The sequence below is a fragment of the Streptomyces sp. MMG1121 genome (assembly GCF_001280015.1).
Taxonomy (GTDB): Bacteria; Actinomycetota; Actinomycetes; order Streptomycetales; family Streptomycetaceae; genus Streptomyces.
Window position 1 is genome coordinate 1 of sequence record NZ_LGDV01000051.1, and the last position, 56481, is coordinate 56481.

Below are 56481 nucleotides of genomic sequence, written 5' to 3' on the forward strand. Positions count from 1 at the left end.
GGACGGCCGGTCACGCCCGCTTCGTCCTCGAAGCAGATGAACGCACCGGTCACCGCCCGGAGGGTTTTACCTCCTGCCAGGTCACCTCCCGCCATGAGGTGATCGCGTCCTCGTCGCGCTCGGCAGCGGGCCGGGCGGGCATCTGCACGCTGTAGCCCATGCGGTGCAGCAGCCGGGTCACCCCGGAGACGCTGTAAGAGATGTGGAACTTCCTCCCGATCAGCGTGCGCACCCGGGATGCGGTCCACACCTGGTCGTCCGCCCAGCCGTGCGCGGCCGGCCCCTCATCCAGCCACGTCGCGAGCTTGGCCTGCAGGTGAGGACCGAGCCGGGAGTCGTAGCCGCAGGGACCCTTGGAACGCAGTTCTTCGCGCCCGCCCGTCCTCCAAGCGCGGCGCCACTGATAGACCGACTTCTCACTCACCCGTAACTCCCGCGCGATGCACGGGACTTCCGTGTCCTCCTCGAAGAGGTCAACGGCCCGCATCCGTACCTCTTCCCGACGCCTGCGCTGCTCGGCGGTCAGCCCGCCCCCATCCGGATACCGCATACCCCCGGCCTACCAGCTCGGACGGACCACGGCACCGGCCCCGACACACATCCAGACCACGAGACGCCGAAGTCAGTAATGTCCCGCTGAGACACATCTCTCTCCGGGACATCAACCGGGAACGTCGGCCGGAACATGACCCGGCCCCGCCCGGTGAGCGGCGGATTCAACAAATCGTCGCAACACGGTCCTGTCCTCCCGAAGCTGCCGCCAAGTGCAAAGTGCTCTCTGTAGCAAATCGGGGGTGGGCTCGTCTGGGTTTTCGATCTTCTGGGTTCCTTGAGGAAGCTGCTCGGCGAGGTTGGTCCGGTCATGACGACCGGAGGGAGCGCGGGGTGCGGCAGGACTGGGAGCCGGAGGACCTGATCGAGATCTGGACGCTGCTGGAGGAGGACCAGGAGCGGCTGCGGAACAAGTCGGGGGCGAACCGGTTGGGGTTCGCGCTGTTGCTGAAGTTCTTCGAGGTGGAGGCCCGGTTCCCGGAGGATGCCGGGGAGATTCCGGTGCCTGCGGTGTCGTACGTGGCCCAACAGGTGAAGGTGCAGCTGAGGACTGGACCGGGTACGACTGGTTGGGACGGGCGATCAAACGGCACCGAGTGGAGATCCGGGGTGCTTTCGGGTTCCGCGAGTGCACAGAGGAGGACCAGGCCCAGCTTGCCGAGTGGCTGGCAGCGGAACTGTGCGGGGTGGAGCTGAACCGGGACCGGCTGGCGGAGGCGGTGGTCGTCCGGTGCCGCAACGACCGGCTGGAGCCGCCGACTCCGGGACGTATCGCCCGGCTCGTGGGCTCGGCGGTCAGCACCTTCGAGGAACGGTTCTGCGCGGCCACCGTGGGCCGGCTGTCGGCGGCGACCCGGTCCCGGCTGGACGATCTGATCGCCGAGGATGCCGGCGCGGACGAGGAGAGCGCGGGCGGCGGCGTCACCTTCTTCACCGAGCTGAAGGCGGATCCGGGCGCGCTGGGTCTGGACAGCTTGCTGGCGGAGGTGAACAAGCTCCGTCGGGTGCGGGCCCTGGAGTTGCCGCCGGAACTGTTCGGGCTCGACGACTTCGCCATGCGCCAGCTCTCCGCGGCCCAGGCCGACGACCTCTACGAACTCGTCAGCGAGCGGCAAGGCCGGTCCCTGATCATCACCAGCAACCGGGCGCCCAGCGACTGGTATCCCCTCTTTCCCAACCCCGTCGTCGCCGAATCACTCCTGGACCGACTCATCAACACCAGCCACCAGGTCATCATGAACGGCCCCAGCTACCGCCCGAACAAGCGGCCCAAGAACCCCACCAACAAGCCCGATAAACCAATCACCTAGCAAGCGGCGAGAAGGCCAGCGAGGATGCCTGCTGGGTCGTGCAGCAACCGAGCACCGTCAGTAACGACGCGATGTGTTCCAGGATCGACGGGATCGGTCTTTGCCCAGGTCGGAGAGCCGATGTCCATCTCAACTTCCAGGCCAGAGGCCGTGGAATAGCGTCGCTCCGTGATCGCTCCCCACGACTGAGCGCGGATCAGTTCGCCCAGCCCGAGCTCCATGGCCCAGGCATCGTCGAGGAGATATCGGGGCTCGTCCGTGGTGAGCAGGACGATGTCGATGTCGGAGTCCGGTCGCGCAGCGTTGCGAGCACATGATCCGACCAGAAGCAGACCGACGATGTCTTCGCGTCCCCGCGCCCAGCGGGTGATGCGACCGATGATCTCGTCGATCTCGGCGATCCGCTCCGGCGACAGCGCGGCTCCGAAGCTCGCTGCCTGATTGTCACGAACCACCTCATGCCCCCTCGCCATAGTTCGTGCCTGACTCCCCACCATGCTACGGCGCATCAGGACCTGGGGAATTACGTGAACTCAGTCCTGGGGAATTACGTGAGCGTCCACAGCCCCGTTCCCGACGGCCTGAAGTGCGACGTCAAGAGCCTGTGCACCCTCGCGGGAGTGCCGCGGGCGACGCTCTACCGCACCTACCCGCACCTGAAAGCCGAGTTCGACCGTCAGCGGACCGCCGCCCAGGAAGCCGGACAGCAGTCCGACCCACGACTGGCACAGATCGAACGGCTCAAGGCCGAGGTCGCGACTCTGCGCGAACGCCTCAGCAGGAAGAACGCGGAGCTCACCGCTTTGAAAGAGTTCCAGGCCACGGCCCTGTCCCGCCTTGCAGCCCAGCACAACGAGATCACCAGACTGCGGATGGATTTGGAGTCCACCCCGCAGGCTGAGGTCAGGGTGTTCCCGGCCCGATGACCCGTGGGGAGCGGGATGAACGTGTTACGTGACAGCCGCCCCGCGGCCAGCTGACCGCCGCTACGGTGACACCCGATAGCCAATGGGCGAGGAGAGAGCGTGGACGCAGGAGTCGCAACCGCAGTTGCCGGTGCCGTCATCAGCGCGGGAGCGGCTGGGATCGCGGTATGGCAGACCCGGATCGCGAAGCGGCAAGCGCAGCTCGCCGAGGATTCCGCTGCCTCGGCGCAGCGCCAGGCAACTGCGGCCGAGGAACAGGTGGAGGTCATGCGGAGGCAGCTGGCTGGAGAGGAAGCCGATCGCATCGAGGCACTCCGTCCGCACTTCACGGTCGAGCCGGGGCATGTGAGCTGGGAGGACGTGAACTTTCCTCGGGGCGAGCTGGTCATCAAACAGGACGATGGTGTCGCGCTGAGCAGCGTCGTGGTCACCCCGTCCGGCAGCTACGTTCTCGGGCTGCGAGGTGAGCGCACCTACGGCGAGTACGACGAGGGGTATGCCCGAGTGCCGAGCCTCGATCTCGGCAGCATGTCGGACGGCGCGGACGCCAAGCTCTACATCGACCTGGAGTACCGGCACGTCACACCCCTACGGGTCGAGCTGGAGCTGAAGTGCTCGGCGCGCGAAGGGGGGCACATATGGACGGAGCACCTGGTCACAACACTCGACCGTCGCCCCGAGCCGCCACGGACGCTCGGCCCGCGTGAACGTAGGCGGCTTGGACGCAGTGGCTGAACTGTGGGGATCGATCCCGGTGGCTGTGGTTCCCCCGACCGTGGCACAGAGTCCGGGGCCGGCGCAGGATGGTGGACTGTGAGCGACGAGCCGATCTGGGACGAGTGGGCGCATCGCGTCTATCTGACCTGGCTGGCGAGAGAAATCCGATACGCGCAGGTGTCGCTGGCCGAGGTATACGAGCAGGCGAGCCGGACGCCACCGCCTCAGGGGACCTGGATCTCGCTGGAGACCTTCCTCATGTTCACTGCCAAGGTCTCCAAGACGCTCTCGCCCCTTCTGACCGACAAACCGAGGACGAGCAAGGGGCAGACCCACGAGGGCTGGGAGTGGCGCCAAGTACGAGGCAGCTACTTACGTAACCTGCTCGGCGTCGATGACACATCACCCGTCCTGGACCCGAAGGTTCGAGACGCCAGCGAGCATTTCGACGAGCGCCTGGACGAGTGGGTCGCCCATCAGCCTCGTCCCAGTGCCGACCCAATCGAGGCAGGCGACCTGCCGGACTTCCCCTCGGTGCCGATGCGACAGGTTGATCAGGAATTGTGGGTCGTCGAGATCGCGGGAGAGGAACTCGACCTCAAGGCCATTGAGATCGAGCTACGGCGGATTCTGGCTCGAGTTACGGAGTTGGAGCCGCTGGCCACCGTGGAGGACCCCGGCCTGGCAACACTGCTGGCCAGACTCCCACCGTTCCCGCCGGAGCTTGGACTGGACGCGCCGACCCGTCGTCCAGACGAGGATGTGCGCACCAGGACCGACCGAGAGCCTGCCGCAGTACACCAGAGAGAGCCCAACGAAACGACGGTCCCAAGGGTCGCTGACGCTCTCGCTCCTGCTCAAGAGACGGACGAGCAAGGACCCGACGCACCCGAGGCAGACTGAGACACGGCCCCAACAGGGAAGCCGACTTCAGCAGGCGGGTCATCCGATCAAGGGCCTGACACCCTCTCACGGATACGTCTCATGCCGAGCTATCTCGCGTAGCCGATACGGATCTCGGTTGGGTGGAGCGGGAAGGCGCCGAGGGGATCCGTAGCGCGGGTACCAGCCCGGACACGTTCAGGGCGCATCAGGTGACCCCACCGATGTTGGAGGCTGGCCAGCGTCAGGCTCGGCAGGTGAAGCGGGAGCCGAGAGAGCTGATGGATCGCCGTTGGCGGAGGGGGTGTGTGGAGGGAGCCCTGCGCGGGCTCTGGTGACATCGGCTTCCGCACGCATCAGCTCGGCCCTTGCTCGGATGAGATCTGCCTCGGCCTGCCCCCGGGCCTGCACGTACTTGGCGTAAGCGGTCAGAACGACACCGATCAAAGTTCCGGTGGCGGTGCCCAGGGCGACGATCGACGTGACCACCGCGGGTGTGTCGGAGGGCCCCAGCTGTCCGTGCAGCCGGAAGCTACTGAGCACTTCATGCACACTGATCGACGCGGCAGTCAGTAAGACGGCGACCCACAGACCGACAACTGTCAGAACCTGCCAGTGCGGCCGGCTTCCCGAGTCTTTGACCTGCCTCATTGACACAGCCGCCTTTGCTATTACTCCGGATGCAGTCTGTACGGCCCTGCCGATGCTCCCGGTGGCGCGCCGGCGGCTGAGCAGGATGTAGCCGCGCTCGTCGGCTGAGATGTCCTCGGGATGTTCAGCAAGTCTGTGCAGGGCCTCCGCCAGGTCGGATCCTCTGAGCAAGCGACCGGGATCCTGGAATTGTGTTTGCCAGCGGCGCAGGTCGGCGCGTAGTTGCTCCTGCCAGACGCGGAAGTCCCGGTAGTCGACAAGCCATTGCCTCAGGCGTGGCCACAGTTGGATCAGAGCCTCGTGCGGCAGACCGACTGTCTCCTCGCCGTCTGCACCGCCTGGGGTGTGAGAGAGAACCACGAGCCTGCGGGCAGCCAGCTCCTGTGCCAGATCGAGGAGTTCTGGGGCGAGTTCGGCGGCGCGAGCGGGCCTTCGGGAATAGGTGTCACCGTCGCCGGGCCGGGCCAGCTGTACGAACAGCCGAGGGGCGCAGTCCCGTTGGGCCTGTGACAGCAAGGGCAAGGAGCGTTCCACATACTCGACGATCTGGCCCGCGGCACCGCCCATGGCGGCGTAGGTGGCGTGGGTGAGCGTCGAGTGGGTGCGGTGCATCCACAGCTCCCGCAGGATGATCTGGACCAGGGCCATCCGCCCGGGCTCGTCGCGCACATCCGCGAGGATCCGATCCGGCAGTCCCGGCTCGAACGACAGTCCTGACATCGCGTCGACGGGTCCGGTCACCGCCCGCGCCAGGTCAGCGCGGGCCAGCGGAGCGAGGAAGTACACACCCTCGCTGATGAGACCTACGGTGCGGGCGCTGACGAGCGCATTGAGGGAGCTGGGCCGTGCGGTGGCGACAATCCGCAATGCGGCTGTTCCGTCTTCGCCAGCTAGGGCGGCGAGCAACCCGAGCAGGTCACGCGCGGCCTCCGGTTCGGAGCTCGCGTACTCCTCCAGTTGGTCGACGAAGAGGACGTGTCCGGCGCTCCCGCCAAAGACGAGGACCCTGGCCCGCAGTTCGTCTGCCACAGAGTCGATACGGTCGATCTTCAGGAGCTCAAGCAGCTCCAGGGTCCCAGTGAGGCGGTCGGAGTCACCGAGTCCCAGCTCCAGGACCTCCGTCAGCGCCCGGGCGAGCACGGCGGCCGCTGACAACCCGGACGTGGGCCGCAGCTCGGAAATACTCATGCCCTCAGCCCGCAGCCGGGGCAGCACCCCTGCCCTTATGAGGGACGACTTTCCGCAGCCCGAAGAGCCCGCCACTACCGTTACCGGCCTTGTGCTCACGGCCTCGTGCATGCGCGCGATGTCGCCGTCGCGGCCGTAGAAGAACTCTGCGTCATCCTCCGTGAACGCTGAGAGCCCCATGAAGGGGCAGCGAACGTTCATACCTTGTCCTTGGCATGCGAACCGGAGAAGGTCAGGTGAGACGGAGGCAAGGTCTCGCGAGACGGGACAGCCAGGTCGGTGGGAGCGGTCACGTACAGCAGTGTGCCGTCAACTAACCATCGTTTTCTGAGGATCGGCCGAGGATCTCCGAAACGAGCTCCAGGACCCTCAACAACTCCCTCAAAAACCCGGACCCTTCAAGAACCTCGCAACACCCTTTGGTGAGGAAAATCGGGGGCTCCCGCACCCTGCCCAGTGACCGAATGTCACGTTGATCACGGAGAGCTACTTGTCACTTCGCGGGAGCTTCGGGAGAACAGGGCCAACACGGGGAGTGTTGGGGTCGTTCTTCAGCAGCTCGGAGAAGCGCTCGGCTGGGCTGTCCCAGCCGAGCGTCTTCCTCGGTCTGGCGTTCAGCTCGGCCGCTACGGCGTCCAGGTCCTCCCTGGAGTACTTCGACAGGTTCGCGCCCTTGGGGAAGTACTGTCTCAGCAGGCCGTTGGTGTTCTCGTTCGATCCTCGCTGCCAGGGGCTGTGGGGGTCGCAGAAGTACACCGGCACCCCGGATATCTTCGCGAAGGCGTGGTGGTGCGCCATCTCCGTGCCCTGGTCCCAGGTCAGCGACCGCTTCAGGGTGGTTGGCAGGCCCCTGACGGCATCCAGGAGGGCGGTTTGCATGGCTCCGGGGCTGTGGCCGTGTGGCAGGTGTACGAGCAGCGTGTAGCGGGTGCTGCGCTCCACGAGGGTGCCGATGGCGGATCCATTTTTCGTGCCGACGATCAGGTCGCCTTCCCAGTGGCCCGCGATCGCCCTGTCGTCCGCCTCGGTGGGACGCTGGCTGATCATGACCCTCGGGTGTATGAAGCGTGGGGTTCTCTGGTCGGGGCGCCGGCGTCGCTTCCGCAGGCTTCGGCCAGTTCGCAGGCGTCGGCCGATCTCGCGCCACAGACCGCCTCTGGGCTGGGCATACAAGGCCCGGTAGATCGTCTCGTGACTCACGTTCATCTCCGGGCGGTCGGGGAACTCCAGGCGCAGGATGTTCGCGATCTGCTCGGGACTCCACTTCTCATCCAGTCGCGTTTGGATGAAATCTTGCAGCTCAGGGCAGGTTTCGACTCGTCTGGTCTTGGGGCGCGGGCGCCGTGACTCTGCCCGTTTCTGAGCGGTGAACGGTCTGTAGTACGAGGGGTGCGTCGGCCTGACGTTGGGGTTGCAGTTACATCGGATCTCACGGCTGACGGTCGACGGGCTGCGGCCCAGTGCGGCCGCGATCGATCGGATGGACTTCTTTTCCCGCCGCAGGTCAGCAATGCGAATGCGCTCCTCCTCGGACAGGTAGCGGCTCGAAACGGGGAGCGCGGGGGCTTTCAACTCGCCCCTGCGCGGGTTGAGGGGGAACGTGCGTGGAGCACCGACAACTGGTTGCACCGCAGCGCGGATCGCCTTGCTGCCGCCCCTGGCCGTTACGCGCTCGGCGCAGCCGTTCAGCCACTCCTGGCCGGTCCTGCGGTTGATCCCGACGATGCGGCTGGCTTCCCTGATGCTCACACCTTCGTGTACCAGGTCGAGAAACCGCTGCTTCACCTCGGGGGACACCCTCTTACCGTTCGGGCGTCCCCCGGCAGTGCTGATCTTGCTTTTCATCGCCCACCCGGACGTCAGGTGTTGCGACGATCATTAGAACCCAAGGAGCACGGGGCGGGCCGGTCGAGCGTGCGGTCAGCCGACGCTCAGGTCGTCCGCGTACACGGCGCCCTGTCCGTACCAGCCGTGGACGTAGGCCGTGACCGTGCCCGAGGAGCCGGTGGTGAACGGCACCGTCAGCTTCGACCACGACGCGGACGAGGTCCAGGAGCTGGCCGTCGCGCCGCCGCTGACGCCGAGGTAGGCGTAGGGACCCTGCACCCAGCCGCTCAGCGTGTAGGAGGTGTTGGGCTTGAGGGTGAGGGTCTGTGCGCACTGGCCGGTCTGCGAGGCGGAGGGCGCGGTCTTCAGGGCGTGGGAGCCGCCGTGCACGGGTGAGGAGACGACCGTCGCCCCGCTGTCGCACGTCCAGGGCGTGAGCGAGCCGGTCTCGAAGTCACCGTTGGTGAGTGCGGTCGTGCCGCCGCCGGACCCGTTCACCGTCAGGGCGAGCGAGGAGCTGTGCCGGACCGCGCCGGCCGTGCCGGTGACGGTCAGGGTGTAGGTGCCGGGCGCCGTCGAGGCGGCGGTGCGGACGCTGAGGGTGGAGGTCCCGCCCGCGGTGACGGAGGTGGGGCTGAGCGAGGCGGTCACGCCGCTCGGCGCGCCGCTCACGGCCAGGTCCACGCTCTGCGCGCTGCCCGAGGCCACCGACGTCTTCACGGTCGCCGTCGTCGTGCCGCCGGGGTCGACCGAGGCGGTGGCGGGGGAGAGGGCGACGGTGAAGTCGTTGGCGGGCGGTGTCGTCGTACCACCGGTGAAGGGCGCGAAGGTGTGGCTGAAGTACCAGGTGTCCTGGGCGATGCCGGAGCAGGTGTCGGAGGCGCTGCCGCCGGGGCAGCCGCCGTTGTCGCGCTGGAGGGCCCAGAAGGAGAGGGTGTTGATGCCCTTGGAGACCGCCCAGTCGTACACGGTCGTCGCGTCGGCGGTGGTGAAGGTCTCGGCCGGGCCGTAGTCGTCCACGCCGGGCATCTCGGTGACGCCGACCATGTTCCACAGCTGGGAGTCCGACAGGTTCGGGTACAGCGAGGCCAGTTGGTCGTGCAGCCCGCTCGCGGCCGTCTCGGTGTCGGTCGCCATGTGGTGCGTGGCACCGTCGTAGTAGTCGAACGTCATGATGTTGACGACGTCCACCTTGGCGCCCGCGTTCTTCGCGCTGCGCAGCACGGCGAGGCCGCTGTCGGCGAGCCCGGTCGTCGTGGTCGGCAGGGTGTACGAGAACTGCACCGAGCGCCCGTTCGCCGCGGCCCAGTCCTGGACCTTCTTGATGGCCTGGTTGCGGCGGTCGATGCCGGCCGTGTTCGTGAGGGAGTTGTCTTCGACGTCCATGTCGAGCCGGGAGACGTCGTAGGTGGTGATGATCTTCTCGTAGGCGGCGGCGACGGAGTCGACGTTCGTGCAGCTGTCGGCGATCTCGGTGCCTCCGTTGTCGGCCGCGTAGCCGCCGAGGGAGGGGATCACGTCGCCGCCGCGCGAGCGGATCGTGGTGAAGTCGGAGCCGAAGACTGAGGCGTCGACCGGCGTGCTGGTGTCGCCGTTCCAGTACGGGGTGCAGGAGCCCTTCTTGTCGGCCTGGAGGAACGCCATGGTCAGGTACTTGGCGCCGGATGCCTGGGAGAGCGCGGCGGGGCTGTCGCCGTTGTAGGCCTCGAAGTAGGGGGCGAAGACGTGCGTGGGCAGCGGGGTCGCCGCGTGCGCGGTGCCCCCGGCCCCCAGGGCGAGCCCCGCGGACGCGGCCAGGGTGGCCACGCCGGCGAGCAGGGCGCGTACGGATCTCGGACGTGTCATCGGGTACTCCCGGATAGCGAACGACAGGCACGCTGTGCAGCCCGGCCGGGGCTATTGGTCTAGGCCATGATTGGTCTGGACCAGGCATCGGTCAATACGCGGGAGCCGCCTTTTGCGCGTTCATGGGGGAGCGAACGGGCCGTGACCGGCCCGTTGTCGACGTGACCTCGGGAGAAGAGCTGCTCGGCCCAGCCCGCTCAGCGGGCCCGGGTGCCGCCGCCGCGGCGGATGCGGCCCAGCAGATCCCGGTGGTAGGCGGCGAGTTGCCCGGTGGGCACGGGTGCCGGGCTGCCGGCGAGGGTGTACCAGGTGTCGCTGCCGGAGTGCTGGACGGCGACGCGCGCGCTGTGGCCGTTGGACAGCAGGATGGTCGCGACGGTCAGGTCCCCGGTGAGGACGCCGACCTCGTCGGTCAGCGCGCCGCCGGGACCCGCGGTGACGCGGTCGACATAACTGTTGATGCTGGGCGGGTTGTTCATGGCTGGCAGGTTTCCATCAACCCGGTCCGGGTGTCCGTTTCCTGACGGTGTGTCGGCTGGAGCACCCGGCTGCCTCAGCCGAACAGCGGGAACCGGTCCGCCGCCGGGCCCAGCGCGGCGCGCTCGGCCTCGGTGAGCGTGGCCCGGCCGGTGCCCACGCGCGCGTAGTGCGTGTCGCTCCACTCCGGGAGCGCGGCGCGGCCGAGCAGGCCGTCCAGCGCGGCGCGGACGGCGGTCAGCCCCTGGGGGGCCGGCCCCGGGGCGAGCGGAAGGCCCACGGTCAGGTCGAGGTGGTGGACGGTCGCCTCCACCGCGAGGGTGGTCAGCAGGTCCCCGGCGGTCAGCCCATGTCCCTGGGTGGCCACCCGCCGGTCGGGGTCGGCCGCCTCCGCCGCGTGCACGGTCGCCGCCGACGTCTCCAGATACAGGCCCCGCAGCTGCCCCCAGTCCAGGAACATGCTCGCGTTCACCCGCGCCCAACGGCGGCCGTGCGCCGCCCCCACCGGGTCCGGGCGCCAGTCCTGCCAGTACGTCACCGCGTCCCGGTCCACCGGCTCCGGCGACGGCGTGTGCAGGGCCACCAGACCGCGCTGGGCGTCCCCCAGGCAGTGGAAGAGGAGATCGCGAACCGCCCAGCCGGTGCAGCCGCTCGGCAGCCACGACTCCTCGTCGCCCAGGCCCTCGACGACCGCCGCGGCGGCCTCGTACGCCGCGCGCAGCACCCGCGCCGGTGTGCTCACGCGTCCCCCGTTCGTCCGGCGACCAGGGTGTCACACCCGGCTCGACGTCGCCGTGTCCCCGGACAGGCGCTGGGCGACGTAGATCGGGATCACGGACAGCAGGACGAGTACGGCCGCCACCACGTTGACCACGGGTGCCTGCTGCGGCCGGGTCATGTTGTCGAAGATCCAGATGGGCAGGGTCTCGATGCCGGGCCCCGCCGTGAACGTGGTGACCACGATCTCGTCGAAGGACAGCGCGAAGGCCAGCAGACCGCCCGCCAGCAGCGCCGAGCGGACCAGCGGGAAGGTGACGTCGGCGAAGGCACGGAAGGTGGTCGCGCCGAGGTCCATGGCCGCCTCCTCGTACGAGGCCGCCGTACGGCGCAGCCTCGCCACCACGTTGTTGAAGACGACCACGATGCAGAACGTGGCGTGCCCGATGACCACCGTGAACAGTCCCAGGCCCACGCCGAGCGGCTGAAGGACCGTGCCGAAGGCCGAGTTGAGGGCGATGCCCGTGACGATGCCGGGCAGCGCGATGGGCAGCACGACGACGAACGAGACCGTGTCCCGGCCGAAGAAGCGGTGCCGGGCGACGGCGAACGCGATGAGCGTGCCGAGTACGAGCGCGATCGCGGTGGCCCCCAGCCCCGCCTTCACCGAGACCCACAGCGCATGTCGCGCACCGGAGTTGTGCGCGGCCACCGACCACCAGTGCCCGGTCAGCCCCGGCGGTGGCCAGCTCGCGCTGCGGTCGGGGCTGAGGGAGTCGACGAGGACGAGCAGCAGCGGGACGTAGATCACCGCGAAACCGAGCCCGGCGCCGGTGCGCAGGGCGATACGCGCGGTGCGGCTGAGATGCATGGTGCTCTTCTCCTACGAGTCTCCTGCGCGCCCTACAGGCTGTTCAGGGCGCCCGTACGGCGGATCGCCAGCAGATACAGGACGATCACGACGACGGGTACGGTGGCGAGCGCGGCGGCCATGGGCAGGTTGAGGTCGATGTTGGAGTACACGAGGTTGCCGATCAACTGCGTCTTGCCGCCGACGATCTGCACGGTGATGTAGTCGCCGAGACTGAGCGAGAAGGTGAACACCGAGCCGGCCGCGACCGACGGCAGCACCATCGGCAGGACCACCGAACGGAAGGTCCGCCCGGCCCGCGCCCCGAGGTCCGCCGACGCGTCGAGCAGACTGTCCGGGAGCTGTTCCAGGGCCGTGTGGATCGGCAGGATCATGTACGGCAGCCACAGATAGGTCAGCGTGAGGACCGTGGCGGGCAGCCCGAAGCCGGGGCCGCTCAGTCCGAACGGCGCGAGCATCCAGTCGGCGAGACCGCCCTGGGACAGGATGAGCCGCCAGGCGTACACCTTGACCAGGTAACTCGCCCACAGCGGGGTGAGGATGGCCACCACGAGCAGCGGCCGCCACCGCGGCTTCGCCACTCGCGCGGTGCAGAAGGCGACCGGGAAGGCGATCACCGCGCACAGGGCCGTCACCGCGAGCGCCACGCCGACACTGCGCAGGACCACCTCGCGGAAGACGGGCGTGGTGACCAGCTCGTGGAAGTTGTCCGTCGACCAGACCTGCACCACCTGCGAGGTGAAGGAGTTGGTCGTCCAGAACGCGGAGACGAACAGCACTGCCAGCGAGCCGAGGTAGAGGACGGCCAGCCACAGCAGCGGGGCGGTGAGCAGCAGGGCCAGCCGCAGCCGGGGTCTGCGGTGCAGGGTGCCGGCGAGCCGGCGGACGGTGCCCCGGCCGGCGGCGGTCGTCACGTCGGTCGGCACCGACTCAGCCCTTGATCTCGGTCCAGGCCTGCACCCACTTGGCGTACGGCACGCACTTCACGTCCTTGCGGCCGTCGAGGCACTGCTCGATGGGCGTGTTCCAGAAGGCGATCTTCTTCCAGTACGGCTCGTCGGCGGCGTGGTAGACCGTGCAGAAGTTCTTGTCAGTGGTCTCGGCACAGGCCTTGGAATTGGCCGGCGCCTCGCCGAAGTACTCGGCCACCTGGGCGTTGACCTTCGGTGAGACGATCCAGTTCAGCCACTTGTAGGCGCAGTTGGGGTGCTTGGCCTTGCTGTAGACCATCCAGGTGTCGGACCAGCCGGTCGAACCCTCCTTCGGCACCAGCGCCTTGACCTTCGCGCCCTCGGAGGCGGCGAGGTTGGCGATGACCTGCCAGCTGGTGCCGATCACCGAGTCGCCGCTCTTGAACGCGGAGACCTCCTTCAGATAGTCGCTCCAGTACTCGCCGATGTACTTGTTCTGCTCCTTGAGCAGGGCCACGGCCGCGTCGAACTGCTTCTGGTCGAGCGCGTACGGGTCGGTGATCTTCAACTCGGGCTTGACGGCCTTGAGATACAGGGCCGCGTCGGCGATGTAGATCGGCGAGTCGTACGCGGTGACGTGCCCCTTGTACGCCGAGGCGCCGTCGAAGACCGCCGACCAGGAGGTGGGCGCGGGCTTCACCTTCGCCGTGTCGTACATCAGCAGGTTGGCGCCCCGGCCGTGCGGGATGCCGTACATCCGGCCCCCCACCGAGTTCCAGGCGCCGTTCTTCAACCCGGCGAAGACGTCCTTGTAGTTGGGGACCAGAGCGGTGTTGACGGGGGCCGCGTCGCCCGAGGCGATCAGGCGCAGGGAGGCGTCGCCGGAGGCCGAGACGGCGTCGTACTCGCCGGTCTTCATCAGCTTGACCATCTCGTCCGAACTGGCGGCGACCTTGGAGTGGACCTGGCAACCGGTCTGCTTCTCGAAGCCGTGGACCCAGTCGGCCTTGGGATCGTTGGAGCCGTCCTCGACGTAGCCGGCCCAGGCGATCAGATTGACCTGGCCCTCCGTCGCGCCGAGCTTCGTCGGGGCCTTGAGGGCGGGCGGGTTGAGTCCTGTGGCGGACGGGCCGCCGGAGCCGGAGGAGCCGCACGCGGCGGCGAGGAGGAGCGCGGCGGCCGCGGCGGCGGCCCGGGGGACACGGGTGAGACGCACGACGTTCTCCAGGGGACGTGGCGGTGGGGAGAGGTCAGGACGGCAGTTGCACGGCGTGCCGGCGGTGCCACTTCAGGCGCACCCGGGTGCCGCGGTAGGCGGCGACGTCCTCGGAGGAGGTCTCCAGGTTCTGCTGGAGCGCGGTGAGCCGCCCGCCGCCGTCGAGGTCGACCAGGAACCGGGTGGCGTCGCCGAGGTAGACGACGTCGGCGACGGTGCCGACGGCGGTGGCGTGGTCCGGCTCGCCCGCCTCGGCGGACTCCTTCAGCACGCGGATCTTCTCCGGCCGGATGTTGTACGTGCCCCGCTCGCCGACGATCCGGCGGGCCGCCTCGCCGTCGAGCAGGTTGGAGGTGCCGACGAAGGAGGCGACGAAGGGGGTCGCCGGGCGTTCGTAGATCTCGGCGGGCGTGCCGACCTGGGCGATGCTGCCCTGGTCGAAGACGGCGATGCGGTCGCTCATCGTCAGCGCCTCCTGCTGGTCGTGGGTGACGAAGACGAAGGTGATGCCGACCTCCCGCTGGATCGCCTTGAGTTCGACCTGCATCTGCTCGCGCAGCTTCAGGTCGAGGGCGCCGAGCGGCTCGTCCAGCAGCAGCACCCGGGGCCGGCCGACGAGCGCGCGGGCGAGCGCGACGCGCTGGCGCTGGCCGCCGGAGAGCTGCGCCGGGCGCCGCCCGCCGTAGCCCTCCAGCCGGACCTCGGCGAGAGCCCGGTGGGCGCGGACGAGGCGCTCGGCCTTCGGCACCCTGCGGACCTTCAGCCCGTAGGCGACGTTCTGTTCGACCGTCATGTGCGGGAACAGGGCGTAGTCCTGGAACACGGTGTGCACGTCCCGCTCGAACGGGGCGAGGCCGGTGACCTCCTGTCCGGCGAGTTCGATCCGGCCCTCGTCCGGCGTCTCGAACCCGGCCACCAGCCGCAGGACCGTCGTCTTGCCGGACCCGGAGGGGCCGAGCATGGAGAAGAACTCCCCGTCCCGGATCTCCAGGTCGACCCCGGCCACGGCGGTCGTCTCACCGAACGACTTCCGCAGTTGCTGCAGCCGGATCGCAATTCCCTCCATACGGGAACCCTTCTGGCGCGCTGAACGTTGGCGTAAACATATGAAGTCATAGTTCAGATCTCAAGAGCCCCTCGGGGTAAAGCTTGAGTCAGCGCACGAGGTGGTGGCCGTGAGGCAGGACGAGATCGAGGGCGCCGCCCGCAAGGCCGTCTTCAGCCCGGTGGACAACCGGGCCCGCGTGGAGGCGGTGGTGCGCCGCATCGGCGACGCCATAGAGCTGGGCCTTCTCACCGACGGCGAGCAACTGCCCGGCGAGCTCGAACTGGCCGGACAACTCGGCGTCTCCACGGTCACCTTGCGCGAGGCGCTCATGGCCCTGCGGCAGCAGGGCCTGGTCACCACCCGCCGGGGCCGCGGCGGCGGCAGCTTCGTCTCCGTGCCCGAAGTCCCCGCCGCCGACCGGCTCACGGCGCGGCTGCGCGGCTGGAGCACCGAGGAACTGCGCGACCTCGGCGACCACTGGGCCGCCCTGTCCGGCGCCGCCGCCCGCCTCGCCGCCCAGCGCACCGAAGGACACGATCTGCGTCAACTCCGCCGTACCGCCGATGAGTTGGCGCACGCGCAGGAGGCGGCGGTACGCGGCAGGCTGTACGGCCGCTTCCACGTCGAACTCGCGGCGGCCGCCCAGTCCGCCCGGCTCACCCGCGAACAGGTCGCCCTGCAGAGCGAGGTCGGTGCCCTGCCGTGTCTGGTCCTCGCCGACGACGCGTTTCGTGAAGAAGTTGCGGACCGCCACCGCGCCGTGATCTCCGCCGTGCAGGATGGGGCCCACGCAACGGCCGGTGCGCTGGCCGAGCGGTGCGTCAGGGAGTCGACGGCGCGGCTCGTCGCCGTACGCCTCACGCTCTGACCGCGCCGCGTCCGGTTCCCGTCCGCTGGAGGACACCATGGGCTGGAGCCCCCCGTCCGCCGCCCTGGACACGGACCCGCAGACCTGGGTGGCCACACAGGTGGGCGACGCGCTGGAGGCCGTCTTCGAGGCGGTCGCGGACATCCGTGCCGAGACCGAGGCCCTGCTCGATCGGGTGGCCGCGGGGGGCCGGCGGCCCGTCAGTGCCGACCTCGCCGCCCTCCGCCCCGGCCTGCACCGGCACCTGACGTGCGAGGACCTCGTCTGCGGCGCCGGCTTCGTCGCCGCCCCCGGACTGCTCACCGACGTACCCGCGTGGCTGGAGTGGTGGCAGTCGGGCGCCGACGGCGCCGTGCGCCCGCTGCTGCTCGACCTCGATCCCGGACGGTCGGCGTACTCCGACTACACGCACTGGGACTGGTTCGCGCTGCCCCGCGACACCGGGCGCCGGGCCGTGGCCGGACCGTACGTCGACTACCTCTGCTCCGACGAGTACAGCCTCACCCTGTCCGAACCCGTCCGGATCCAGGGGCACTTCGCCGGGGTGGCCGCCGCCGATGTGTATCTGCGCAACTTCGAGGCGGCCGTCCTGCCCCTGTTGCGGCGCCTGCCGCGCCCCGCCCGGCTGGTCAACGCGCGCGGCCGGGTCGCCGCCTCCGCCGACCCCGCCCATCTGGCCGGTTCCCTCACCAGGGGCCCGGACTTCGGCCCCCTGCTCACCGGGGCGCGCCCCGCGGAGCACGAGGGCCTGCGACTGGTGCCGTGCGTGGGCGTGCCGCTCGTGCTCGTGCTGGCCTGAGGCGTGGTACTAAGGCTGCGGCCGCACCGTCAGAGTCTGCTGGGCCTGGCCGACCGGGCCCTGGAGGTCGTGCAGGACCGTGCTGGTGAGGCCCTGGCCGGTGGGGCCGAAGACGACCGTGGTGTCCAGTCCGACCCAGCGGCCTTCCGGCTGGCGGTGGAGATGGACCGTCAGGTCGACGTTGGGGAACATCCACTCCGTCGGCGGGCGGCGTACGGCGATGCCGTTGGCCGTGTCGATCAGGGCGACGTAGGACGCGAGAGGGCTGCTCGGCTCGTCGGCGACGAGGTCGAGGTGTGTCGAGATCCAGGCCGTGGCGCGGCCCGGCCGCGGGGGAGCGACCGGCCGGAAGTCGATCGACGCGCAGTGGCCGCCGGGCCAGACGGAGCCCAGCGACCGGGCGGCGAGGGCGTCCGGCGGGGTGAGACGCGTGTCGCCGCCGCCGGCCACGACGCCGGTGTCCACCGGGGTCAGCAGCCAGGCGCGGGCCCGGACCGCCGTCCGTCCCGCGATGTCCACGACCGCTTCAAGGAGTTCGATGGTGCGGCCGGGCCGGATCGACTCCACCCGGATCTCGCATTCGTCCAGGGCGAGCCGCCCCAGGATGTCGAAGCTGATCCGGGACAGCAGCAGTGCGCCCTGCGACCGCTCGGCGAGGTACCCGTCGATGGCGTGGACGACGAGGCCGGCGAGCGGGCTGAAGTGGATCTCGTCGGCGTGCCAGGCGCCGCTCGCGTGCGCGGTGGGCTTGTAGCGGTGCCGGTCGATGCGTGCGAAGTAGCTGGCGGCCAACGGGTGTCTCACCTCAAGGTGTCCATGGGCGTGCGGCGTTGAGCAGGTAGCTGCACGGTACATCCTGCTGGCGGCCGGCTCACGCGCCGGTCTTGATCGTCTTCATCGTCAGGTGCGAGTCGATGCGCAGGACACAGGGCAGGCCGCTCAGCTTCTCCACCAGAAAGGCCTCGTAGGCGGCGTGGTCGGCGACGGCGACGCGGACGAAGTAGTCGGGGCGGCCGTACATGCGACGGAACTCGATGACCTCGTCGTAGCCGGCCACGGTGTCCTCGAACTCCAGGAACGTCGTGCGGTCGTTGGCGCTGACCTCGACGTCGATGAGGACCTCCAGCCCCCGGCCGAGGGCCTCGGGATCCACGACGGCCCGGTAACCGGTGATGACACCGGCCTCCTCCAGTCGCTTGACCCGGCGCAGGCACGGTGGCGGGGTCAGTCCCACCCGCTGGGCCAGCTCGACGTTGGTCAGACGACCGTCGCGGCGGAGGTGAAACAAAATGTCACGGTCGATTGCATCCAAGTTCACTTCATTGCGCACGGGTGCAGTGTAGCGACACTATTAGCAACCATATGCCGTGTGATTCCTCCTAAAATGTCTCCATGCACATACCTCCTGTCGTCGCCGACGCACGGGCCGCCTTCGCGGACTCGGCCTCCGTGGGGCTGGGCTTCCTCCCGCTCGGTGTCGCCTTCGGCGTGCTCGTCACCCACTCGGGAATCGACTGGTGGTGGGCGAGTCTGTCCAGCGCCCTGATCTACGCCGGCTCCTTCGAGTTCCTGCTCGTCGGCATGGTCGCCGCCGCCGTCCCCCTGGCCTCGATCGCCGTCTCCGCGCTCCTGGTGAACCTCCGGCACGTGTTCTACGCGCTGTCCTTCCCGCTGGACCGGATCAAGGGACCGCTCGGCAAGGCGTACGGCACGTTCGCGCTCAGCGACGAGGCGTACGCGCTGACCGCCGGGCGGCGGGCCCTGACCTGGTCCGGGCGCCGCATCCGCTGCCTCCAGCTCTTCATGCATCTGTACTGGGTCGGCGGCGCCACCGCCGGAGCGCTGCTCGGCTCGCTCATCCCCGACCGCGTGACCGGTCTGGACTTCGCGCTCACGGCCCTGTTCACGGTGTTGGCGCTCGACGCCGTCCGCGACCGCAAGGGCGACCTGTCGACGCCGCTGCTCGCCCTGCTGAGCGCCCTCGTCGCGCGGCTGCTCTTCCCGGGCGGCCTGCTCCTCGCCGCCTTCGCCCTGTTCACCGCCGGGCTCCTCGCCCGCGGCCTGACCGCCCGGGGGAACCCGCGTCATGTCTGACACGCACTATCTCGTCGCCGCGGTCCTCGTCGCCGGCGCCGCCACCTGGGCGCTGCGCGCCCTGCCCTTCGCCGCGCTCGGCCCGCTGCGCGCCAGCCGGACCGTGCGCCACCTCCAGGCCCGGATGCCCGCCGGGATCATGGTGATCCTGGTCGTCTACTGCCTGCGGGACCTGCCGGTCACGCACACCGCCGTGCTCGCCCCGCTGGTGGCCCTGAGCGTCACGGTCGGCCTGCACCTGTGGCGCCGAAACGCCCCGCTGAGCATCCTGGCCGGCACCGCGGTGCAGGTGGCGCTGGCCAGCACGGTCTTCGCGCACTGACAGCACTGGCAGTACTGGCGGCACTGGCGGCACTGGGGGGCACTGGGGTGCCGACGCACGTCGACCCGGGTGCCGCCGGCCGACGGCACCCGGGTCGACGAGGTCGCTCAGTGCGCCAGGCGCTCCGCGAGCTGCTTGGCCTTCGTGGCGGCCTGGTCGAGGGCGCGCTCGCGGGAGGCCTCGTACAGCGGGACCAGCTCGGCCATCGCCGGGTTGTGCGGGGCCATCGTCAGCTCCGGGACGATGAAGTCGACGTCCAGACCGAAGCTGTCACCGAGGACGGCCCCGAGGTAGTTGCGCACGTACTCGAAGCTCTCGCGAGGGGTGCCCGGCTCGTAAGAACCGCCCCGGCTCGCGACGACGGTCACCGGGGTGCCCTTGGCGGACGGGGCCTCGCCCACGGTGCGGCCCATCAGGATCACATTGTCCAGCCAGGCCTTGAGGGTCGAGGGGATCGAGTAGTTGTACATCGGGGCGCCGATCAGCACCGCGTCCGCCTGCTCCAGCTCCTCGATCAGCCGGACGCGCTCGGCGAAGGCGGCGGCCTGCTCGGACGTGTGGGAGGCGGGGTCCGTGAAGCCGGCGGTGTGCGCGGCGGCGGTGATGTGGGGGACGGGCCTCGCGTCCAGGTCGTGGTAGACGACCGTGCCGTCCGGGTGCTGCTCCTCCCAGTGCGCGCGGAAGGCCGCCGTCACGGCGCGCGAGGCCGAGGCCTCGGTCGGGAACACGGACGAGTCGATGTGCAGCAGGGTGGCCATGGGTGACTCCAGGGAACGGGAAGGGGCAGCCCGGCACGGGAATGCGTGGGCTGAACTTTCGTACTCAACTATGAATAACACAGGGACTTACTTTTTTTCATCCCCCTACATCGGGGTAGTACCCTGATCACATGGCGGCGGACCAGAACCACGACAGCGCGGCGTGCAAGCAGGTGGACGACGGCATCACCCGTGTCTTCCAGTTGCTCGGAAAGCGCTGGAGCGGTCCGATCGTGGCCGTCCTGGTGGAACAGCCCGCGCACTTCGCCGACCTGCGCCGGGCCGTGCCCGGCATCAGCGAGCGCATGCTGTCCGACCGGCTCGCCGAGCTCGGTGCGGCCGGCCTGGTCCTCCGCCAGGTCGACGAGGGCCCGCCGCTGCGCGTGGCCTACCGGCTGACCGAGGCCGGGGCCGCCCTGGAGCCCGCGCTGAAGGAACTGGCGCAGTGGGCGAAGGCCCATCTGCCGGACGCGCCACCCTGTGCCGGGGCGGCGCGGGAGCGGACGACCGAGGCACCGGCGTAGGAAGCGGGCGACCGCAGGGGGGACGTACATGGCGCTCACGTCGGAAGACAGGCTGGCCATCACCGAGTTGATCGCGATGCACGGTCACCTCGTGGACGACGGTCTACTCGACCGCCTGGAGGAGCTGTTCACCCCGGACGTCGTCTACGACGTGACCGACTTCGGCCAGGACCCGCTGGTCGGGGTGGCCGCCATCCGGGCGGCGGCGCTGGCACTGGGCGCAGGCAACCCCGTCGCACACCACGTCACCAACGTCGTCGTACACGAAGCGGCGGACGGTTCGGCGCGCGCCCGCTCCAAAGGGCTGGGCGTCCGGGCGGACGGCTCCTGCGGCTCCGTCACCTACGACGACATCCTCGTCCGCACCCCCGACGGCTGGCGGATCGGCCACCGGACGGTGACCGCGCGACGCGTTCCGCTGAACGGCCTGACCGGGCCAGGCTAGGGCGCAACGGGGGTTGTCCCCCGTCCCGGTCCACCGGAACGCCGGATGGTGCGCGGGTGGGTGCACCGGCGACGCTGGTCTCCCGCGTACACCACCGGAAGGACACGATCGTGCGCACCCTCACGGCCACCGTCGCCGCACTCGCCCTCGCCGCCGGAGCCGTACCGGCCGCGGCCGGTACGCAGTCGGGCCCGCCCGGCACCGACGGGGTGTGGCGCATGGACGGCTACGGAACCGTCCTCGTCATCGGCGGGGGAGTGCTGCAGGAGTACCAGACGACGTCCGTCAGCTGCCTCAAGGGCGACACCTCGCCGCAGACCGGCCCCGGCACCTACCTCACGACGGACGGCACGGTGCTGAGCCTTCGGACCGACCGCGACCGCGATCACGCGACGCTCGCCGCCGACAGTTCGGTGGGGCACCGCCATCTGCGCCGGCTGCCGGCCCTGCCCGCCGACTGCACCCGCCCGGCCGCGACCGACCCGCGCACCGCCTTCGACATCTTCTGGCAGACCTTCGAGGACAACTACCCCTTCTTCGCCGCCAAGGGCATCGACTGGCACGCCGTACGCGACCGGTGCCGGCCCCTGGTGCACGAGGACACCACCAAGGACCAGCTCTTCGGCATCCTCGGTCAGATGGTGCGCCCGCTGTACGACGCCCATGTCACGGTGCGGGACGGCGACCGCTTCTTCGGCCAGGGCCGCCCGGGCACCAAGGTCCCGAGCCCGCAACTCGACGCGAAGGCAAAGGAGTTCATCATCGCCCGCGACCTCGGGGACGCCGCCCATCGCCAGGACTTCGGCGCCGGCCGCATCACCTACGCCGACCTGCCCGACGACCTCGGCTACCTCCGCATCAGCGGATTCGGCGGCTACGCGGGCGAGGACGCGCCGTACACCGCCGAACAGGCCGAACTCGACCGGGCGTTGAACACCGTGCTCACCCCGGCCCGGGCCGAGCGGCTCAAGGGTCTCGTCATCGATCTGCGGATCAACGGCGGCGGGGCCGACAGCCTCGGCATCCGGATCGCCCAGCGGCTGACCGGCACGCCGTACACCGCCTACGCCAAACGCGTGCGCAACGACCCGGCCCACCCCACCCGGTTCACCCACCCCGAACCCGTGCCCGTCGTCCCCGCCGACGCGCCCCGCTACACCGGCCCCGTCGCCGTCCTGACCGGCGGCTCGACGGTCAGCGCGGGCGAGACCTTCACCCAGGCGCTGATGGACCGGCCCGGGCGGACCGTCCGCATCGGACAGCCCACGCAGGGCGTCTTCTCCGACGTCATGGAACGCCGCCTGCCCGACGATCTCGCCTTCGGACTGCCCGACGAGGAGTTCCTGACCCGCACCGGACGCACCTTCGACGGCACCGGAATTCCGCCGCAGCTGATCGAACCGGTCTTCACCAAGGAGGAGTTCGCGAAGAACCGTGACTCGGCCTTCGACCGCGCCGTGAACCTCCTGGGCCAACGCCACTGAGCCGGATCAGTCCACCGGCCAGGTGTGGACCGGGGCGTTGAGGTGCATGTAGTCGATGTACAGCTGCGTCATCCGGCGCAGCGCCTCGTGCCGGCCGGCGTGCGTGGTGGCGTCGAGACGGTGCACCGTCTCCTTCTGCCACACCGCCCCGTTGCGCGCCGTCACACAGCGCTGCTCGATGATGCCGAGCAGCGGCTCGCGCCACGCCTCGTCCATCCCCGAGTGCGCGAGGCCGCGGTGCGCCAGCGGCAGCAGCCGGCGCAGGACCAGCTCCGGCACCGGCACCTCACCCATCCCGGGCCAGTACAGCAGGGCCTCGATGCCGTGCCGGGCGGCGGTGTGCAGATTGTCCTCGGCGGCCGAGAACGACATCCGCGACCACACCGGCCGGTCCTCCTCCACCAGCGCCCGGGTCAGCCCGTAGTAGAAGGCGCCGTTGGCGAGCGTGTCGGCGACGGTCGGGCCCGCGGGCAGTACCCGGTTCTCCACCCGGATGTGCGGGACGCCGTGGGAGACGGCGTAGACGGGCCGGTTCCAGCGGTAGATCGTGCCGTTGTGCAGGGTCAGTTCACCGAGTTCGGGAATGTCACCGCGGTCCAGCGTCTCCGCCGGGTCCTCCTCGTCGCACAGCGGGAGCAGGGCCGGGAAGTAGCGCAGATTCTCCTCGAAGAGGTCGAAGACGCTGTTGATCCACCGCTCCCCGAACCACACCCGGGGCCGTACGCCCTGCACCTTGATCTCCTCCGGCCGGGTGTCCGTGGCCTGCTCGAACAGCGGGATGCGGGTCTCGTGCCACAGCTCCTTGCCGAACAGGAAGGGCGCGTTCGCCGCCAGCGCGACCTGGACCCCGGCGATCGACTGCGCCGCGTTCCAGTAGGCGGCGAACTCCTCGGGGGACACCTGGAGATGGAACTGCGTGCTGGTGCACGCGGCCTCCGGAGTGATGGTGTCCGCGTAGGTGCGCAGCCGGTCGACGCCGTCCACCTCGATGCGCAGGTCCTCGCCCCGGGCCGCGAAGATCTGGTCGTTGAGCAGCCGGTAGCGGGGGTTCTCCGACAGCGCCCCCTCACCGATGTGCTCCCGCCGTAGCGTGGGCAGGATCCCGATCATGATCAGCCGGGTGCCGGTCGAACCCGCCCGCTCGTCGGCGTGGTCGAGCGCGGCACGTATCTCGCCCTCCCACGCGTCGGGACCGCCCGCCGTCAGCCGCCGGGGCGGGACGTTGATCTCCAGGTTGAACCGGCCCAGTTCGGTGGACCAGGCGGGGTCGGAGATGGCCTTCAGCACATCGCTGTTGCGCATCGCAGGCTCGGCGTCGTCACCGACCAGGTTCAGCTCTATCTCCAGGCCGACCTGGGGCCGCTCGCACTCGAACCGTTGCTCGCGCAGCATCTGGGCCAGCGCCTCGAGGCAGGCGTGCATCTTGATCCGGTACCGGCGGCGGTCCTCGCGGGTGAAGACGAGCGCCGGGACGTCACGTCCCATCGGCCCTCCAGCAGTCCCCTCGTCGGACACCTCTCCACCCCAGCGTCGCACCATCGGGCGACCCCCACCAAGCGGGCGCATCCGGCCCCGGCCGGGCCCCGCTCAGGGCACGCTGCGGGCGTCCCGCGGGGCGGAACGGCCGATCACCGCCGGGACGACGGAGGGGACGAGCCGCCCGCCGTCGTGGTGGACCCGGTCCGGAACGTGCCGGTGGGCAGGACGGCTGCCGGCGACAGGGTGTGCCGGTGCGGATCGGTGGCTCGGCCCGCGCAGAACGCCGTGCACGGGGCGGGTGGTCTCGGCCCGTTTCCTTGAGTGAGGCGATGCCGCGGTCCGCGCGGACCGCAGTGCACGGGGCGTGGTCGCGGCGGACGCGGTCGGCGAGCGGGGCGTTGCCGGCGAAGTGGGCCGCGATCGTCGGACCGGCGCCCGGGCCGGACAGGGCCGGGCGGCGCTGTCTCCGGTACGGCCGAAGGCGTGCGGTGAGCAGGGCCGGCCGAAGCCGAACGGGTCCGGCATCAGGCCCGGGCCCCGGTGCACGGGCTCGCCCGTGTCCTCGTCGAGAAAGGCCGGCGGGACGCCGGCCGCGGACCGGTGCGGCGCAGGGCTGCTCGCGCAGGAGCCGCCGGCCGTGGCGGAGCCCGCCGGTGCGTACGACCCTGGCGGTGAACGCCCGCCCCGGGGCACGTCGAACCGGGCGACACGGGCCGATTTCGGCGATCAGCAGGCAAGCGGCAGCACCGGGTCACGCGGCACGCTGCCCCGGCACCCGGCCGGGACCGGCGCCCGTGGCGCGGATCAGCGCGATCGGCGCGTCCCGGCCCTGGTCGAAGGCGCTGCCCGCGGCCCGATCGGCGGCCCGCACCGGCGCGGTGCGGTTCCACGGGTGCCGTACGGCGATGGCGTCCCGGCCGCCCCCGGCGAACTCCGGCAGATGGTCCCGCACCAGGTCGTCCGGGGTCAGCAGGCCCGGCTCCCGGGCGCGGGCGAAGGCGAGCGTGGCGGGCTGCACAGGTGCCGGCCCTGACGCTCTGCCCGGCGGCCGTACGCGGGTCCGGCACGGACCGAGCCCACGGCCACGGCAGGTGTGAACGCCCCTGCGCGCGACCCCTCTTGCCGGGGCGGCCGGCTGCCGGTGCGGGGCGGGTGATGGCTCCCGGCGGCGGAGGTTGCGAAGATGGACCCATGACCACATCCCACGGCGCCCGGCGGCCCACGATCGCCGACGTCGCCGCGGCCGCGTCGGTGTCGCGGACCACGGTGTCCCATGCCCTGAACGGCATCGGCAAGGTCGACCCGCGCACCCGCGAACGCATCAAGAAGATCGCCGCCGAGCTGGGGTACCGGCCCAATCTGCGCGCCCAGCGGCTGCGCCGGGGCCAGGCCAAGGCCATCGCGCTGGCCTCCTCGATGCCGTTCGCGGTGGCCGGCGGGCCCTCGCGGCTCGGCTTCTACATGGAGGTGGCCGCGGCCGCGGCCGAGCGCGCCCTCGTCCACGACTACGCCCTGGTGCTGATCCCGCCCGTGCAGTCCGGATCCGCGCTGTACTCCGTCGACATCGACGGCGCGATCGTGGTCGAACCCGAGGCGGACGACGCGGCCGTGGCCCAGTTGCGCGAACGCGGGCTGCCGTACGTCGCGCTGGGCAGGCCCACCGCACCCGACGACGACGCCCCCTACGTGGACCTGCACGGCGGCCGGGTGGTCGAACTGCTCCTGGAGCATCTGAGCGACCAGGGCGCCCGCAGGCCCGCGCTCGTCGTCGGCGCGGGCACCCGCCACTCCTCGGTCGACGCGCGCACGGCTTACGAGCGCACCGCGGCCGCCCACGGCTGGCCGCCCGTCGTCGCCACCGCGGCGGAGGACGGCGGCGAGCAGGCGGGGTACGACCGGTGCGCCGCGCTGCTCGCGGAACATCCCGACGTCGACGCGCTCTGCGTGCTCGTCGACGCCTTCGCCGTCGGCGCCGTACGCGCGCTGCGGGCGGCAGGACGCCGAGTCCCGGACGACGTCATGGTCGTCACGCGGTACGACGGTCTGCGCGCCCGTACCTGCGAACCGCCGCTCACCGCGGTCGACCTGCGGCTGGAGCGGGCCGCCGCGGACGCGGTGGAGCTGCTGCTCGCCCGGCTGGGCACGCGACCGACCACCGGCGCGCCGGACACCGGGAGCGCGGTGCCCGCCGCCGAGCCGCGGCTCGTCCCGCGCGCCTCGTCCCTGCGCCGTCCGGGAACGCGGTAGCCGGGACGCCGTCCCGTGGCGGCCCCGGGGCGGTCACGTCCCCGCGATCAGCACCACCCCCGACACCAGGGCGAAGACGAGGACGAAGACGCGCATCTTCTTCGCGTCGACGCGTTGGTGCACGAGCCGGCTCAGCCAGGCACCCGCCGCCAGCGCCGGCAGCAGCAGGACCGCCCGGCCCACGTCCGCCGCGTGCCCGCGTCCGGTGGCGAACAGCAGGGCGAGGGAGGCGACTTCGCCCACCAGGAAGCAGACGGCGACCGTGGCGCGCAGCTCGCCCGGCGGCCGGTGCTGGTAGACGAGGGCGAGGGGCGGGCCGCCCACGCCGGTCGCGGTCTCGGTCAGGCCGGTGACGAGACCGGCACCCACGTAGGCGCCGGGCCCGGGCACGAACGACGGCACGACCAGGCTCACTACCGCCGCCAGCACCGTCGCCGCGCCGACGGCGGCCCCGAGATCGTCCTTGGGTATCAGCCACAGCAGCGCCAGCCCCGCCGGTGTCGCCGCAAGCCGTGCCGCGGTGATCCACCGGGCGCCGCGCAGATCGAGACTGTGCCGTTCCCGCCAGGCGACGTACAGGTTGAGCGGGATCATCGAGGTCAGTACGAACACGGGCAGCAGCCCCGGATCGAGCAGGCCCGCGACCGGCGCCACGATCAGCGCGAACCCGAGGCCGCTGGTCCCCTGCACGAACGCGGCCGCCGCGACGGTCACCGCCAGCACCGCAAGCGTGGCCCCGTTCATCGCCGGCCACCGCGCACCGGCCGGGCCTGAACGGTGACCGTGCTCTCGGCGGGCGGGGCGGGGAGCGGCGGGGGGACGGGCGCCGACCCGCGCCCCTGTGCCGCGACCGAGGTGGGATGGGCCCGTGTCACCTGGGCGTCCCGTACCACCCGTGGGGCCAGTTCGGCGGCGCGTCGCACCAGCGCCGGGCCGTCCCAGTCCGGCGGCCAGCCGTGCCACAGCCGCAGTCGGCCGGCGACGAACACGGCGGTCAGCTGGTCCCGGTTGCCACGCCGGACCAGCTCCCACGGCAGGTCCCAGGACGGCTGCATCTCCGGCCCGCCGACGTCCACCAGCAGGAAGTCGGCGGCGGCACCCGGCGTGACGCGTCCCGTGCGAGCGCCGAGCCCGACCGCGTCGGCGCCGCCGGCCGTGGCTCGCTCCAACCAGGTCCAGCCGGCACCGCAGGAGGAGTCGCCGCTGGCCAGACCGTAGCTGAGCCGCTGGGCGAACTCGGCTGCGTCCGCGAGCCGGAAGCCGTCCCCGCGCGTCCCGTCGGTGCCCAGCCCGAACCGGATGCCGCGCTCGGCGAAGGCGGTCGCGGGGGCGACGGCGTTGCCCTTCCAGGCGCTGGCGACCGGGTTGTAGCTCACCGCCGCGCCGCTGTCAGCGAGCAGCGTGACCTCGGCGGGGGTGAGCAGCGTGGCGTGCGCGGCCAGCAACTGCGGACCCAGCGCGCCCACATGGTGCAGATACTCCAGGGGCCGCAGCCCGTGCCGGACCAGGGAGCGCTCGACGGCGACGAGGTGTTCGTTCACATGCACCTGTACGACCGTGCCCGCGTCGGCGGCGAGCCGTGCCGCGGCGGCCAGGGTGTGCGAGGTGGCCGCCTCCGGCACGGACACGGCGAGCGACGGACGGATCAGCCGGTCACCGTCGTAGCGCGCCAGATGCCGCTCGGCGGCGGCGAGCACGGCCCGCGGATCCGCGTCCTCTCCCGTACCGTCCGAGGCGTCGTTGCAGACCAGCCCCAGCACGCAGCGGATCCCCGCGTCACGCGCGGCCGAGGCCACCACGTCCACGTCCACCGTGGCCCGGGTCCCCGACTCGGCGACCGTCGTGAAACCGCCCCGCAGTGACTCCAGCGCGGCCAGCTTCGCGGCCACGTACGCCGACTCCTCGTCGAGGGCCCGCTCCAGCGGCACCCACACCCGGCGGAAGATCTCCGACGGCTCCCCGAAGGCGAGCGCGCCGCCGAAGCTCTGCGTCAGATGGTGGTGGGCGTCGACGAAGCCCGGCATCAGCACGTGCCCGGGCAGCAGGACGGGGGCCGGTGACGGGCACGTGCGGACGATCCGCTCGACCGGGCCGACGTCGCGGAACACACCGTCCCGCACCACCACCGCGTGCGCCTCCAGGGGGCCGTCGGGGGTCAGTGTCACATCGGGGACCAGCACCAGCGTGTCATGGCGGAGGCGGTCGGGGGTCAGGTCGGTCATGGTTCTCCGTTGTTCGGTTCCGACAGGACGCGGCGGCGGGCGCGCGTCAGACGTGGGCGGTCGTGCCCGGCGCCTCGGCCGGCCGGACGGCGGCGTCCAGGGCACGGGCGCCCACGTGGTGGAAGACGACGTTGAGGAAGGCGGCGACGAAGGCGCCCACGGCGACCCCGCTCTCCAGCAGGATCCGCACGCCGGAGGGGAAACCGGTGTACACCCCGGGAACCAGGATCGGCAGCAGCCCCAGCGCGAGCGCGACCGCGCAGGTGATCGTGGCCGTGTGGTCCTCGAGCCGGGCCCGGCCCAGCATCTGCACGCCGAGCACGGTGATCACCGCGAAGACGACCATCGCGGCGCCCCCGACCACGGCCGACGGCATCACGCTGATCGCCCGCGCGACGGGCGTCAGGAAGCCGAGGACGACGAGGACGAGGCCCGCGGCGGCCGTGACGTACCTGCTGCGTACACCGGTGACCCGTACGATGCCGATGTTCTCCCCGCTGGTCACCATCAGCGGCAGCCCGAAGCAGCCGCCGAGCAGCGAGGTCAGGGCATCCCCGCGCACCGTGCGCGGCACGTCCGAGCGGACGTCGATGTCCTTGCCGACGGCCTCCGCGTTGATGACGGTCTGCCCGGTCGCCTCCGCCATGGACGCGAGGCTGTACAGCATCAGCGGCAGCGCGGCCAGGAGGTCGAAGACGGGCGTGCCGAACGGCAACGGCCTGGGCACGCCGACCAGTTGGCCCGACAGCGCGTTTCCGAGGTGGACCTGGCCGAGGGCGAAGGCGAGCGCCGTGCCGGCCGCGAGGCCGAGCAGGACGGCGAGTTGCCGCAGGACGCCGCGCAGCAGCCGGGTGAAGAGGACGATCAGGCCGATGGTGGCGAAGGCGAGCCCCAGCCGGGCCGGATCGGCGAATCCGGGGGTGCCGGGCTGCCCGGTGACCAGCAGCGCGCCGACCTTCACCAGGTTGACCCCGACGATCACGATCATCGTGCCGATGACCAGCGGTGGGAAGAACCTGAGCAGCCGTGCGAACAACGGCAGGACCAGGAAGGTGAAGGCGGCGGTGAGAAGCACCGCGCCGGTGGCCGTACGCAGCCCGTGCTGCTGCGCGATCGACAGGAAAAGGATCAGCGGCGCGCCGCCCGGCAGCATCACGAACGGCAGTCGCGGCCCGAACTTCCAGGGGCCGAGGGACTGGACGAGCGATCCGATGCCGGACAGCAGCAGGGCCGCCGAGAGCAGGTCGACGGTGATGTCCGGGCCGAGCCGGAGGGTGGCGCTCATCAGGAAGATCGCGGAGATCGGGGTGGCCGCCATGACGAGGACGTGCTGTACGCCGAAGAGCAGGATCCGCCCGAGGGGGCGGGACTCGTCGACGGGATGTACGGGACTGGACACGTGCGGGCTCCGTTCGGCTCGCTCGGACTCAGGCCTCGACGATCCAGCCGTGGACGGCGGCCAAATCGATGTGGCCAAATCGATTTGGCCGACAGTATGGCGGGGTCGACGGGGGATCGGTCAAGGGGTCGGCCGACAGAGGAAAGCGCGCCCCGCACGAGCCGGTCCGAGGACGGGGTCGTGCGGGGCGCGCTGGTGCGGCTCTGCCGCAGCCGCCGGGTTCAGGCGCGCTTGCGGGCCACGCCGCCGTAGAAGCCGATCTCTTCGGAACCGGGCTGCGGGGTGGAGTCCGGGCGCCAGAACGGCACCTGGGCCAGGCCGGGTTCGACGAGTTCGAAGCCGTCGAAGAACCGCTCGACCCGGTCGCGGGAGCGCAGGTTCATGGTCGCGGTCGCGCTGTTGTAGACGGCCTCGGCATCGCTGCGGTCGTCGGCGAAGTCCCCCGTCGCGTGCGAGAGCACCAGGAAGCTGCCGGCCGGGAGCGCGTCGCGCAGGGTGGCCACGATCCGCTCGGGCTCGTCCGCGTCGCGGATGAAGTGCAGGATGGCGACGAGGAACAGGGCGACCGGCCGGTCGAAGTCGATGATCCGGCGGACCTCGGGATGATCGATGATCGACTGCGGATCGCGCAGGTCGGCGAGGACGATGCTGGTCGTGCCGGCCCGGTTGAGCAGCGCGTCGGCGTGCGCCTTGACGATCGGGTCGTTGTCGACGTACGCGACGCGCACGTCCGGAGCCAGCTGCTGGGCGACCTCGTGCACGTTCGGCGAGGTGGGCAGCCCGGTGCCGATGTCGAGGAGCTGGCGGACCCCGCTGTCGATGACGTACCGCACCGCACGCTGCAGAAAGGCGCGGTTGGCGCGCACGGAGATCCACACCTCGGGCGCCGTCGCGGCCAGTTGGTCGCCCGCCGCCTGGTCCACCGCGTAGTTGTCCTTGCCGCCCAGGAGGTAGTCGTAGATCCGTGCGGGATGCGGCTTGCTGGTGTCGATGTGCACGCTTCGGCCGCCGTCCTGAGTCACGCTGTGCTCCTCTCCCCGACCGTCACGGCCTCGGTCCCGTAAACGGTTGGCCAAAGCTTGCCATATCAACTTCCCCGCCGGTGCGATCAGTTCCGCAGGCAGCGGGGAACGGTAGTGCTGATGGCCTTCCGGAGCCAGTCGTGCCATAGCCGAGGCCAGTGAATCCGGTGCGAATCCGGGACTTACGCGCGACGGTGGGGGGACGGGCGGGGCGCTCGTGCCACTGGGAGGGGACCGGCCGCCGCGTGGGCGGACGCGGATCCCTGCCGGGAAGGCGTCCCGTCCGGGTGAACCCGAGTCCGAAGACCTGCTGGCACCTTCGCACCCCCGGCGCGGAGGCCGTCCGTGGGCCGGGCTCCGCGTACGAGCCCCGACATCCGAGGCGCACCCGTGTTCCGTACCCCCGTCCCGCCGCCCTGCTGCTGGCCCCGGCCCTGCTGCTCGTGCTCGCCGGTGGACGGACGGTTGCCGAGGGCGCCCCCGGTGACGTGCTGAGCGCCGACCTGATCAAGCGGGTCTACGGCGTCGACGCCGAGGTCTCCACCGCGGACGGGCACCCGGTGATCCGCTTCCTGCGGCGCGGCGGCCAGCGGTGGGCACCGGGCCTGGCCGCCGTGCTCCCGGGGGCCAGGCCGGAGTCCTGATCGAGGGGTTGTGGTGTTGCCGGGCCTGAGCGGTGGTGTCTCCCCGTCGGTCGCCTACGCCCCACGGGCCCGGCGGGACGGTTGCCGTTGCCGTGGGCGGCCGAGCCGAGCACGTCCCCGGTGTGGACCTCGGTGTCGCGGGCGGCGCAGCTGGCCAGCCCGCCGAACGTCCGGCTCGTGCGACGCCGAGGTCCACCCCGGGGACGGGGACCGGGGGAGTGGTGGTGTGCGTGGGGGAGGAGAGGAGGGGGGAGGCTGGGGCGGTGGCCTACGACGTTCTCTGGGCGGAGGGTGGCCTACGCAGTGGTCCGGGCAGAGGAGGGGCCGAAGGAACGGCGGCTGACGGGTCCGGGGGGGCGGGACCGGGTCCGATGGGGCGCGGACGGCCGTAGCCGCCGGGACGGGGTGGGACGGGGCAAGGCGGGGGCGCGGACGGTCGAGCCGGGGCCGGAGCGGGGGGAGAGGCGACCGTGGCCGGGGCGGTGCGCAGGCGGCCTTGGCTGGGAGTGGACGGAGCCGCGGTGGCCGGAGCCGTGAGGTGCGCGGCGGGGCGGCCGGAGCCGGTGGAGGGGCCGTCGGGGGCGGAGCCGGGAGGGCGGTTGGGGCAGGGAACTACCCGAGCGCACGGATTCATCGTTCCCCGCCCCCGGTGAGTCGGCCCGCCTCGCCACGGACAGGGAGGGACGACTCGGCGACCGGTCGGACGAAGCATCGACTCACCGATCTTGTTCAGACCTTCCGCCACCGGTCGCGCGGAGGCCAATGGAGACGGGCCGGCCGGGTGACGGGGTCCGGTCCGGGGTGGTCCAGGCTCACCGCCGCCGCGTCGTCCGCGCCGGCCTCAGGCGCAGCGCCCGGAGCCAGTCCGCGTCGATCACCGGTGGCACCGCGGCCGTAGTGCCGGCGGCGCGCGACGCCAGTACGGCCCGCACGGACGGGTGGGCGGCGGGCCGGGCCGGCAGCTTACGGCCCCCCGTGTGTCCGTCGCGCGCTCGTCGGCTTGAAGTTGGAAACCGATCGGTTTACTGTAACGGAAACCGATCGGTTTCCCATCTCGATCCCTCTCTCGATCCCTCTCTCGATTCCGAGCTCGATTCCCCTGGAGGCGAACATGACTTCGATCAAGGACTCCGTCGCCCTGGTCACCGGCGGCAGCCGCGGCCTGGGCAAGGCGCTGGTGGAAGAGCTGTACGCGCGCGGTGCCGCCAAGGTGTACGCCACGGCCCGGGACCCGCGCACCGTGACGCACCCGGATGCCGTGCCGCTCGCCCTGGAGGTCACCGACCCCGCCTCGGTCGAGGCTGCGGCCGCGCGGGCGCAGGACGTCACCGTCCTGATCAACAACGCCGGCGTCTCGCTCGGCGCACGCTCCTTCCTCGATGCCGAACTCGACGTCATACGGCGGGAGTTCGAGGCGAACTTCTACGGTCCACTGCTGGTCACCCGGGCCTTCGTCCCGGCCGTCGAACGCAACGGCGGCGGACACCTGCTCAACGTCCACTCCGTGCTCTCGTGGCTCGGGGTCGCCGGCTCCTACAGCGCCACCAAGGCCGCGTTGTGGTCCCAGACCAACTCCCTGCGTCTGGAACTGCGTTCGCGTGGCATCGGCGTCACCGGACTGCACGTCGGCTACGTCGACACCGACATGGCGGCGAGCGTCGACGCACCCAAGTCCGCGCCGCACGATGTCGCCGCCCTCGCGCTCGACGGCGTCGAGGCAGACGCGCACGAGGTCCTGGCGGACGACCTCTCGCGAAACGTGAAGGCGGGGCTCGCCGGCGACCTGGCGGCGCTGTATCCGCAGCTGGCCGACTAGCGAGCCGCGCGGGCGGTGTCCCGGACGTGCTTGTCCGGCCGGGTTCCGGGCCGTCGGGTGAGTGGCGCGAGACCGGTCGGCTGTGGGAATGCGAGGCCGTGCCGGTGCTCGCGCGGGACGGCGAACACGGTGCCGGGAGCGAGGGCGACGGCCGTCGCCCCGGTCTCCGGTGCCGCGAGGGCCGCCCGCGGACGACGTCGTACGGTGCCGATCACGAGGCAGCGCACCGATCCACCGCGACGCTGTCGTCGCCGACCCTGACCCGCGGCAGTCGCCCCGGCTCGCCGCCCCGGCCGACGTCGGCCCGCCCTTGCCGCGCAGGACACCTGCCTGCAGGGGCTGAACGCGCCGCTCTCCGGGCTGCTGTTGGCAAACCGCCTGTCCGGGACCGTACGCGCCTCGATACGATCATGGCCGTTCTGACGGAGCAGACCCGCCGCGTCCTCGGACACGCGCCCCGGCGCGCCGGCGGGACCACACCGACGAGGGGAACCGAACCATGGAGTACGTCAAGCTGGGCACGAGCGGCCTGGAGGTTTCCCGGCTCGCGCTGGGCTGTATGAGCTACGGCGTTCCCGACCGGGGACCGCACCCGTGGACCCTGCCCGAGGACGCCGCCCGCCCGCTCATTCGCCAGGCCCTGGACGCGGGCATCTCCTTCTTCGACACCGCCAACAGCTACTCCGCCGGCACCAGCGAGGAGATCGTCGGCAAGGCGCTCGGGGACATGGTGCGGCGCGAGGACGTCGTGATCGCCACGAAGGTGTTCTTCGCGGTGGACAACGGTGCGGCGCGCAGCGACCGGCCCAACGGGTCGGGCCTCTCCCGCAAGGCGATCATGACCGAGATCGACCACAGCCTGCGCCGGCTCGGCACCGACTACGTGGACCTCTACCAGATCCACCGCTACGACCCCCGCACCCCGGTCGAGGAGACGATGGAGGCGCTGCACGACGTCGTCAAGGCGGGCAAGGCCCGCTACATCGGGGCGAGTTCCATGTACGCCTGGCAGTTCGCCAAGCTGCAGCACACCGCCGAGCTGCACGGCTGGACGAAGTTCGTCAGCATGCAGAACCACTACAACCTCCTCTACCGCGAGGAGGAGCGCGAGATGCTGCCGCTCTGCGCCGACCAGGGCGTCGGCGTGATCCCGTGGAGCCCGCTCGCCCGCGGCCGGCTCACCCGCGACTGGGAGGCCGGCAGCGCCCGCAGCGAGACGGATGCCGTCGGCCGCACCCTCTACCGGCCGGACGACAAGCGCATCGTCGACGCCGTCGCGGCGATCGCCGAACGCCGTGGTGTCCCGCGCGCCCAAGTGGCCCTGGCCTGGGTCGCCTCACGCCCGGGAGTCACCGCCCCCATCGTCGGTGTCACCAAGCCGCACCACCTCCAGGACGCGCTCGCCGCGCTCGACCTCCGGCTCAGCGAGGAAGAGGTCCAGGAACTGGAATCGCCGTACGCGTCGCGCGGTATCAGCGGCCACTGAGGCCGGCATCCCCGCCGTCACGGTGACGCCCGTCCGTCGAGCCTGGACAGGCGGGCGTCCGCCAATTTAGAATCTCTGTATAGAGATGGAAGATTGGTCCAATGTGAGGGTGGTCTGGTACGAGGGGGACGGCCGTCGCTGTCAGGAACGCCGCGGGGAGTACCTCGCGGCGCTGGGCCGGATCTGCTCGGTGCCTCCCGGGCGACCGTCTGCACGTACGCGCAATGACACACCGGGAGAGGATCTCGCCATGGCCGCCGCTTCGCCCGTCACGTTCGACGACGTCCGTGCCGCCGCCGCACGCCTCGAAGGCGTAGCCCGCCGCACCCCCGTCCTCACCTCGCGCACGCTGAACTCCCTCGTCGGCGCCGAGGTGTTCATCAAGTGCGAGAACTTCCAGCGGGTCGGCGCCTTCAAGATCCGCGGAGCCTACAACGCGGCCGCCCAGCTCTCCCCGGAACAACTCGCCAAGGGCATCGCCGCCTACTCCTCCGGCAACCACGCCCAGGCCACCGCCCTCGCCGCACGTGAACTCGGCACCAGCGCCGTCATCCTGATGCCCGAGGACGCCCCGCGATCCAAGCGCGAGGCCACCGCCGGGTACGGGGCCGAGATCGTCACCTACGACCGCTACACCGAGGACCGCACCGCGCTCGGCCACGCCCTGGCCGAGGACCGCGGTCTGGCCCTCATCCCGCCCTACGACCATCCCCACGTCATCGCGGGCCAGGGCACCGCGGCCCTCGAACTCCTCGAGGAGACGGGCCCGTTGGACGCCCTCGTCGTGCCCGTCGGAGGCGGCGGGCTCATCGCCGGCAGCGCCACCGCCGCCAAGGCACTGCACCCCGGTATCCGTGTCGTCGGCGTCGAGCCCGAGGCGGGGGACGACACCAAGCGCTCCCTGGAGAGCGGCGCCCGCGTCACCCTGCCCGTGCCCCGCACCATCGCCGACGGCCAGGCCCTGCCCACGCCCGGCGAGCTCACCTTCGCCGTCAACCGGCGTCTGGTCGACGGCATCTCCCTGGTCAGCGACGCGGAGATCATCACCGCCATGCGGTTCGCCTTCGAACGCCTGAAGATCGTGCTCGAACCCAGCGGTGCCACCGGCCTGGCCGCGCTTCTGGCGGGCCGGATCGACACCGCTTCGCCCCGCATCGGCGTCATCGCCTCCGGTGGCAACATCGACACCCGGCGGTTCGCCGAACTCCTCGGCGCCTGACGGCCGCAACGGTCCCACGCGCGACCGCCGTACCGCCGCGCGCGGCCGGTCGGCCCCGGCCGCGTTCCTGCCACGGGTCTACTTCCTCCGCGCCGACCCCCGCGTCCCGCGCTCCGGTGCTGACCCGGTCACCCTGTCCCGGTCCCTGCTCACCGGTGCCGGCCTGACCGGCCGGTCGGTGCGGCACGTCGTCGGCGGACGACTTCGACCACCACGGTCTGCCCCGGCGCGGCGAGGCGGACCGGATCGTGGCCGCGCTGCCCGGCGGCAGCGAGGAAGAGGCCGACTTCGCCGAAGCCGGCCGGATCGCGGGGGCCGGGGTCAGGGTGCTGCCCTGACGCCGCCCGCCCGCCTCCACACATGGCGGTGTCCTGTGCTCAGAAGTGGGTGCCGCCGTCGATGCGGATCTCGGTCCCGGTGATGAACCTGCCGTCCGCCGAGGCGAGCATGGCGACGACCGAGGCCACCGTCTCGGGGCCGGCGAACCCCTGCCCCAGCGCCGGGGAGAGCTTGGCGAACAGGGTCATGTCGGCGTCCGCCGGCAGCCCGGGTCCGGCGCTCTGACCGCTGGCACCGCTGCCGTCGGTCATGCCGGACGAGATGGAGCCGGGCTGGACGGCCGTGAAGCGGATGCCCTGCCTCGCGTACTCGGCGGCGAGCGCGTGGGTCATCGCCTGGATGCCGCCCTTGCTCGCCGCGTACGCCGCCATGTAAGGGTGCGCGAACATGGCCGAGGTGGAGCTGAAGTTGACGACCGCCGCGTCCTGGCCCGCCAGCAGCGCCGGTACGGCCTCGCGGATGACGAGGAAGGTGCCGACGAGGTTGACCTGGACGATGCGGGTGAAGTCCTGAAGGCTCGTCTCGTGGGTGTGCGAGGAGCGCAGGATCCCGGCCGCGTTCACCAGCACGTCCAGACCGCCGAGCGCGGCGGTCGCGGCGGCGACGCCCTCGCGTACGGAGGTCTCGTCGGCGATGTCCACGACGAGCGTGGTGAGACGGTCCGCGTGCGCCCCCGCCTTCTGCGCGGTGTCCTTCAGGCCCCGCTCGCTCACGTCCGCGGCCACGACGGTGCCGCCCTCGGCGAGGATGCGCAGCACGGTGGCCTGGCCGATGCCCGAGCCGCCCCCGGTGATCAGTGCGCGGCGGCCTTCGTAGCGGTTCATGTCTTCTCCTGACCGCCCCGCCGAGGTGCGGCGGGGCCTTCGCGACGCCGGATCCCTTGCCCGCCGGCGTCCCCATGCGCTTCACGTTACGCCTAAGTGACACGTTTTGCCATTGCGTCAATGCGTGCCATCCGGCGGTGCCGGGCCGTACCCTTCTGGAGTGAGCACCAAGCCGTCCGGGGCGCGCAGCACGCCGCCCACCTCCCTGACCGAGCGCCGCAAGGCCGCCACCCAGCTCGAGATCGCGCACGCGGCGGCCGAGCTCTTCGCCGCACAGGGCCCGCACGCGACGACGGCCGAGGAGATCGCCCGGCACGCGGGCGTCGCGCTGCGGACCTTCTACCGCTACTTCCGCTCCAAGCAGGACGCGGTGAGCCCGCTGCTCGCCGACGGGGCCGATCGCTGGCGGGCGCTGCTGGCGGCGGCAGAGCCGGGCACCGGGCTGTCCCGGGCGCTGGAGTCGGCGGTGGAACAGTCGCTCGCGGCACCGGACGAGGAGGCGGAACGGGCGCTGCTGCGGACCCGGGGCCTGCTGCGGGCGGCCACCGACGATCCCGCGCTGCGCGCGGTGTGGTACCGCGTCAACCAGGAGTCCGAGGAACGGCTCGTGCCGGTGGTCGCCCGCCTCGCGGGCGGGCGTCTGCAGGCGGTGCAGGTGCGACTGGTCGCGGCGGCGGCCACGGACGCCATCCGCATCGCGCTGGAGACCTGGGCCGGTACGGACGCCGGCGTCACGGGCGAGGGTTCCCCGGCCGCCCTCGCGCTCGACTGCCTGCGTCAACTGGTCGGCGGAATGAGCGCGTTGACCGAGGAGTAGTACCGCTCCGGTCGCCCGGACCGACGTGCGGCCACCGCGCGAGCGTGGTGCCCTGCGGCCGTACCGCTCCGTGCCCGGCCCGTTGTCAGTGGTGGCCCCTACGGTGTGATCAGTGAGGACCTGCCGGAACGGCCGCGGGTCCGTCCTGGGGAGGGGTCTGCCATGGCCACGGCGTCCGCGGTGTCGACGACGTATCTGGAGCTGTCGCAGGAGGGCGGCGGCGCCCACAAGTTCTACGAGGTGACCGTCGACGGCCTGGTGGTGACGGTGCGGTACGGCAGGATCGGCGCGGACGGGCAGATCCAGACGACGACGTTCCCGACCGCCGAGAAGGCGAAGGCGGCCGCCGCGAAGAAGGTGGGGGAGAAGGTCCGCAAGGGATACGCCCCGGCCGTCCAGGGGCAGCGCGCCCCGCGCGCGGTGACCCGCCGTCAGGTCAGCTCGGCCCCGTCGACCGCGCGGGCGGTGGCGCCCGTCCTGTGGCGCTTCCGCACCGGCTCCGCGGCGTTCGGCATCCACGTCGACGACGACCGCTGCTGGGTGGGCAATCAGGCGGGTGACGTCTACACCCTGGACCAGGAGGGCGCGGTCCTGGCCCGGTTCAGCCTGCCGGACGGTGTGAAGTGCCTGGTCGCCGACGACTTCTGGATCTACGCGGGCTGTGACGACGGCAAGGTCTACGACCTGTCCTCCAAGCTGCCGTTCGCCGCGTACGACATCGCCGCCGACGTGGACATCTTCTGGCTGGACATCCACGAGGGCGTCCTGAACGTCTCGGACCGCGGGGGCCGGCTCACCGTCATCGACCACGAGGACGAGCACCAGTGGGCGCGGCGCAGCCAGGGCGAGCACGCCTGGATGGTCCGTGCCGACGACCGTGCCGTCTACCACGGCCACCACCGGGGCGTGACGGCCTACGCCCCGGACGGCGGCGGAGAGCTGTGGCACACACCCACCAAGGGCAGCGTGCTGTTCGGCTGGCAGGAGGACGACGCCGTCTACGCGGGCACCGGGCACCGCGTCGTCCAGCGGCTGTCGAAGGCGACGGGCACGGTCGAGGCGACGTACGCGTGTGACAGCGCGGTCTACTCGTGCGCCACGTCCCCGGGCGGCCGGTTCGTCTTCGCCGGGGACTCCGCTTCGTCCGTCTACTGCTTCGACCAGCACGGCACACGCCTGTGGAAGCTCGGCACGGGTGGCGGCTCCGCGCTGTCGATGCAGTACCGCGACGAGCGGCTCTACCTGGTGACCACCGACGGCTCGCTGGTGTGCGTCGACGCGAGCGAGACGGCCATCTCCGCGGCCCAGCAGGGCACCGTGCCGGTGGCGCGGGACGTCAAACTCGCCGCCGCCCTGCCGACCTACGTACCCGCCACCGCCGTCACCGCCGTGACCACCGTCGCCCAGGCTCCCGCCGGGGCGGTCGTGGTCGAATGCGTCCAGGAGAGCGGCCGGGTGCGGGTGCACGTGCTGTCCGAGGGCTACGACAGTTCCTGGAACGTCCAGTTCCCGCGCGCGATACGGGAACCGGGCGTCCGCTACGTCGTGGACGCCCTGCACCCGGCCGCCGGCGGCTTCTACCGCGTCCGCGGTGACATCCGTCGCCTGCTGTGACGCACCGCGTATCCGGCCTCGTCCGACGGCCGGTCCGACGGCCGCTTCAGGGCCGTACGGCCGCCGCCCGCTCCAGCACCTCCCGTGCCACGCCGAGCGCCTCGGCGCGGTCCTCGGGGACCAGACCGATGCGGGTGCGCCGGTCCAGCAGGTCGGACTCGTCCAGGGCACCCTCGTGCCGGACCGCCCACAGCAGTTCGGCCCGGGTGACCGGGTGGCCCGGCAGTACCGGCTCGGCCAGCGCCAGGTCCCCGGCCGCGAGGGCGTGCACGGCCGCGGCCTCGGTGCCGTAGCGCCGGACCAGGCGGGGCGGCGCGGGCAGGGAGCGCAGCCGGGCCGGTGCGGCGGCGCCGACCAGCGGCAGCGCGGCGGTGGGGGAGGGGGCGGCGGAAATGCCCCGGGCGGCGGTCGCGGCGTCCACGGCGTCCTGTGCCATCCGCCGGTAGGTGGTGAGCTTGCCTCCGACGATCGTCGTGACGCCGTCGGGGGACGTCAGCACCGCGTGCCGGCGGGAGATGTCGGAGGTGCGGGCCGATGCGCTGTCCCGGCCGTCGTGGCCGGACGTGTCCAGCAGGGGGCGCAGTCCGGCGAAGGCGCCGACGACCTCGCCCCGGGCCACCGGCGTGTCCAGGACCGAGCCGAGGACGTCCAGCAGGAAGCCGATGTCGGTCTCGGGCACCTCGGGGACGTCCGGGATGTCGCCCTCGACCGGCTCGTCGGTGAGGCCGACGTACACCCGTCCGTCGCCCTGGGGCAGGACCAGGACGAAGCGGTTGGTCTCGCCGGGGATCGGGATGTGCAGGCCGGCCGGCAGGGCGCCGAGCCGCTCCGAGCGCAGGACCAGATGGGTGCCGCGGGACGGCCGGATCCGGATGCCCTCGACGAGGTCGCCCGCCCACACCCCGCTCGCGTTGATGACGGCGCGGGCCCTGATCTCGCCCTCCTCGCCGGTGAGTTCGTCGCGGATCCGGGCGCCCGTCCCGGTCAGCTCCAGCGCCCGGACCCGGGTCAGCACCCGAGCGCCGTGCGCGGCGGCCGTCCGGGCCAGGGCGGTGACCAGCCGGGCGTCGTCGGTCACCCTGCCGTCCCAGGACAGCAGCCCGCCGCGCAGCCCCGCGGTGCGCACCGAAGGCGCCAGATGCCGTGCCTCCGTCGCCGACAGGCGGCGCGGGACGGGCAGGATCTGCCGCGGGGTCCGGGCGGCCAGCCGCAGCATGTCCCCGGCGCGGAACCCGGCCCACGCCAGCGAGGCCTGGGACCTGGACACCAACGGGGTCAGCGGCAACACGAACGGCTGGGCGGCCACCAGGTGCGGGGCCGTGCGCGTCATCAGCACTCCGCGCTCGACCGCGCTCTCGTGCGCGACGTCGAACTGCGCGGAGGCCAGATAGCGCAGTCCGCCGTGGATGAGCTTCGAGCTCCAGCGGGAGGTGCCGAAGGCCAGGTCGTGGGCGTCCACCGCGACCACGTCCAGCCCGCGGGCCGCCGCGTCCAGCGCGACTCCGGCACCTGTGGCGCCGAGCCCGACGACCAGGACGTCGGCCACCCTGCCGTCCGCGGCCTCGGTCAGCTCCCGGGCCCGTCGCCGGGCATGGAGGGACGGGTCTGCGTCGGTCCTGGTGTCGCTCATGGCGTGAGGGTCCTCTCCAGGAGGGTGCGCAACTCGCCGAGGAAGGCGGCGGAGTCCAGCTCCGGATCGTCCTCGTCGGTCATCGTGCGCAGGGACAGGGTGAAGGACTGCACGGTCAACAGCAGTGCGCGGGACTGTCGTTCGACATGCCCGGCGTGCACCGAGCCGTCGGTGTGGCCCTCGCGCAACGCGTCGGCCAGCAGCGCGAGCAGCGCCTCCTGGCTCGCTCCGCGCCGGTCGAGCACATACGGCAGCAGCAGTTCCGGATCGACGTCGACGATCTTGCGGAAGAGGGGGTGCGCCCGGAACGCCTCGACGCCCGCCACCAGTCCGTCCACGATCCGGCTGCGTGTGTCGGTGCCGGCGGCCGCCTCGGGGATCGCCCGGGTGGCCACGTCGATCCACTCACGGGTCATCAGGTCGCCCACCAGGGTCCGCAGATCCGGCCAGCGCCGGTACAGCGTCATCCGGGAGACGCCGGCGCGGCGGGCCACGTCGGCGAGGGTGGTGCGGCGGACTCCGACGGCCAGCACACAGTCGCGTACCGCGTCGAGCACATGATCGTTGTCCGAACCGTTGTGACGAATAGGCGTCATGTGTCACAGTGTAACGCCCCGGGGGTCCGGCAGGAGAAGACCTCCCGGGCAACGGCCGCCGGGCCGTCGCGTGAACCGAGCACACCGACCTGTGAGGACGACCGTTCAATGGACATGCTGTGGAACGGCTGGGGCGACCCGGCCAAGGCGGCACCCCTGCCCGACTCGGTGACCGGACTGCTGCGCGACCTGCTCGGCGTCAAGCCCCGCACCACCCCCGTCCTCTGCCTCGAGGACGTCCGCCTGCCCGCCACCACGTCCGACGAGGCCGCGCTCAAGGGGCTCGCCGAGGCCGTCGGCGGCGCGGAGCACGTCCGCACCGACAGTGAGAGCCGCATCCGGCACACCCGCGGCAAGTCCACCCCCGACCTCCTGCGCATGCGCGCCGGTGACGTCGCGGACGTCCCGCGGGCCGTGGTACTGCCCGGCAACCACGACGAGGTCTTCGCGGTCCTGCGCGCCTGCGCCGCGCACGGTCTCGCGGTCGTCCCCTTCGGCGGCGGCACCTCGGTCGTCGGCGGACTCGCCCCGCAGCGCGCCGCGTTCGTCGCCCTGGACCTGCGCCGCATGAACGGCCTGCTCGACCTCGACCCCGTCTCGCGCACCGCCGTCCTCCAGCCCGGCCTGCGCGCCCCCGAGGCCGAGGCGCTGCTCGCCGCCCACGGCTTCACCCTCGGGCACTTCCCGCAGTCCTTCGAGTGGGCCACCATCGGCGGATTCGCCGCCGCCCGCTCCAGCGGCCAGGCGTCCGCCGGGTACGGCCGCTTCGACGAGATGGTCCTCGGCCTGACCCTGGCCACCCCCGAGGGCACGATCGAGACCGGCCGCGCCCCGCGCTCCGCCGCCGGCCCCGACCTGCGCCAGCTGATTCTCGGCTCCGAGGGCGCCTTCGGTGTCATCACCTCCGTCACCGTACGGATCCGCCCGCTGCCCGAGGCACGGGTCTACGAGGGCTGGCGGTTCGCCTCGTTCGAGGAAGGCGCCACCGCCCTGCGCAGGCTCGCCCAGGACGGACCCCGGCCGACCGTGCTGCGGCTGTCCGACGAGACCGAGACCTTCATCGGCCTGGCCCAGCCCGACTCCATCGGCGGCGACCTGGCACAGAGCACGGCCGGCTGCATGGCCATCACCGGCTACGAGGGCACGGCACAGGACACCGAACGGCGCCGGCAGCAGGCGGCCGCCGTCCTCAGCGCCTGCGGCGGCACCCTCGTCGGCACGGAACCGGGCGAGCGCTGGGCCCACGGCCGCTACTCGGCGCCGTACCTGCGCGACGCCCTGCTCGACGTCGGCGCCTTCGCCGAGACCCTGGAGACCGCGGCCTTCTGGTCCCGCGTCCCCGCGCTCTACGCGGCCGTGCGCGGCGCACTCACCGACACCCTCACCGAGGCCGGGACCCCGCCCCTGGTGATGTGCCACATCTCCCACGTGTACGAGAACGGCGCCTCGCTGTACTTCACGGTCGTCAGCGCCCAGGGCGAGGACCCGGTGGCCCACTGGGAGCCCGCCAAGCACGCGGCCAACGAGGCCGTGCTCGCCGCCGGCGGCACCATCTCCCACCACCACGGCGTCGGTACCGACCACCGGGACTGGTACGTCCGCGAGGCCGGACCGCTCGGCATCTCGGCCCTGCGCGCCGTCAAGCGCCGCCTGGACCCCGACGGCCTGCTCAACCCCGGTGTCCTGCTGCCCACGGACTGACCCCGCCCGGCCGCCGTCCCGCCCATCGTCCCCTCAGCGCTACCGTCACCGCCCCGGAGGCACACCGATGCGACAGTTCACCGCCGTCGTCAACCCCACCGCGGGCGGCTCCACCGGGGCGGCGAGCCTGCTCCAGCTGGCCCGGCTGCTGCGCGAGGCCGGGGCCGAACTGGAGACGGAGTACAGCCACAGCCTCGCCCACGCCCAGGACGTCGCACGACGGGCCGGCGAGCGGGGCCGGATCGTCCTGGCCGTCGGCGGCGACGGCATCGCCGGCGGCATCGGCGGCGCGCTCAGCGGCACCGGCTCCGTCCTCGGCCTCGTGCCCGCGGGCCGCGGCAACGACTTCGCCCGCGCCCTGAACCTGCCCTCCGACCCGGCCGCCCTCGCCGCGCTCCTGCTCTACGCCGAGCCCCGGCCGGTCGACACCATCGAGGTGGAGTCGGCCGGCCACGAGCCCACCGTGGTCCTGGGCAGCGTGTACGCCGGAGTGGACGCCGTGGCCAACCGGCACGCCAACCACGCCCGGCTGCTGCGCGGAGCGGCCTCCTACTACGCGGGAGGTCTGCGCGCCGTCACCACCTGGCGCGCGGCCGACTACCGCGTCACCGTCGACGGCGAGGAGCACACCCACCGTGGCTACACCGTCGTGGCGGCCAACTCCCCCTACTACGGCTCCGGTCGGCTGATCGCCCCCGGCGCGCGGGTCGACGACGGACTGCTGGACGTCGTGATGATCCGCGACGCGCCCCGCCGGCTGTTCTTCGCCCTCATGAACGAGCTGAAGACGGGCGGCCACGTCCACCGGCCCGAGGTGAGCGTCCTGCGCGGCCGGGAACTGCGCATCGAGGCGGACCGGCCCGTCTACTACGGCGCCGATGGCGAGGTCGAGGCCACCCTGCCCGTGACGGTGCGGGTACGGCCGGGGGACCTGCCGATGCTGTACTGACCGGCGTCCCTTCGCCGTCACCGCGCGGGAACTCCTGGGCGCGGTCAGGGAAGTGACACGGCGTCGGTGCGGGAACGCCCGGCCGTGGGTAGGGGAGGGGAGCCCGGCCGAGTGCGCCGGGAGAGGGGTTGGTCGGTCATGACGCTGGAGCCCGCCGAGGGCGTGGTGGGGGCGGTCGTCCTGTACGACGGACGGCTGCTGTTGGTGCGGCGGGGCGACGGCTGGGGGCTGCCGTCGGGCACTCCCGAACCGGCCGAGTCGGCCGAGGCCACCGCGGCGCGCGTCGTCTACGAACTCACCGGCTATCTCGTCGACGGCACCGAGAACCTGGCCCCGGACGACGGGGCGGCGGCGGTCGTGTGCCAGTTGCTGAGCGAGTCCCCGTCCGACGGAGCCGGCCTGGCACCGGAGCAACTGCGCTGGGCCACGCCCGCCGAGACCACCGACGCCGACCTGCCCGCCGTCGTCCGCACCTACCTGCGGGGACACACGCCCGTGTGAGACGCGCGGCGCTCGCCGGTCAGCGGTCCGCCGCCGGGTCGGACGTCCGTGCCAGGAACCGCTGCCGGTCCACGACCGCCCGGTCGATCTCGCCCGTCGCGACCACCCGGCCCGAGCCGTCGACGGCCCGTACCGCGAAGGTCAGCCGTCCGGTCGCCGACGGGGGCAGGGCCTCCGCGCTCACCTCCACCCGGCCGCCCACCGCGGTGGCCCGCAGATGCCGGACCCGGACCTCGGTCCCGACGGTGGTACGGCCCGCCTGGGCCAAGGGCGCGGCGGCCCGCACCGTGGCCGCCTCCAGCCAGGCGATCAGCCGGGGCGTGGCCAGCACGGGCACGTCACCGCTGCCCACCGCCACCGCGGTGTCGGCATCGGTCACCTCGTGGCGCATGCCCTCACGCTAGCGCCGGCCGGCCCGGGCCGTCGTACGGCGGGGGCGCCGGTCGGCGCGCGCTGTGCGGGGGCCGCGCGGGCGCCGTTCCAGCAGCGGACGGGTGCGCGGCCCGGCGGGGACCGTGCCGGGCCCGATGCCCGCCGGCCGCCCCGGGACCGGCGGGCGCTCCCCGGCCGTGGACCACCGGAAACGCGCGGCTCAGCCCGGCCGCGCTGCCCTCCAGGAGCACGATCACCAGGGCCGGCACGGCCGGCTCACCGGCCCGGCAGCTCCAGCACGTCCACGGTGGCGCCGGCCGGCACACCGCCCGGCGGGACCACCGCGAGGCCGTCCGCCAGGGCCAGGCCGCGCAGCATCGCCGGTCCGTCGAAGGGCAGCGGCGTCACCTGCTGCCCCGCCGTGAACACCGGCACCAGCCGGGTGTCGCGCGGATGCCCCGGCAACGCGGCGGCGGCCGCCAGCCGGACCGGGCCGGTGTCGCGGTGCCCGCCGAGGTGGCGCAGCAGCGGCTCGGCCAGCGTGACCAGGCCGGCCACCGCGGCCAGCGGATTGCCGGGCAGCCCCACCAGCCGGCGTGCCCGGCCGTCGGCGGTGGCCGGCAGCTCCGCGAGGAGCATGGGATGGCCCGGCCGTACCGCCACCGAGTCGACCAGCAGCCGGGCACCCACCGCCCGGAGCGTGTCGTGCAGGAAGTCCACCGGCCCCGCGGCGGTGCTCCCGGTGGTGACCACGACATCGGCGGGCGAGCGGCGTACCGCCTCCCGGAGCAGGCCGGGGTCGTCCGCGATCCGGCGATGGCCGATCAGCTCGGCGCCGCGGCCGTGCAGCCACGGCGGCAGCAGCGGGCCGAGCGCGTCACGGACCCGGCCGCCGCGCGGTACGCCCTGTTCGAGCAACTCGTCGCCGAGGACGAACAGTTCCACGCTCGGGCGGCGATGCACGCTCAGCCGGTCGTAGCCCGCCGCCGCCGCGAGGCCCAGCACGCGTGCGGTCACGGTGGTGCCGGCGGGCAGCAACGGCTCGCCCGAGCGGCACTCCTGACCGCGCGGCCTGATGTCGTGCCCTTCGCACACCGGCCCGGGGGAGCGGGCGTACAGCAGGTCCTGTTCCGGGTCCGGCTCGCCGTGCTCGCAGCGCAGTACGGCGGTGGTGCCGGGCGGCACCGGGGCGCCGGTGGCGATGGGGACGGCCGTGTCCCGCCCGAGCGGTCCGGACTCCTCGCCGGCCAGGACACGGGCGCCGCCCAGCCGCCACGGTCCCGGTCCGGCCACGGCCCAGCCGTCCATCGCGGCGGTGTCGAACGACGGCAGATCGGTGAGCGCGACGAGCGGTTCGGCCAGCGCGTGGCCGAGTGCGTCGGCGAGGGTGCGGGGGACGGCGGGCAGCGGCTTGTCGGCGCAGGATCCGGCGATCGAGCGGGCCCGTTCCCAGTCCCGGTCGGGCCGCGGCGAGGCGGGCCCGGCCTGCGGTCCGTGCGGTGCCGTGCCGTCGGCCGTGTCCGTCCGGGATGCCGTCATGCGGGTCATCGTCGGCCAGTGTTCCGGGGAAGTCAAAGAGGGCCCGTTTGTCCGCCGATAGGCGCCGCTTATCCGATAGCCGCGGCTTATCAGCTCATTGAGAAGGCCTCTTTGACTTCCTTCCGGAAAGGGGCGGATGCTGCCGGATCATGAGCGGTATCGAGGACCTCCCGGACGATCTGTCGGTCACCCCGCCCAAGCGCTGGGCCACCGGCGTGCCGGGCGTGGTCCACGCACTGACGTACTCCCTGGAACAGACATCCGTACGACGGACCGCGCTGACCCTGCTGAACATCAACCAGGCCAAGGGAATCGACTGCCCGGGATGCGCCTGGCCCGAGCCCGCACCGGGCCACCGGCACCTCAACGAATACTGTGAGAACGGCGCCAAGCACATCAACGACGAGGCCACCACGCGGCGCGTCTCCACCGAATTCTTCCGCCAGTACCCGATCGCCGAACTCGGCGCCAAGTCGGACTACTGGCTCAACCAGCAGGGCCGGCTGACCGAGCCCATGATCAAACGGCCCGGCGCCGAGCACTACGAACCGATCGGCTGGGACGAGGCGCTCGACGTGCTCGCCGCAGAACTGCGCCGGCTGGACTCCCCGGACGAGGCCCTCTTCTACACCTCCGGCCGGCTGGGCAACGAGGCCGCGTTCCTGCTCCAGCTCTTCGCCCGCGCCTACGGCACCAACAACCTGCCGGACTGCTCGAACATGTGCCACGAGTCGAGCGGATCCGCGCTGATGGAGACGCTCGGCATCGGCAAGGGCAGTGTCTCGCTGGACGACATCCACACCGCGGACCTGGTCTTCGTCGTAGGGCAGAACCCGGGCACCAACCATCCGCGCATGCTGTCCGCGCTGGAGGAGACCAAACGGGGCGGCGGCAAGGTCATCGCCGTCAACCCGCTGCCCGAGGCCGGGCTCATCCGCTTCAAGCATCCCCAGAAGGCCCGCGGCATCATCGGCCGCGGTACCCCGATCGCCGACCGGTTCCTGCAGATCCGCCCCGGCGGCGACCTCGCCCTGTTCCAGGCGCTCAACCGGCTGCTGCTGGAAGCGGAGGACGAGCGCCCGGGCACCGTGCTCGACCACGCCTTCATCAGCGCCCACACCACCGGCTTCGCCGATTTCGCCGACCAGGCCCGGAAGACTCCGTGGGAAGACATCCTCGCCGCGACCGGGCTGAGCCGCGAGGAGATCGAGGACGTCCACGATCTGGTCCTGCGCAGCGGGAAGATCATCGTCTGCTGGGCCATGGGACTCACCCAGCACAAGCACGGCGTCCCCACCATCCGCGAGGTCGTCGACTTCCTTCTGCTGCGCGGCAACATCGGCCGGCCCGGCGCCGGGGTGTGCCCGGTGCGCGGCCACAGCAACGTCCAGGGCGACCGCACCATGGGCATCTGGGAGCGCATGCCTCAGCCGTTCCTGGACGCGCTGGGCCGCGAGTTCGGCTTCACCCCGCCCGCGCGGCACGGCCTGGACTCGGTCAACGCCATCCGGGCCATGCGCGACGGCACCGCCAAGGTGTTCCTCGGCGTCGCCGGAAACTTCGTCCGGGCCACCCCGGACAGCCTCGTCACCGAGGAGGCGATGCGGCGCTGCCGGCTCACCGCGCACATCTCCACCAAGCTCAACCGTTCCCACGCGGTCTGCGGCGACATCGCCCTGATCCTGCCCACCCTCGGCCGCAGCGACCGGGACGTCCAGGCGGCCGGCGAGCAGTTCGTCACCGTCGAGGACTCCATGAGCGAGGTGCACGCCTCCCGCGGCCGCCTGGCCCCGGCCTCCCCGCACCTGATCAGCGAGGTCGCGATCATCAGCCGGCTGGCCCGCAGGACCCTCGGCAAGAGCCCGGCGATCCCCTGGGAGGAGTTCGAGGCCGACTACGACACCGTCCGGGACCGCATCGCCCGCGTCGTGCCGGGCTTCGCGGACTTCAACGCCCGGGTCGCGAAGCCCGGCGGCTTCCGGCTGCCCAACCCGGTCAACGAGCGCGTCTTCCGCACCCCGAGCGGCAAGGCCGTCTTCACCCGCAACGACTTCACGATGCCGGACATCCCCGAGGGGCACCTGCTGCTGCAGACCCTGCGCTCCCACGACCAGTGGAACACTGTGCCGTACACGATGAACGACCGCTATCGCGGCATCCACAACGCCCGCCGCGTCGTGCTCGTCAACCCCGCCGACCTGGATGCGCTCGGGTTCGCCGACCGCGACCTGGTGGACCTGGTCGCCGTCTGGCACGACGGGCGCGAACGCCGGGCGGAGGACTTCCGCGTCGTCGCCTACCCCGCCAGCCGCGGCTCCGCCGCCTCCTACTACCCCGAGACCAACGTTCTGGTACCGCTGGACAGCGTTGCGGACATCAGCAACACGCCCACGTCCAAAGGGGTGTTGGTCCGCCTGGAGCCCGCACGCGGAGCGGCGTCATGGGACGGGTGACCGTACGGCGCCGGGTGCTGCGCATCCGTGCCGGAGTGCCCTCGTACCGGCCGGACACGCTGGCCGCCGAGGAGCCGATGGAGATCAGGGTGGGCGGACGGCCCCTCACCGTGACCATGCGTACCCCGGGCGACGACTTCGACCTCGCGGCCGGGTTCCTGGTGGGCGAGGGCGTCGTGCACGCCGTGGGCGACGTGACCGGGATCCGCTACTGCGCGGGCGCCACGGCGGACGGCGGCAACAGCTACAACGTGGTCGACGTCGCCCTGGCCCCGGGAGTGACCCTGCCCGTCACGTCAGTGGAGCGGAACTTCTACACGACCTCCTCGTGCGGCCTGTGCGGCAAGGCGAGCCTGGACGCGGTGCGCATGGCGAGCACCTGGTCCGTGGCCGAGGACCCGCTGAGCGTGGGCCCCGAGCTGCTCGCCGCCCTCCCCGATCGGCTGCGGGCGGCCCAGCGGGTGTTCGACAGCACCGGCGGTCTGCACGCGGCGGCTCTGTTCACGGCCGACGGCGAGCTGCTGTGCCTGCGGGAGGACGTGGGCCGGCACAACGCCGTCGACAAGGTCGTCGGACACGCCCTGCGGTCGGGCCTGCTGCCGCTGCGCGAAACCGTGCTGATGGTCAGCGGGCGCGCCTCGTTCGAGCTGGTGCAGAAAGCGGTCCTGGCCGGGATCCCGCTGCTCGCGGCCGTCTCGGCGCCCTCCTCGCTGGCCGTGGACCTGGCCGCCGAGAGCGGGCTGACCCTGGTCGGCTTCCTGCGCGGCACGTCCATGAACGTCTACACCGGCGCCGAGCGCCTGGCAGCGCAGCCGGAGGGCTGACCGCGCGGCCCGTCACCGGGCCGCATCGCCGGGTACCTGCTCCAGGGCCGTGGCCACATCGGTGCCGCGGGCGATGTCCGTCAGGGCCCTGGCCATCACCGACTCCGGCTCCCGGGCGGCGATCACCAGGCCCACCGGCACCGACGCGGCCGGCTCGACCAGCGGCACCGCCCGCATTCCGTGCGGCACACCGAACACGTGCAGCCAGGCGTGCGGTACGACGCTCGCCCACCGGCCCGTCCTGACATGCGCGAACAGCGCCGCCACCGAGTCGGTCTCCAGCCGGGGCGAGGGCCGCGTCCCCGCCCGCGCGAACAACTCGTCCAGCACCCGGCGCCCCTGCATCGCCTGGGTCAACAGGCACAGCGGCAGCCGCGCGGCCTCCGCCCACGTGGCCGTCGTACGCCGGGCGAGGTCGTCGGCGGCCGTACGCAGCAGGACGTACCGCTCCTGGTACAGCGGAACCGTGTGGAAGTGCTCCGCCAGGTCCTCGCGCAGATAGGTGACGGCGGCGTCGATCTCGAAGTTCTGCAGCTGCCGCAGGATGTCCGCCGCCTGGAGGTCCGCTATGACCTCCACCGTGACCAGCGGGTGGGCCGCACAGAACGGGCCGGTCAGCTGGGCGACGGCGCCGGACGCGGTCGGTACCGAACCGATCCGCAAGCGGCCGCTCAGCCCGCCGCGCAGCGCGTCGACCTCGTCCTTGAGGGCGTCGCGGTCGGCCAGGATCCGCTGCGCCCACACGACGATGCGCTCCCCCTCGGGTGTGAGGCCCTCGTACTTGCGCCCGCGCCGCACCAGCGGCACATCGAGTTCCTCCTCCAGCTTGCGCAGCGCCTCCGACAGCGCGGGCTGGGAGACATAGCAGGCCTGGGCGGCACGGGCGAAATGCCGCTCCCGGGAGAGCGCGACGAGGTATTCCAGCTGACGAAAGAGCACGGCACGGGTGTACCCGACGGCTTCCCGGAACGCCAATCACGGACCGCCCGTCGACCTGCCGAGTCCGCGCCCCGGCGCCATGCTGGTGCGAAGGACCCGGTTTCTCAGGAAAGAACGGGTTTCTCAAGAAGAACTCGGTTTGTCATGAGGAGGCAGACGCCCGTGGTGGAGCCGCAGCCCGTCATCGTCCCGCCGGCCAGGGCCGCCGTGTTCCTCGTCGTCACTCTGGTGCCCGGTCGGGAGGACACCGTCCGCGGCCTGCTCGAGGACGTCTCCAGCCTGCGCCGTTCGGTGGCCTTCCGCGCACCCGCCGAGGAACTCAGCTGTGTCGTCGGCATCGGATCGCACGCGTGGGACCGGCTCTTCGGCGGGCCCCGCCCGCACGGCCTGCATCCCTTCGTGGACATGGTCGGCCCGCGCCACCGCGCGCTCGGCACACCGGGCGACCTCCTCTTCCACGTCCGCTCCCACCGCATGGACCTCTGCTTCGAACTCGCCCGGCTGCTGAACGAGCGTCTTCAGGGAGCGGCCACCGTGGCCGACGAGGTGCACGGCTTCAAATTCTTCGACGAACGCGATCTGCTCGGCTTCGTCGACGGCAGCGAGAACCCCGAGGGAAAGGTCGCGGACGACGCGGTGTTCATCGGCGACGAGGACGCGGAATTCGCCGGCGGCAGCTATGTGATCGTGCAGAAGTACGTGCACGACATGGCGGCCTGGAACGCTCTGTCGACCGAGGAGCAGGACATGGTCATCGGGCGCACCAAACTGGCCAACGTGGAACTCCCCGACGACGTGAAGCCCGCCGATTCCCATGTCGCCCTCAACACCATTACCGACGAGAACGGCAACGAACGCAAGATCGTGCGCGAGAACATGCCCTTCGGCACGATCGGTAAAGGCGAGTTCGGCACCTATTTCATCGGCTACTCCCGCACCCCGGACGTCACCGAGGAAATGCTGCGGAACATGTTCCTGGGCCGCGAGCCCGGCCGGCACGACCGGATCCTCGACTTCTCGGTGGCGGTCACCGGCTGCCTCTTCCACGTGCCGACCATCGGCTTCCTCGACGACCTTCCCGACGCTCCGCGCGGCGCCGCGACCACCGGATCGCTCCACCTCGGCAGCCTCAAAGGAACCTGATCACGACCACGCCCAGCCCCGCGACCACCTTGCGCCGCGAACTCGCTCCGATCAGCCAGGGGGCATGGAGCGAGATCGAGGAGGAGGCCGCACGCACCTTCCGGCGCGATGCCGGGGCCGGCGGGTGGTCGACGTCACCGGCCCCGACGGGCCCGCGCCGGCGGCGGTCGGCACGGGACGTCTCGCCGGCATCGAGGCGCCGGCCCATGGGGTCACGGCACGGTTGCGCGGGGCGCAGCCCCTGGTGGCGCCGCGGGTGCCGTTCACGGTGGGCCGCGACGCCGTGGACGACGTCGAACGCGGTGCGCAGGACTCCGACTGGCAGCCGGCCAAGGACGCGGCACGCGCCATGGCGTTCGCCGAGGACCGGGCGGTCTTCGACGGCTACGCGGCGGCGGGGATCCAGGGGCTGCGTAGCCGCACGTCCCCTCCGGTGCGCGAACTGCCCGCCGAGTCCCGCGACCATCCGGACGCCGTGAGCCAGGCCCTCACACAGCTGCGGCCGGCCGGTGCGCAGGGGGCCGTACTCCCTCATGCTCGGCGCCGACGAACACACCGCGGTCAGCGAGACCCCCGGCCACGGACATCCGGTCGCGGCACACATCGGGCACATCATGCTCGACGGGGAGCCGATCCGGGCACCCGCGATCGAGGGCGCGTTCCTGCTGTCCACGCGCGGCGGCGACGTCGGGCCGAGGCTCGGCGAGGACCTGGCGATCGGCTGTACGGCACACGATGCCACGCACATCGAGCTGTACTTCCGCCAGACCCTGACGTTTCTCGTCCGCACCGACGAGGCCGTGGTGGCACTCAGTGCAGCGGCGAGTGCGCAGCGCGGCGAGGGCTGACGCACCCCGGTGCCGCTCTCCGTTTGCGGTGCCGTGCGCGGAGGGGTTCAGTGATTACTGACCCCCGGAGACCACTGACCCCGGATGGCACGTCGACCTCCGGACCGAGTTCCGACCTCCGGATCACCGGGATCATCGCCCCCGCGTCACCGATCCCCGCGGATCACCGGTCCGCCGCGCCCAGGAGTTGTCATGTCGATGTCGTTCGGTGCACCCTTCGGTTCGTCGGATCCTTTCAGCGAGTTGTTCAACCGGTTCTTCGGGATGTCACCGGCGTCATCACCCCCCGCGGTGCAGCGCGTGCCCATCGGACGGCTGCTGACGGAGTCGTCGCAGGAGCTGCTCAACCTCGCCGCGCAGCGGGCCGTCGAGGACGGAACCAGCGACCTCGACACGGAACACCTGCTCTGGGCGGCCACCAAGGTCGATTCGTCCCGGCGGCTGCTCGCCCAGGTGGGCGTCGATCCCGACACGCTGGCGGCCGAGATCGCCAAGATCCTCCCGCGCGAGTCCGGCGAGCCGTCCGCCCAGCCGGGCCTCACCCCCGCGGCCAAGCGCACGCTCGGCGCCGCCTACGCCCAGTCGCAGGCGGCCGGGGTGTCCTACATCGGCCCCGAGCACATCCTCAGCGCGCTGCTGGGCGACAGCGACACCGGCGCCGCCAAGCTGCTGCGTGCCGAGGGCATGGACACCGACAAGCTGGCAGGCATGGCCGAACAGGCCGCCCGCAGCGACGCACTGCCCACCGAGCGCAAGCAACCGGCGACGACACTGGACGAGTTCGGCCGGGACCTCACCGAAGAGGCCAAGGCGGGCAAGCTCGACCCGGTGGTGGGCCGCGCCGCGGAGATCGAGCAGACCGTCGAGATCCTCTCCCGGCGCTCCAAGAACAACCCGGTCCTGATCGGCGAACCCGGTGTCGGCAAGACCGCCATCGTCGAGGGGCTGGCGCAGCGCATCGTGGCCGGCGAGGTCCCCGACACCCTGAAGGACAAGAGGGTCGTCTCCCTCGACCTGTCGGGCATGGTGGCCGGCGCGCAGTACCGGGGACAGTTCGAGGAGCGGCTGAAGAAGGTCATCGAGGACGTCCAGGCCGCCAAGGGCCAGATCATCCTGTTCATCGACGAACTGCACACCGTCGTCGGCGCCGGAGCCACGGGCGAGGGCTCCATGGACGCGGGCAACATGCTCAAGCCCGCACTCGCGCGCGGCGAACTCCACGTGGTGGGTGCCACGACCATCGACGAGTACCGCAAGTACGTCGAGAAGGACGCGGCGTTGGAGCGCCGGTTCCAGCCGGTGATGGTCCCGGAGCCCACCGTCGAGGAGACCGTGCAGATCCTCGAAGGGCTGCGCGACTCCTACGAGGCCCACCACCAGGTCCGCTTCGACGACGCGGCGCTGGTGGCCGCCGCCGAGATGTCCGACCGCTACATCACCGACCGCTTCCTGCCCGACAAGGCCATCGACGTGATGGACCAGGCCGGCGCCCGGGTACGGCTGCGCAGCGCGAGCCGCTCCACCGAGGTGGTCAGCCGCGAGGACCGTATCGCCAAGCTTCGCCGGGAACTCGAACAGGCCGTCTCCGCCGAGGACTTCGAGAAGGCCTCCGAGCTGAAGCGGCAGATCTCCGAGGTGGAGGGCGAACTCGCCGGGATCGAGGAGCGCCGCGAGGGCGTCGTGTCCGTCACGGCCGCCGACATCGCGGACGTCGTCTCCCGTCGCACGGGCATCCCGGTCTCCCAGCTCACCGCCAGCGAGAAGCAGAAACTCCTCAAGCTGGAGGAGGAGATGCACGCCCGGATCGTCGGCCAGGACGAGGCGGTGACCGCCGTGTCCCAGGCCGTACGACGCAACCGCGCGGGCATGGGCGACCCGAACCGGCCCGTCGGCTCGTTCCTCTTCCTGGGCCCCACCGGTGTCGGCAAGACCGAACTCGCCAAGACCCTCGCGGCCCTGCTCTTCGGCGACGAGGACCGCATGATCCGCTTCGACATGAGCGAGTTCCAGGAGAAGCACACCGTCGCCCGGCTCGTCGGTGCCCCTCCCGGATACGTCGGCTACGAGGAAGCGGGCCAGCTGACCGAGAAGGTGCGCCGTCAGCCGTACAGCGTGGTGCTGTTCGACGAGGTGGAGAAGGCACACCCCGACGTGTTCAACACCCTGCTGCAGATCCTCGACGACGGACGGCTGACCGACGGCCAGGGCCGTACCGTCGACTTCCGGCACTGCGTCATCATCATGACGTCCAACATCGGCGCGCACCGCATCCTCGACCACAAGGGCGATGTGTCCGAGCTGAAGGACGAGCTGATGGACGACCTGCGGACCAGGTTCCTGCCGGAGTTCCTCAACCGTATCGACGACATCATCATCTTCCACGGTCTGACCGAGGACGACCTGAGCCGGATCGTGGACCATCTGCTGGACCAGAGCAAGCGCAGGGTGCACGCGCAGGGCATGCGGCTCGACGTCACGGAGTCCGCGAAGAAGCTGCTCATCGCGCACGGCCACCAGCCGGAGTTCGGCGCCCGTCCGCTGCGCCGCACGATCCAGGCGGAACTCGACAACCGCATCGCCACCCTGCTGCTGAGCGGCGAGGCCGAACCCGGGGACGTGATCGTCGCCGACGTGGTGGACGACTCGCTGCACTGCTCGGTGCGGAAGAACAGCGACTCCGAGGACTCCAACGACTGACGGAGGAGGACCCATGGCGCAGCGTCACCACAAGTCCAACAAGCAGGTCGAGGGAAATCCGGACACGGGTCACGGGCGCGGCATGCCGCGCCGGCCGGACGAGACGGAACTCGACGAGCGCACGCGGGAGGACCGGCGGGAAGCGGGTCTGCCCACCGGACGGCGGGAGAACCCCGAGGCACCGTACGAGGAGGCGCAGGCCGAGATCGACCGCGAGGTCGGTGAGGGCCGGACGAGGTCCGGCGACACCCCACGCAGGGACCGGGACCCGTACCCGCCCAGCGACTACGAGGGTTGACCCGCCCTCGCCACGACGACCGGCGCCGATCGCCCGTCAGGGCCTTCGGCGCTGGAAGTCCGGTCCGTCCTCCCCTGCTCGCCCGGCGGTGGAATTGATCCAAGGTGCGAGGAACAGTCCCAAGGCGGATATTTTTCGTATCGAACATCGAGTCGTTCCCCTGGCAGGAGGTTCCCATGTCCTCGAAGCGCCGCAGGAAGAAGAAGTCGCGACGCAAGCACGCCGCCAATCACGGGCGTAGGCCCCAGTCCTGATCCGGGTCGGGCAGGCCGCTCGTGAAGCACCTCCGGGTTACCATCACCGCGGCCACTTGATTCCTGCGCGGGGCACCTCGGGGGCACGGTATGACGTCCGCGGTCGTGGTCGGCGCCGGGCCCAACGGGCTCGCCGCCGCGGCCTTCCTCGCCAAGGCGGGGCTGCACGTGACAGTC

The 56481-nt window shown here is 71.6% G+C and carries 52 protein-coding genes, 3 pseudogenes and 1 riboswitch (1 of these 56 only partly in view); of the genes and pseudogenes, 29 read left to right on the forward strand and 26 right to left on the reverse strand.

Features of this window, described 5'->3' with window-relative positions:
- Positions 1-550 (reverse strand): annotated as a pseudogene (locus tag ADK64_RS06685) (winged helix-turn-helix domain-containing protein); the annotation flags it as partial.
- 335 nt (positions 551-885) lie between these two features.
- Here ADK64_RS06685 and ADK64_RS45800 point away from each other — a divergent pair.
- Together ADK64_RS45800 and ADK64_RS44745 are read left to right on the forward strand one after the other, a co-directional pair.
- Positions 886-1286, forward strand: a pseudogene (locus ADK64_RS45800) (DUF4158 domain-containing protein); the annotation flags it as partial.
- A 270-nt stretch (positions 1287-1556) separates the two neighbouring features.
- The gene (locus ADK64_RS44745; RefSeq protein ID WP_053656247.1) at positions 1557-1862 is read left to right on the forward strand and encodes an ATP-binding protein; all 306 of its coding nucleotides are present in this window, start codon (positions 1557-1559) and stop codon (positions 1860-1862) included.
- On the opposite strand, the gene ADK64_RS06700 is transcribed toward ADK64_RS44745, so the two are convergent.
- Complete coding sequence (locus ADK64_RS06700; RefSeq protein ID WP_234384475.1) at positions 1859-2317, reverse strand: nucleotidyltransferase domain-containing protein; 459 nt, start codon at positions 2315-2317, stop codon at positions 1859-1861. The genes ADK64_RS44745 and ADK64_RS06700 overlap by 4 nt on opposite strands.
- Positions 2318-2413: 96 nt before the next feature.
- Here ADK64_RS06700 and ADK64_RS06705 point away from each other — a divergent pair, with 96 nt between their 5' ends.
- From ADK64_RS06705 to ADK64_RS06715, 3 genes are all read left to right on the forward strand, one after another.
- Positions 2414-2788 carry a hypothetical protein gene (locus ADK64_RS06705; RefSeq protein ID WP_234384476.1) on the forward strand — a complete coding sequence of 125 codons (375 nt, stop codon included), beginning with the start codon at positions 2414-2416 and terminating at the stop codon, positions 2786-2788.
- A gap of 99 nt (positions 2789-2887) precedes the next feature.
- Positions 2888-3523: a hypothetical protein gene (locus tag ADK64_RS06710; RefSeq protein WP_053656045.1), complete on the forward strand. Its 636-nt coding sequence runs from the start codon at positions 2888-2890 to the stop codon at positions 3521-3523.
- Between the two features lie 78 nt (positions 3524-3601).
- The gene (locus ADK64_RS06715) at positions 3602-4408 is read left to right on the forward strand and encodes a hypothetical protein (protein WP_053656047.1); all 807 of its coding nucleotides are present in this window, start codon (positions 3602-3604) and stop codon (positions 4406-4408) included.
- Positions 4409-4585: 177 nt separating this feature from the next.
- Here the strand turns inward: ADK64_RS06715 and ADK64_RS06720 are convergent, their stop codons facing one another.
- The 9 genes from ADK64_RS06720 to ADK64_RS06760 form a co-directional block, all read right to left on the reverse strand.
- Positions 4586-6427 carry an ATP-binding protein gene (locus tag ADK64_RS06720; protein WP_053656049.1) on the reverse strand — a complete coding sequence of 614 codons (1842 nt, stop codon included), beginning with the start codon at positions 6425-6427 and terminating at the stop codon, positions 4586-4588.
- 285 nt (positions 6428-6712) lie between these two features.
- The gene (locus ADK64_RS06725) at positions 6713-7975 is read right to left on the reverse strand and encodes an IS30 family transposase (protein WP_234384482.1); all 1263 of its coding nucleotides are present in this window, start codon (positions 7973-7975) and stop codon (positions 6713-6715) included.
- A gap of 171 nt (positions 7976-8146) precedes the next feature.
- Positions 8147-9898, reverse strand: coding sequence for a carbohydrate binding domain-containing protein (locus tag ADK64_RS06730; RefSeq protein ID WP_053656053.1), 1752 nt, complete (start codon positions 9896-9898; stop codon positions 8147-8149).
- A 197-nt stretch (positions 9899-10095) separates the two neighbouring features.
- On the reverse strand, positions 10096-10377 hold the full coding sequence (locus tag ADK64_RS06735) for a hypothetical protein (RefSeq protein ID WP_053656055.1): 282 nt from the start codon (positions 10375-10377) through the stop codon (positions 10096-10098).
- Between the two features lie 74 nt (positions 10378-10451).
- Complete coding sequence (locus tag ADK64_RS06740) at positions 10452-11117, reverse strand: maleylpyruvate isomerase N-terminal domain-containing protein (RefSeq protein WP_053656057.1); 666 nt, start codon at positions 11115-11117, stop codon at positions 10452-10454.
- 30 nt (positions 11118-11147) lie between these two features.
- Positions 11148-11963 carry an ABC transporter permease gene (locus ADK64_RS06745; RefSeq protein WP_053656059.1) on the reverse strand — a complete coding sequence of 272 codons (816 nt, stop codon included), beginning with the start codon at positions 11961-11963 and terminating at the stop codon, positions 11148-11150.
- 32 nt (positions 11964-11995) lie between these two features.
- Complete coding sequence (locus ADK64_RS06750) at positions 11996-12889, reverse strand: ABC transporter permease (protein WP_053656061.1); 894 nt, start codon at positions 12887-12889, stop codon at positions 11996-11998.
- 4 nt (positions 12890-12893) lie between these two features.
- Complete coding sequence (locus tag ADK64_RS06755; protein ID WP_053656063.1) at positions 12894-14090, reverse strand: ABC transporter substrate-binding protein; 1197 nt, start codon at positions 14088-14090, stop codon at positions 12894-12896.
- Positions 14091-14124: 34 nt separating this feature from the next.
- On the reverse strand, positions 14125-15156 hold the full coding sequence (locus tag ADK64_RS06760; RefSeq protein ID WP_053656065.1) for an ABC transporter ATP-binding protein: 1032 nt from the start codon (positions 15154-15156) through the stop codon (positions 14125-14127).
- 109 nt (positions 15157-15265) lie between these two features.
- Between ADK64_RS06760 and ADK64_RS06765 the strand changes: the two genes are divergently transcribed.
- Together ADK64_RS06765 and ADK64_RS06770 are read left to right on the forward strand one after the other, a co-directional pair.
- On the forward strand, positions 15266-16006 hold the full coding sequence (locus ADK64_RS06765) for a FadR/GntR family transcriptional regulator (RefSeq protein WP_053656250.1): 741 nt from the start codon (positions 15266-15268) through the stop codon (positions 16004-16006).
- 37 nt (positions 16007-16043) lie between these two features.
- Positions 16044-16805, forward strand: a complete 762-nt coding sequence (locus ADK64_RS06770) for a cache domain-containing protein (RefSeq protein WP_053656067.1) — start codon at positions 16044-16046, stop codon at positions 16803-16805.
- Positions 16806-16814: 9 nt separating this feature from the next.
- On the opposite strand, the gene ADK64_RS06775 is transcribed toward ADK64_RS06770, so the two are convergent.
- Positions 16815-17660 (reverse strand): thioesterase family protein, encoded by an 846-nt coding sequence (locus ADK64_RS06775; RefSeq protein WP_078992522.1) that lies wholly within the window; start codon positions 17658-17660, stop codon positions 16815-16817.
- 16 nt (positions 17661-17676) lie between these two features.
- Complete coding sequence (locus ADK64_RS06780) at positions 17677-18108, reverse strand: Lrp/AsnC family transcriptional regulator (RefSeq protein WP_199829510.1); 432 nt, start codon at positions 18106-18108, stop codon at positions 17677-17679.
- Positions 18109-18197: 89 nt separating this feature from the next.
- On the opposite strand from ADK64_RS06780, the gene ADK64_RS06785 reads away from it, so the two are divergent.
- Both ADK64_RS06785 and ADK64_RS06790 read left to right on the forward strand, forming a co-directional pair.
- Complete coding sequence (locus tag ADK64_RS06785; RefSeq protein WP_053656073.1) at positions 18198-18899, forward strand: AzlC family ABC transporter permease; 702 nt, start codon at positions 18198-18200, stop codon at positions 18897-18899.
- A complete protein-coding gene (locus ADK64_RS06790; RefSeq protein ID WP_053656075.1) occupies positions 18892-19221 on the forward strand; it encodes a branched-chain amino acid transporter permease in 330 nt (109 codons plus the stop codon). Before ADK64_RS06785 ends, ADK64_RS06790 begins: the two co-directional genes overlap by 8 nt.
- 107 nt (positions 19222-19328) lie before the next feature.
- Here the strand turns inward: ADK64_RS06790 and ADK64_RS06795 are convergent, their stop codons facing one another.
- Positions 19329-19979, reverse strand: coding sequence for an FMN-dependent NADH-azoreductase (locus tag ADK64_RS06795; protein ID WP_053656077.1), 651 nt, complete (start codon positions 19977-19979; stop codon positions 19329-19331).
- 131 nt (positions 19980-20110) lie between these two features.
- Here ADK64_RS06795 and ADK64_RS06800 point away from each other — a divergent pair, with 131 nt between their 5' ends.
- The 3 genes from ADK64_RS06800 to ADK64_RS06810 all read left to right on the forward strand — a co-directional run bounded on the left by ADK64_RS06800 (position 20111) and on the right by ADK64_RS06810 (position 22432).
- Complete coding sequence (locus ADK64_RS06800) at positions 20111-20503, forward strand: winged helix-turn-helix transcriptional regulator (RefSeq protein WP_053656079.1); 393 nt, start codon at positions 20111-20113, stop codon at positions 20501-20503.
- A 28-nt stretch (positions 20504-20531) separates the two neighbouring features.
- Positions 20532-20948 (forward strand): nuclear transport factor 2 family protein, encoded by a 417-nt coding sequence (locus tag ADK64_RS06805; protein ID WP_053656081.1) that lies wholly within the window; start codon positions 20532-20534, stop codon positions 20946-20948.
- Between the two features lie 110 nt (positions 20949-21058).
- A complete protein-coding gene (locus tag ADK64_RS06810; protein ID WP_053656252.1) occupies positions 21059-22432 on the forward strand; it encodes a S41 family peptidase in 1374 nt (457 codons plus the stop codon).
- Positions 22433-22438: 6 nt separating this feature from the next.
- Here the strand turns inward: ADK64_RS06810 and ADK64_RS06815 are convergent, their stop codons facing one another.
- Together ADK64_RS06815 and ADK64_RS06820 are read right to left on the reverse strand one after the other, a co-directional pair.
- Entirely contained in the window at positions 22439-23917 is a 1479-nt protein-coding gene (locus tag ADK64_RS06815; protein WP_053656082.1) for a glutamate--cysteine ligase, read from the reverse strand.
- Positions 23918-24662: 745 nt separating this feature from the next.
- Positions 24663-24929, reverse strand: a complete 267-nt coding sequence (locus ADK64_RS06820) for a serine hydrolase (protein WP_053656084.1) — start codon at positions 24927-24929, stop codon at positions 24663-24665.
- Between the two features lie 173 nt (positions 24930-25102).
- Between ADK64_RS06820 and ADK64_RS06825 the strand changes: the two genes are divergently transcribed.
- Positions 25103-26158 carry a substrate-binding domain-containing protein gene (locus ADK64_RS06825; protein WP_053656086.1) on the forward strand — a complete coding sequence of 352 codons (1056 nt, stop codon included), beginning with the start codon at positions 25103-25105 and terminating at the stop codon, positions 26156-26158.
- Positions 26159-26191: 33 nt separating this feature from the next.
- Here the strand turns inward: ADK64_RS06825 and ADK64_RS06830 are convergent, their stop codons facing one another.
- From ADK64_RS06830 to ADK64_RS06845, 4 genes are all read right to left on the reverse strand, one after another.
- Positions 26192-26902, reverse strand: a complete 711-nt coding sequence (locus tag ADK64_RS06830) for a sulfite exporter TauE/SafE family protein (protein ID WP_053656088.1) — start codon at positions 26900-26902, stop codon at positions 26192-26194.
- Positions 26899-28380, reverse strand: a complete 1482-nt coding sequence (locus ADK64_RS06835; protein ID WP_078992523.1) for an amidohydrolase family protein — start codon at positions 28378-28380, stop codon at positions 26899-26901. Before ADK64_RS06835 ends, ADK64_RS06830 begins: the two co-directional genes overlap by 4 nt.
- A gap of 46 nt (positions 28381-28426) precedes the next feature.
- Positions 28427-29779: a uracil-xanthine permease family protein gene (locus tag ADK64_RS06840; RefSeq protein ID WP_053656090.1), complete on the reverse strand. Its 1353-nt coding sequence runs from the start codon at positions 29777-29779 to the stop codon at positions 28427-28429.
- 221 nt (positions 29780-30000) lie between these two features.
- Positions 30001-30801, reverse strand: a complete 801-nt coding sequence (locus ADK64_RS06845) for an SAM-dependent methyltransferase (RefSeq protein WP_053656092.1) — start codon at positions 30799-30801, stop codon at positions 30001-30003.
- A 118-nt stretch (positions 30802-30919) separates the two neighbouring features.
- Positions 30920-31131, forward strand: a riboswitch (cobalamin riboswitch).
- Between ADK64_RS06845 and ADK64_RS48615 the strand changes: the two genes are divergently transcribed.
- The 4 genes from ADK64_RS48615 to ADK64_RS06870 all read left to right on the forward strand — a co-directional run bounded on the left by ADK64_RS48615 (position 31089) and on the right by ADK64_RS06870 (position 35966).
- Positions 31089-31445: a hypothetical protein gene (locus tag ADK64_RS48615; RefSeq protein WP_053656094.1), complete on the forward strand. Its 357-nt coding sequence runs from the start codon at positions 31089-31091 to the stop codon at positions 31443-31445. (Overlaps the previous riboswitch by 43 nt.)
- Positions 31446-32556: 1111 nt before the next feature.
- Complete coding sequence (locus ADK64_RS06855) at positions 32557-33261, forward strand: SDR family oxidoreductase (RefSeq protein WP_053656096.1); 705 nt, start codon at positions 32557-32559, stop codon at positions 33259-33261.
- Positions 33262-33760: 499 nt separating this feature from the next.
- Complete coding sequence (locus ADK64_RS06865) at positions 33761-34747, forward strand: aldo/keto reductase (protein WP_053656100.1); 987 nt, start codon at positions 33761-33763, stop codon at positions 34745-34747.
- 250 nt (positions 34748-34997) lie between these two features.
- The gene (locus ADK64_RS06870) at positions 34998-35966 is read left to right on the forward strand and encodes a threo-3-hydroxy-L-aspartate ammonia-lyase (RefSeq protein WP_053656102.1); all 969 of its coding nucleotides are present in this window, start codon (positions 34998-35000) and stop codon (positions 35964-35966) included.
- Positions 35967-36343: 377 nt separating this feature from the next.
- Here the strand turns inward: ADK64_RS06870 and ADK64_RS06875 are convergent, their stop codons facing one another.
- A complete protein-coding gene (locus tag ADK64_RS06875; protein WP_053656104.1) occupies positions 36344-37129 on the reverse strand; it encodes an SDR family NAD(P)-dependent oxidoreductase in 786 nt (261 codons plus the stop codon).
- A gap of 160 nt (positions 37130-37289) precedes the next feature.
- On the opposite strand from ADK64_RS06875, the gene ADK64_RS06880 reads away from it, so the two are divergent.
- Together ADK64_RS06880 and ADK64_RS06885 are read left to right on the forward strand one after the other, a co-directional pair.
- Positions 37290-37946 (forward strand): TetR/AcrR family transcriptional regulator, encoded by a 657-nt coding sequence (locus ADK64_RS06880; RefSeq protein WP_053656107.1) that lies wholly within the window; start codon positions 37290-37292, stop codon positions 37944-37946.
- 162 nt (positions 37947-38108) lie between these two features.
- Positions 38109-39560 (forward strand): WGR domain-containing protein, encoded by a 1452-nt coding sequence (locus ADK64_RS06885; RefSeq protein ID WP_053656109.1) that lies wholly within the window; start codon positions 38109-38111, stop codon positions 39558-39560.
- 46 nt (positions 39561-39606) lie between these two features.
- Here ADK64_RS06885 and ADK64_RS06890 read toward each other — a convergent pair whose 3' ends face one another.
- Positions 39607-41190, reverse strand: coding sequence for a glycerol-3-phosphate dehydrogenase/oxidase (locus ADK64_RS06890; RefSeq protein ID WP_053656111.1), 1584 nt, complete (start codon positions 41188-41190; stop codon positions 39607-39609).
- Positions 41187-41786 carry a TetR/AcrR family transcriptional regulator gene (locus ADK64_RS06895; RefSeq protein WP_053656113.1) on the reverse strand — a complete coding sequence of 200 codons (600 nt, stop codon included), beginning with the start codon at positions 41784-41786 and terminating at the stop codon, positions 41187-41189. The genes ADK64_RS06890 and ADK64_RS06895 overlap by 4 nt, the downstream gene beginning before the upstream one ends.
- A 108-nt stretch (positions 41787-41894) precedes the next feature.
- Between ADK64_RS06895 and ADK64_RS06900 the strand changes: the two genes are divergently transcribed.
- The 3 genes from ADK64_RS06900 (at position 41895) to ADK64_RS06910 (ending at position 44937) form a co-directional block, all read left to right on the forward strand.
- Complete coding sequence (locus ADK64_RS06900) at positions 41895-43487, forward strand: FAD-binding oxidoreductase (protein WP_053656115.1); 1593 nt, start codon at positions 41895-41897, stop codon at positions 43485-43487.
- Positions 43488-43554: 67 nt separating this feature from the next.
- Complete coding sequence (locus ADK64_RS06905; RefSeq protein WP_053656117.1) at positions 43555-44436, forward strand: diacylglycerol kinase family protein; 882 nt, start codon at positions 43555-43557, stop codon at positions 44434-44436.
- 138 nt (positions 44437-44574) lie between these two features.
- The gene (locus ADK64_RS06910) at positions 44575-44937 is read left to right on the forward strand and encodes an NUDIX hydrolase (protein WP_053656119.1); all 363 of its coding nucleotides are present in this window, start codon (positions 44575-44577) and stop codon (positions 44935-44937) included.
- 19 nt (positions 44938-44956) lie between these two features.
- Here the strand turns inward: ADK64_RS06910 and ADK64_RS06915 are convergent, their stop codons facing one another.
- Entirely contained in the window at positions 44957-45328 is a 372-nt protein-coding gene (locus ADK64_RS06915) for a thioesterase family protein (RefSeq protein ID WP_053656121.1), read from the reverse strand.
- 257 nt (positions 45329-45585) lie between these two features.
- Entirely contained in the window at positions 45586-46848 is a 1263-nt protein-coding gene (locus ADK64_RS06920; protein WP_053656255.1) for a molybdopterin molybdotransferase MoeA, read from the reverse strand.
- Positions 46849-46997: 149 nt separating this feature from the next.
- Between ADK64_RS06920 and ADK64_RS06925 the strand changes: the two genes are divergently transcribed.
- Together ADK64_RS06925 and fdhD are read left to right on the forward strand one after the other, a co-directional pair.
- Complete coding sequence (locus ADK64_RS06925) at positions 46998-49301, forward strand: FdhF/YdeP family oxidoreductase (protein ID WP_053656123.1); 2304 nt, start codon at positions 46998-47000, stop codon at positions 49299-49301.
- Positions 49289-50125 carry a formate dehydrogenase accessory sulfurtransferase FdhD gene (gene fdhD, locus ADK64_RS06930; RefSeq protein ID WP_053656125.1) on the forward strand — a complete coding sequence of 279 codons (837 nt, stop codon included), beginning with the start codon at positions 49289-49291 and terminating at the stop codon, positions 50123-50125. The genes ADK64_RS06925 and fdhD overlap by 13 nt, the downstream gene beginning before the upstream one ends.
- A gap of 12 nt (positions 50126-50137) precedes the next feature.
- Here fdhD and ADK64_RS06935 read toward each other — a convergent pair whose 3' ends face one another.
- The gene (locus tag ADK64_RS06935) at positions 50138-51064 is read right to left on the reverse strand and encodes a LysR family transcriptional regulator (RefSeq protein WP_053656257.1); all 927 of its coding nucleotides are present in this window, start codon (positions 51062-51064) and stop codon (positions 50138-50140) included.
- Between the two features lie 162 nt (positions 51065-51226).
- Here ADK64_RS06935 and ADK64_RS06940 point away from each other — a divergent pair, with 162 nt between their 5' ends.
- From ADK64_RS06940 to ADK64_RS06960, 5 genes and pseudogenes are all read left to right on the forward strand, one after another.
- The gene (locus ADK64_RS06940) at positions 51227-52207 is read left to right on the forward strand and encodes a Dyp-type peroxidase (RefSeq protein ID WP_053656127.1); all 981 of its coding nucleotides are present in this window, start codon (positions 51227-51229) and stop codon (positions 52205-52207) included.
- Positions 52204-53055 (forward strand): annotated as a pseudogene (locus tag ADK64_RS06945) (family 1 encapsulin nanocompartment shell protein). Before ADK64_RS06940 ends, ADK64_RS06945 begins: the two are co-directional and overlap by 4 nt.
- Positions 53056-53247: 192 nt before the next feature.
- Positions 53248-55752: an ATP-dependent Clp protease ATP-binding subunit gene (locus ADK64_RS06950; RefSeq protein ID WP_053656129.1), complete on the forward strand. Its 2505-nt coding sequence runs from the start codon at positions 53248-53250 to the stop codon at positions 55750-55752.
- A gap of 13 nt (positions 55753-55765) precedes the next feature.
- Entirely contained in the window at positions 55766-56050 is a 285-nt protein-coding gene (locus tag ADK64_RS06955) for a hypothetical protein (RefSeq protein WP_053656132.1), read from the forward strand.
- Between the two features lie 344 nt (positions 56051-56394).
- On the forward strand, positions 56395-56481 hold the start of the coding sequence (locus tag ADK64_RS06960; protein ID WP_053656134.1) for a phytoene desaturase family protein. The gene runs 1389 nt beyond the window's last position; 87 of the gene's 1476 nt are visible here — the first part of the coding sequence; its start codon is at positions 56395-56397; its stop codon lies beyond the right edge, outside the window.

What these genes read in the sequence shown, in the direction of transcription:
- ADK64_RS06775 (WP_078992522.1), bottom strand. Translation starts at nt 17,660, where the DNA reads ATGTACCGTGCAGCTACCTGCTCAACGCCGCACGCCCATGGACACCTT.
- ADK64_RS06885 (WP_053656109.1), top strand. Translation starts at nt 38,109, where the DNA reads ATGGCCACGGCGTCCGCGGTGTCGACGACGTATCTGGAGCTGTCGCAG.
- ADK64_RS06950 (WP_053656129.1), top strand. Translation starts at nt 53,248, where the DNA reads ATGTCGATGTCGTTCGGTGCACCCTTCGGTTCGTCGGATCCTTTCAGC.
- ADK64_RS06785 (WP_053656073.1), top strand. Translation starts at nt 18,198, where the DNA reads ATGCACATACCTCCTGTCGTCGCCGACGCACGGGCCGCCTTCGCGGAC.
- ADK64_RS06900 (WP_053656115.1), top strand. Translation starts at nt 41,895, where the DNA reads ATGGACATGCTGTGGAACGGCTGGGGCGACCCGGCCAAGGCGGCACCC.
- ADK64_RS06855 (WP_053656096.1), top strand. Translation starts at nt 32,557, where the DNA reads ATGACTTCGATCAAGGACTCCGTCGCCCTGGTCACCGGCGGCAGCCGC.
- ADK64_RS06825 (WP_053656086.1), top strand. Translation starts at nt 25,103, where the DNA reads ATGACCACATCCCACGGCGCCCGGCGGCCCACGATCGCCGACGTCGCC.
- ADK64_RS06925 (WP_053656123.1), top strand. Translation starts at nt 46,998, where the DNA reads ATGAGCGGTATCGAGGACCTCCCGGACGATCTGTCGGTCACCCCGCCC.
- ADK64_RS06770 (WP_053656067.1), top strand. Translation starts at nt 16,044, where the DNA reads ATGGGCTGGAGCCCCCCGTCCGCCGCCCTGGACACGGACCCGCAGACC.
- fdhD (WP_053656125.1), top strand. Translation starts at nt 49,289, where the DNA reads ATGGGACGGGTGACCGTACGGCGCCGGGTGCTGCGCATCCGTGCCGGA.
- ADK64_RS06735 (WP_053656055.1), bottom strand. Translation starts at nt 10,377, where the DNA reads ATGAACAACCCGCCCAGCATCAACAGTTATGTCGACCGCGTCACCGCG.
- ADK64_RS06895 (WP_053656113.1), bottom strand. Translation starts at nt 41,786, where the DNA reads ATGACGCCTATTCGTCACAACGGTTCGGACAACGATCATGTGCTCGAC.
- ADK64_RS06760 (WP_053656065.1), bottom strand. Translation starts at nt 15,156, where the DNA reads ATGGAGGGAATTGCGATCCGGCTGCAGCAACTGCGGAAGTCGTTCGGT.
- ADK64_RS06955 (WP_053656132.1), top strand. Translation starts at nt 55,766, where the DNA reads ATGGCGCAGCGTCACCACAAGTCCAACAAGCAGGTCGAGGGAAATCCG.
- ADK64_RS06865 (WP_053656100.1), top strand. Translation starts at nt 33,761, where the DNA reads ATGGAGTACGTCAAGCTGGGCACGAGCGGCCTGGAGGTTTCCCGGCTC.
- ADK64_RS06915 (WP_053656121.1), bottom strand. Translation starts at nt 45,328, where the DNA reads ATGCGCCACGAGGTGACCGATGCCGACACCGCGGTGGCGGTGGGCAGC.
- ADK64_RS06890 (WP_053656111.1), bottom strand. Translation starts at nt 41,190, where the DNA reads ATGAGCGACACCAGGACCGACGCAGACCCGTCCCTCCATGCCCGGCGA.
- ADK64_RS06795 (WP_053656077.1), bottom strand. Translation starts at nt 19,979, where the DNA reads ATGGCCACCCTGCTGCACATCGACTCGTCCGTGTTCCCGACCGAGGCC.
- ADK64_RS06905 (WP_053656117.1), top strand. Translation starts at nt 43,555, where the DNA reads ATGCGACAGTTCACCGCCGTCGTCAACCCCACCGCGGGCGGCTCCACC.
- ADK64_RS06875 (WP_053656104.1), bottom strand. Translation starts at nt 37,129, where the DNA reads ATGAACCGCTACGAAGGCCGCCGCGCACTGATCACCGGGGGCGGCTCG.
- ADK64_RS06800 (WP_053656079.1), top strand. Translation starts at nt 20,111, where the DNA reads ATGGCGGCGGACCAGAACCACGACAGCGCGGCGTGCAAGCAGGTGGAC.
- ADK64_RS06720 (WP_053656049.1), bottom strand. Translation starts at nt 6,427, where the DNA reads ATGAACGTTCGCTGCCCCTTCATGGGGCTCTCAGCGTTCACGGAGGAT.
- ADK64_RS06790 (WP_053656075.1), top strand. Translation starts at nt 18,892, where the DNA reads ATGTCTGACACGCACTATCTCGTCGCCGCGGTCCTCGTCGCCGGCGCC.
- ADK64_RS06730 (WP_053656053.1), bottom strand. Translation starts at nt 9,898, where the DNA reads ATGACACGTCCGAGATCCGTACGCGCCCTGCTCGCCGGCGTGGCCACC.
- ADK64_RS06815 (WP_053656082.1), bottom strand. Translation starts at nt 23,917, where the DNA reads ATGGGACGTGACGTCCCGGCGCTCGTCTTCACCCGCGAGGACCGCCGC.
- ADK64_RS06835 (WP_078992523.1), bottom strand. Translation starts at nt 28,380, where the DNA reads ATGACCGACCTGACCCCCGACCGCCTCCGCCATGACACGCTGGTGCTG.
- ADK64_RS06870 (WP_053656102.1), top strand. Translation starts at nt 34,998, where the DNA reads ATGGCCGCCGCTTCGCCCGTCACGTTCGACGACGTCCGTGCCGCCGCC.
- ADK64_RS06910 (WP_053656119.1), top strand. Translation starts at nt 44,575, where the DNA reads ATGACGCTGGAGCCCGCCGAGGGCGTGGTGGGGGCGGTCGTCCTGTAC.
- ADK64_RS06805 (WP_053656081.1), top strand. Translation starts at nt 20,532, where the DNA reads ATGGCGCTCACGTCGGAAGACAGGCTGGCCATCACCGAGTTGATCGCG.
- ADK64_RS06830 (WP_053656088.1), bottom strand. Translation starts at nt 26,902, where the DNA reads ATGAACGGGGCCACGCTTGCGGTGCTGGCGGTGACCGTCGCGGCGGCC.
- ADK64_RS06920 (WP_053656255.1), bottom strand. Translation starts at nt 46,848, where the DNA reads ATGACGGCATCCCGGACGGACACGGCCGACGGCACGGCACCGCACGGA.
- ADK64_RS06745 (WP_053656059.1), bottom strand. Translation starts at nt 11,963, where the DNA reads ATGCATCTCAGCCGCACCGCGCGTATCGCCCTGCGCACCGGCGCCGGG.